The sequence below is a fragment of the Pseudomonas sp. AK106 genome, assembly GCF_053903055.1.
Genome location: NZ_CP096426.1, coordinates 5171544 through 5229214, shown reverse-complemented (window position 1 = coordinate 5229214; position 57671 = coordinate 5171544). Strand labels below are relative to the sequence as shown.

Genomic DNA, 57671 nt, shown 5'->3' with positions numbered 1-57671 from the left:
CAAAAATCGGCACCACCGCGAACGCCACCCAGTAGTGCATTTTCTCTTCAAGAAACAGCAGCGGCGAGCGGGCTTCTTCCTTGGGCGTGCCCAGCGGAATGCACAGCGCCAGGGCTACACCGGCCAACGTTGCATGCACGCCTGACTGCAGCACAAAGAACCACAACAACAGGCCGAGCAGCAGGTATGGCAGCAATCGCTGCACGCCCATGCGGTTCATGATCACCAGCACGGCCAGCGTCGCGAAGGAGGCGCCCAGCATCGGCATGTTCAGGCCGGTGCTGTAGAACAGCGCGATGATGGTGACGGCGCCCAGGTCATCGAGAATCGCCAGCGCGGCCAGAAACACCTTCAGCGACGTCGGCACCCGCTTGCCCAGCAACGACAGCACGCCAAGGGCGAAGGCGATGTCAGTGGCCGCCGGGATCGCCCAGCCGCTCATGGTTTCGGCGTTGCCCATGTTGACGCCGATGTAGATCAGCGCCGGCACCAGCATGCCGCCCGCTGCCGCGAAACCGGGCAGCGCACGCTGACCCCAACTGGCGAGACCGCCGGCCAATACTTCGCGTTTGATTTCCAGGCCGACCATCAGAAAGAAGATCGCCATCAGCCCGTCGTTGATCCACAGCTCGATCGACAACCCGCCCCAGACACTGTGCAGTGCGGCGAAATACGAGGGGGCGAGGGGGGAGTTTGCGACGATGATCGCGGCGAGGGCGGCGCCCATCAGCACAAGGCCGCCTGCCGACTCCGATGCAAGGAAACTGGCAAGAATGGCGAGGGCTCGTGGGCTTTCTTTATTGTCGTTGAGCATCGTCATGGTCGTCCTTGTGCTGGCGAAAAAAAACGCAATCTAACACAGGGACGGCTGGACTCAGACGCGCGACAGCTCGATCACGCACACGCGGCTGGGGCGCGGGGCGTAGAGCACCGCTTCCACGAGCGCGCCCGGGGCGTTCTCCAATTGTAAGCAGTCATGTTTTTCGAGCATTTGCGGGGGGTGCTCGCCGATATTGGCGGCCATCTGCTCGGCGGTGCTGAACACCACGAACACGTCAGCGGAACTGAAAAACCGCTGGGGCTGCATCACGTCGATCCACTGCAGGCGCGCGCGGTAACGGGCTGGCGAATAGATCAGGTTGAAGTCGCGGATCGGGCCGTCGAGCAGCGTGCACGACACCGCGCTGTCGCCGCTGAACGCGAACGGATCGGACGGCAGCAGTGGCTCGCTGTCCTTTCCATCGATAGTCATCGTCATGCCTGCACCTTGCAGCACGGTGATGATGCGCTGATAACCGAAGAACACCGAAAAGCCGCCCGACTCGGCAATGTCGGCAATCGACAGCCGCCAGCCGAAACCTTCCAGGCCTTCGCCGGCATCGCGGGTGATTTCCTCGGTGCTGCCGCCGCCGTTTTTCCAGGGCATTCGCGGGTAGTCCGCAGCGCGCAGAACAGTCAGTTGAGTCATTTGCTGAAGCGTCCTTCCAGGCGGTGGCGTGAGCCGGGATGAATCAGGCGGGCAGCAGTCACCGGCTGGCGCCCGGACCAGGTGCGCCGACGCACCAGCAGGCACGGTTCGCCCTTCTCGATCTGCAGCAATTTACACTCGTCAGGCTCGGCGAGAATCGCCTCGACCACGTGCTCGCCTTCGGTCAGCGGCGCGACCTGGGAGAGGTAGGCGTAGGGCGTTTGTTGGGTGAAGTCCTGCTGCAGGTAGTCCGGCGCGACGAGGGCGTTGACGAAACGGTCTTCGATTTGCACGGGAATATCGTTTTCGAAATGCACGATCAGCGAGTGAAACACGCGCTGGCCTTCACGCATGTCGAGCGCCAGCGCGCGTTCGGAACCGGCGGCTTCTTCGGTGAGAATGATGACCTGGCAGGTGTGGACATGTCCGCGAGCGGCGATCTCATCGGCAATGTTATGCACTTCGAACAGCGCGGATTGAGTCTTGGGCTCGGCGACGAACGTACCGACGCCTTGCATGCGCACCAACATCCCTTCGGCGGTCATCTCGCGCAGGGCGCGATTGATCGTCATGCGGCTGAAGCCCAGTTGCGTCACCAGTTCGCTCTCGGACGGCACGCGGTGGTGCGGCGGCCAGGTGCCGTTCTGAATCTGCTGGGTGATCATGTGCTTCACCCTGGCGTACAGCGGCGCCGGACTGTCACCCATCTGGGAAGCCAGCGGCAAATTGGCAGGCGGAGTCGGCACAGAGAAATCCTTGTTATGGCGTTATTCAGGCGAGAGAGGTTACAGCGTCCACGCTAACCATTAACACGTGTGCCGACAAGCGCGGCGCAGTTTACCGGCCATGTAAACGTCTGTATATGTATAGACAATTTCACGCAAGGGGTGCCGAGTCATGTCCGTTTTCTTTGCCGAACGCGCGTTGTTGCCCACCGGCTGGGCCAGCAACGTACGTTTCGAGGTCGGTGCCGATGGCCTGCTGAGCCAGGTGCAGACCGACGCCGAACGTGGTGACGCCGAGTGGCTCAACGGGCCGGTCGTGCCGGGCATGCCCAACCTGCACTCCCACGCTTTTCAACGCGCCATGGCCGGTCTGGCAGAAGTGGCCGGCAATCCCAATGACAGTTTCTGGACCTGGCGCGACCTGATGTATCGCCTCGTCGGGCAGATCAGTCCCCGGCAGCTCGGCGTGATCGCGCGGCAGCTGTACATCGAGATGCTCAAGGGCGGTTTTACCTCGGTCGCGGAGTTTCACTACGTCCATCAGGACACCAGCGGCAAGCCCTACGCCGACCCCGCCGAGCTGGCGCTGCAGGTCAGTCAGGCGGCGAGTTCGGTCGGCATCGGTATGACCTTGCTGCCGGTGCTCTACAGCCACTCGGGGTTTGGCGGCCTGACGCCGAACGAGGGGCAGCGCCGGTTCATCAACAGCACCGACAGCTACCTGGATTTGCAGTCCCGCCTGAAGCCCGTCATCGCCGCGCAACCCGCCCAGGCGCTGGGGCTGTGCTTTCATTCGCTGCGCGCCGTGACGCCGCAGCAGATCAGCGACGTAACCGCCGCCAGCGACCGCCATTGCCCGATCCATATCCATATCGCCGAGCAGCAAAAGGAAGTCGACGATTGCCTGAGCTGGAGCGGTCGCCGGCCATTGCAATGGCTGTACGAAAACGTCGAGGTCGATGGGCGCTGGTGCCTGGTTCATGCGACCCATGCCCAGCCGGACGAAGTGGCGTTGATGGCGAAAAGTCGTGCGATCGCGGGGCTGTGCCTGACCACCGAGGCAAATCTGGGCGACGGGATATTCCCGGCGGTGGATTACATCGCACAAGGCGGGCGTTGGGGCATTGGTTCCGACAGTCATGTGTCGCTGAGCGTGGTCGAAGAGTTGCGCTGGCTGGAATACGGTCAGCGTCTGCGCGATCAGCGTCGTAATCGTCTGTACCGGCCGGATCAGCCGATGGTCGGACGTACGCTGTACGACGCGGCGCTGGTGGGCGGTGCGCAGGCGATGGGGCAACCGGTGGGCGCGTTGGAAGTGGGCAAGCGTGCGGACTGGCTGGTGCTCGACGGCAACGATCCTTATCTGGCAACCGCCTCCGGTGATGGCATTCTCAATCGCTGGCTGTTCGCCGGAAGTGATCGTCAGATCAGGGATGTGATGGTCAATGGCCGCTGGGTGATCCGCGACGGCCATCATGCCGATGAAGGGCAGAGCAGCCGTGCGTTCGCTCAGGTGTTGCGGGAGTTGCTGGGCTGAGTCAGTCCGCAGCCTTGCCTACTTTCGAATCCGCTACCCGCCAGATCAGCTTGGTCGTGTCGTAACCCTGTTGCTGCGCTTTCATCAGCAGGTCGTTGCGCACCCCATCCGGCACGTGAGGCGTGCGCGACAGCAGCCACAGGAACTTGCGGCTCGGGCTGCCCACCAGCGCCACTGTGTAGTCGGGGCTCACGTACAGCACCCAGTAATCGCCCTTCGCCACGCCCGGGAAGAGGTTCGAGAACCAGTTATCGAACACGACCCACAGCTTGTCAGTCTTGCCCTGAATCTGCGGTGAAGCGGTCCCCGTTGCCTGCTCCCACTTGCCCTCCATGGTGCGGCAACGGTTGGTGACGGCAATGTTCCCGTCAGCCTTCAGCGTGTAGTGCGCTTCAGACTGCGCACAGTTGCGCTGGAAGAACATCGGCAGCCGCGCCACCTCGTACCAGGTGCCTTGATAACGCTTGAGATCGACATGATCAACCGTCTTCGGCGCCATGGATTCGCTTTCAGGCTTGACCGCACAGCCAGCCAGCCAAACTGCCGCTATCGCCACGGCGCCGAGCTTCAGTGCCTGACGAATATTCATTCAAGCCCCTGCGCTGAGAACAGTACGACCTTGTCGGCGGCGTACTGGACGCTGATGAACGTCTTCGCATCGCCCCACGTGCAGCTGGACATCCCCAACGCGCCGGAGCACTCGGTTGGACTGCCGAGCAATTGCTCGACCTGCGCCTTGGGCATGCCGGCCGAGATTTTCGAATAATTTTCCTGAGTCACTTTGCTGCAGGCCGCCAGCAATACGCAGAACGACAACACCGCGAGAGTGCGCAAAGACATGAGATGAACTCCTGAATCGAGGGAGAGAGCAGCGTCGCAGCGCCGACCTGATGCCGCAAGCTTAGAAGAAAAAAGGGGAGGACGGCTTCCGAAGGGAGAGGATTTCCTGCTCGTTCGGGCAACCGCGCGTTCGCGCGGCAAACACAAAGCCTGTGGGAATGACCGAGGTGGCGCTCCCACACAAGCGGCTGCAGCTCTCAGAAAAATGGCCGCCAAAGGCGGCCATTCAGAACCTTATTCCTTGTGATACGCCGTTGCGCGTTCCACTTCTTCTTTCGAACCCAGGAACACAGCAACACGCTGGTGCAGGCCTTCGGGCTGAATGTCGAGGATGCGCTGATGGCCGTCGGTCGACGCGCCGCCGGCTTGTTCAACCAGGAACGACATCGGGTTGGCTTCGTACATCAGGCGCAGCTTGCCCGGCTTGGAAGGCTCGCGGGAATCGCGCGGGTACATGAACAGACCGCCACGGGTCAGGATGCGGTGGACGTCGCCCACCATCGCCGCGACCCAACGCATGTTGTAGTTCTTTTTCAGCGGGCCGTCTTCGCCCGCCAGCAGCTCTTCGACGTAGCGCTTGACCGGGGCTTCCCAGTGACGCTGATTGGACATGTTGACCGCGAATTCCTGAGTGGACTCCGGGATCTTGATGTCTTCGTGGCTGAGGACAAAGCTGCCCATCTCACGGTCCAGGGTGAAGCCTTTGACGCCGTCACCCAGGGTCAGCACCAGCATGGTCTGCGGGCCATAGATGGCGTAACCGGCGGCGACTTGCTGAGTGCCAGGCTGCAGAAACGCCTTCTCGTTCAGCGCTTCGTTCTGGCTCAGGTACTCGTTCGGGCAACGCAGCACCGAGAAGATCGTGCCGACCGGCGCGTTGATGTCGATGTTGGACGAGCCGTCCAGTGGGTCGAACACCAGCAGGTAGGCGCCTTTCGGGTATTTGCCGGGGATCTGGTAGGCGTTGTCCATTTCTTCGGACGCCATGCCCGCCAGGTGACCACCCCATTCGTTGGCTTCGAGCAGAATCTCGTTGGACATCACGTCCAGTTTCTTCTGCACTTCACCCTGCACGTTCTCAGTGCCCATGCTGCCAAGCACGCCGCCCAGGGCGCCTTTGGATACCGCGTGGCTGATCTCTTTGCACGCGCGCGCCACGACTTCAATCAGAAAGCGCAGATCGGCAGGGGTGTTGTTGGTGCGGGTCTGCTCGATCAGATAACGACTCAAGGTAACGCGGGACATGGAGAGCTCCGAAATGGGGGATAAAAACGCGCACAGTCTAGCGTGAGCGGAAATTTAATACTGCCTGTCAGACCGGGTAGGTAGTGATTCAGTTCACGGGCTACATCCTGGTGGGACCGGCTTTAGCCGGGAAGAGGCCAGTGTGAACACCAAAAATCCTGCAGCGTGACGACCGACGCCTTCCCGGCTGAAGCCGGTCCCACAAGGGATCGCCGTACCCAGTCGCATCGGTTGTACGTTAAGCGTAACGCGATCAGGGTGACGAATTGGCGGGCATCGTCTGCAATTTTTTCGATGCCGGGGCGATTCAGCGTCATCACCCCGACACTTATAATTTGGCGCGTTGTTTTGCGCGTTACTTTCTACGCGACCCGCGCAGTGTGCCAAGCGCCATCCATGCCAGAAAAATCACCCCGAGTATCAGCACGGCCCACAGACCGATGCGCTTCATGTCGGGACCACTGGCCTCCACGGGCGCTGCCGGAGCAACCGGCGCCACAGGTGTGGCGGCCATGGACGCGCTGCCCAGTGCTGCCAGCTTCTCCGGGCTGACACCGGGAATCAGCGTCGCCAGTGGCAACGCCGCGCTTTTCACCGTGGCGTTGCCGACGGCCAGGCTGTAAGGCGGCGCGCCGCGACCGAGGAACACCAGTTGCGTGGCGCGCACGGCAAAGCTCAGCGTCGGCGCGTCATTGCCCAGGCCGCCGCCGCGGTCATCGACCTCAAGTTTAAGCTGCTGCACGACATTGCCCGGCAGCTCCATTTCGTCCTGCACAACGTCCTGACCGTTCTGGCTGAGCCGATAAAGCAGGCCGTTGTCGATCAACTCCCACGCTGCGTTGCTGTCACGACGCCCGTAGAGCGTGGCAGGCGCGAGGCTGTTGGGTTGCGCGATGTCGATCCGCATGCGTTCCAGCGGCAGGGCCACCGGCAGTTGCCACACATACACGCCAGGTTTTTCGACGCGGCCATTGATGGCCGGCGACCAGCTCAACGGCAGCACGCCGGGCTGCGTGCTGATCAGTTGCACGGCGTTCAGCGTCGGCGCGGACAGGGGCGATTTCCACAGCAGACGCAGATAGCGGGCGCTGCGCCCCGGCAGATTGACGACGCGCTGCTCAACCAACTCTTCAGCAAATGACAGCCTCGCGACCTGACCCTCGCCCCAGCGCTGCCAGTGCTGGAGGTCGTCGCTGGCCTCGATGCTGAACCGCTGAAAACCGTCGCGCTCGCTGCTCCAGTCCAGGATCAGTTGATCCAGCGGCGCGTTGATCGCGCTGGTGTCGAGCAACCAGCCGCGCAGAATCTCTTCGCCCGCCTCGATCTCACCCTGGGGCTGCACCTCCACCAGCGTGCCGTTCGGCGTTCGCTCGACGCGGATTTTCGGCTCGGCGTCTTTCGCGGCATCACTGTTGTACAGCGGGAACCACTTCACCGAGACCGGGCTTGCGTCGGCTGCACGCTGGGGCGGGCTTTGGGTGATTGCGTAGGGTTGGGCCTGGCCGTCTGCGTTGAAAACGCGCACATCGTTGAGAGTGCTCTGGCGCGCGTTCAACTGCACGCCGAGGGGCAATTCCAGCCGATACCAGGGCCCTTCGCCGCTGACGGTCAGCGGCGCGTGGGTGGTGAAATCATCCGGCAGATCCTCCGCCTGGCTGAGCGGGGCCGCGCACAGCAGCGAGCCCAGCAACGGGGCAAGCAGGGCGGCCTTGATGACGAACTGACGACTCAACTGAACACTCCTTACGCGCTTCATTTCGATGCCCGGTCCGCCGCGTCGGCGTCGGTCAGACCCTCGCTTCGAGCCGGATGCCGGGGCGGCAGGGGGGCGAAATATCCCACCACCAGCAACAGAACGCCAACGCCGATAAAGGAAATGATCCGCTCCAGACCGCCACGATTGCTCAGCTCGACGAAGAACAGTTTGGCCACGACGACCCCGATCAGTGCGGCGCCGGCAATCCACAGGTCCCGACGCGCGCGCAGATGGCCGCCGATCATCAGCGCCAGCGCGGTCAGCGTCCAGACGATGGAAAGCCCGGCCTGCACACGCATCGATTCAAACAGCGCGTCGGGGTACCAGGCCACGCCGGCCCAGTGATGGGCCGTGCGCAAAACCATGGTGGTGATCAGTGCGAACAGCGATGCGCCGGCAATGACCAGCGCCGCTTTCTGAGCACGCCCCTCGCTGACGCCCAATTGCGGAAGTTGCTGGCGGGTCCAGCTGACGATGCCGGTCAGCGTGATCAACAGGCCCAGTTCCAGCGGGTTCAGCAATGGAAGATAGGGCAGGGGGGCGGCAGCGCCTTCGCTGAACCCGTTCGCCAGCCAGAACCAGGCGAGCATCAATGCAGCCAGCGGCGCCGCAGCCCAGACGCGGTACTCACGCGGATACGCACTGACAGGCCAGAGCCACGTGCGGGAAGCCGTCATCGCCAGCAAGTACAGGCTCGGCAGCAACGCCCAGCCCAGCCAGCGCCAGGCGTTGTACGCCTCCGACAACACCAGCAGTCCGTAACGAAGTTGCAGCGAGAAAACGCTGATGATCAGCCAGCAGCCGAGCACATGGGCTCCACTGCGCAGGCGCGGGAGCAGCAGTTTGTCGAGCTTCTTCAAGGAACACAGGTGAACCGCAAACACCGCGAGCCAGCCCAGCCAGCCCCAATCGGCGGCAGGGTTGTAATAGGCGTTGAAGCTCATCAGCACGAGCAACACAGCGCTCATCGGCGTCAGCAGCGTGGACAGTTGAGCGATTCCGGTCCAGTTCAGGCGCAGGGCTGCCATGGTCCACAGCCCAACGCTAACGGCGCCCAGCACCAGCAACGTCGAGAACACGTTCGGGCCTGCTACGTAGTCAGTCATGATGAACAGCGCTACGGACCACCAAAGCGTTCCCCACATCAGCAACGCAGGTTGCAATACACGCTTGCTTAGCGACAGACGCAAAGTCCCGATGCGCTCCACGGAGAACGCGCTGACCAGACCAGCGAGTGCGATGATCAAGGGGGTCCAGAAATCCCCCTGATTGAACGTCGGCACATACCAGCGCCCGACCACGCCCAGAAACGCCATCCCCGCGCCCAGTTGCAGCAGCAGGCCGAAACCCCGTGCCAGCACGCGGTTCTGACGCATGCCGAGCCAGAACACCGCCGCGCCCTCGACCGCCCAGGCGACCGTCGTCCATTGCGCGCTGAGGCCGAGGGGAATCGCCAGCGTGCCGAAGACAACGCCCAGCGACAGGCACGTTTCGACCAGCAGCAACGCCCGACCCGGTGCGCGCCCGGCCAGGAACCGAGCGATGCCCATGTACAGCAAGCCCAGCGCCAGTGCGCTCAACGCAGCGCCGAATTCGATGTGTTGAACGAGCGCGTACTGCAGGCCGAAGCCGACGATGGGTGTGCCGAACAACAGGCTGCCGTCGACGTAGTGGGTCTGACGCGAGGACCCGCGCAGGGTGGCTTCCCGGCTGTCGTCGTCGGGCCCGGCGGCGTGTTCTTGCAGCGTGCGCCGGGCGAACAGCAGGCCGATGGCCAAGTACATCAGGAAGAACAGGATCAGGAAGGGTTCCGTGCTCCAGAACAGCTCGGGCGTGTACGCGCCCATGCCCCAGGCGAAGCCGATGCCGAACGTGCCGATGAAGCCGATCAGGTTCAGCGGGCGCCAGGCCTTGAACCACGCGATGGCGAAAATCCCGGCGTTGAGCAGGGCGAAATAACTGAACAGCGCGACGTGACTGCCGTCGCCGGAGGATGTCAGCAGCGGCGCGGCAAATCCGCCCAGAGCGGCGACGCAGGCGAGGGCCAGAGAGTTTTGCGTGACGGCGAGAATGGCCGAAAACACGGTGACCGCCACCAGCAGGCTGAATGCCATCCCCGGCGCCAGCAAGGTGTGGACTTTCATGGCGGCGAACACGGTCAGGTACAGCACCGCGACGCCCGTCCCCTGCAGCATCAGCGCGAAGGATTCATTGCGATGACGCAGCCCCCAACCCAACCCCAGCAGCGCCAAGGCTGCCCCCGCGACACCGGCATAACGGGCTTCGATCGGGACGACCATGCCTTCGGTGGCGTAGCGCAGCAGGAACGCCAGGCCGAGAAACAGCAATACGACGCCGACCCGCAGCACGGTGTTGCCACCGAGCAGCCAGTTTTTTGCGCGCATGAAGGCGCTGTCGAACAGGTTTTGCTCGGCAGGGGCGGGCTGGGTTGAAGCGGGCAGGGAGGCGGATGCAGCAGCGGGCGCGTAGCTCGGGGCTGTGGGTGATGGCGCCGGTGCAGGGCGACTCCATTCCGAATCGCCAACGTCCGAGGCGGCCGGCTCGAGGTCCGGTAGATCCCACAGCAGCTCCGGGCCATCGTTTGCGATGGGCTGAACATTCAACGGCGCGGACACGGGTGCATCCGGCAACTGGGCGGCGGCGGAATCCAGCTGGCTGAGGCGTTGTTGTACGGCGTCGAGGTCCTGCCGGGTCTTGGCAAGTTCGGCTTTCTGCACGGCGGTTTCCCGCGTCAATGCACTCAGCCGGAAGCTCAAGCCCGCCGCCAGGCCAATGACCGCCCCGACCGCGCCGCCCAACAGCGACCCATCAAGAAGCGCTCCGATCACCAGACCGGCCAGCAGAAGAATCCATTGCACGCGACGACATCCCTTTTCAGCCGATCAACGGCGATGGCGAAAAGTATATCGGGCGTCAGGAAAGGGGAAACATTTTGTGTTGGGGAGGGGAGCCTAGTGGAAAAGGACTGCGGTGGAAGTGCGGAGGAAGGGGGATTGGTGGAAGGGGACTGATTTATTTACTGGTGGAAGGGGACTGATTTATTTACAACGCTTCACCGTAAATTAATCTGTCCCCGCCCAAGCGTTTCTGGTGAATGAAAGTAAGTCTTCGCGAGCAAGCTCGCTCCCACAGGATTTGCATCTGCCTCGAAACCGAGCGGTGTGGCCGGGGTGGAAGCGGGGTGGAAGGGGACTGATTTATTTACAACGCTTCACCGTAAATTAATCTGTCCCCGGCCAGGCATTTCTGGTGGATGAAAGTAAGTCTTCGCGAGCAAGCTCCCACAGGATTTGTACTTGCTGCGAGAGCGAGCGGTCACATCAAGGTGATCGTCTCGGCTGAGACAATCACCTCAAACGCCCTTAATCCAGCGCGTTCCAGATTTCGGTCGCGTACTCGCGGATGGTCCGGTCCGAAGAGAACCAGCCCATGCGCGCAGTGTTGAGCACCGCGGAACGCCACCATTCTTTCGAATCGTGCCAGCGCGCTTCGACCTTGGCCTGGGCGTGCCAGTACGACTCGAAGTCAGCGCAGACGAAGAAGCGGTCGTAGTTGATCAACTGATCGATCAGCCCGGCGTATCGATACGGATCATCCGGCGAGAACACCCCGCCCCGGATCGCTTGCAGCACGTCATTCAAACGCCCGGACGCCGCGATGTCCTGATGCGCGTTGAACTCACCGGCATGCTTGCGCGCTTCGACTTCCTGCGAGGTCATGCCGAAGATGAACATGTGCTCCAGACCGACCTGCTCGCTCATCTCCACGTTGGCGCCGTCGAGGGTACCGATGGTCAGCGCGCCGTTGAGGCCGAACTTCATGTTGCTGGTGCCGGACGCTTCCAGGCCTGCCGTGGAAATCTGCTCCGACAGATCCGCCGCCGGAATGATGCTTTCCGCCAGGCTGACGTTGTAGTTGGGCATGAACACCACTTTCAAACGGCCGCGCAACGTCGGGTCATTGTTGACCGTGCGCGCGATGTCGTTGGTCAGCTTGATGATCAGCTTGGCCGAGTGATAACTGGCCGCCGCCTTGCCGCCGAAGATCTTCACGCGCGGCACCCAATCGGTGCTCGGGTCGGCACGCATGGCCTGATACAGCGCCACGGTGTGGAACAGGTTCAGCAACTGACGCTTGTACTCGTGGATGCGCTTGACCTGTACGTCAAACATCGCCTCGGGGTTAATCACGATGCCCAGGCGGTCCTGAATGATCGTGGCCAGAGCCTGTTTACTTTGCAGGCGTTGAGCGGCAAATTCCTGCTGGAATCGTGGGTCTTCAGCCAGCGGCTCCAGTTTCAGCAGCGCGGTCTCGTGGTTGTCGAGTACCTGCTCGCCGAGCTCGTTGACCAGCATGGAAGTGAGTTGCGGGTTGGACTGGAACAGCCAGCGGCGGAAGGTGATGCCGTTGGTTTTGTTGTTGATGCGGTCCGGGTGAAGCTTGTGCAGGTGGGCGAAAACGGTCTTGCGCATCAGCTGCGTGTGCAGCGCCGACACACCGTTCACACTGTGCGAGCCAAGGAACGCCAGGTTACCCATGCGCACGCGACGGCCGTTGTCTTCTTCGATCAGCGAGACGGCGCGCAACAGGTCGAACAGGCCAGGATCGTCTTTGAAGTCCAGGCGGACCTTGTCGATGTGCTGGGCGTTGATCATGTAAATGATCTGCATGTGGCGCGGCAACATGCGCTCCATCAGGCCGACCGACCAGGTTTCCAGCGCTTCAGGCAGCAGCGTGTGGTTGGTGTACGCCAGGGTGCCGACGGTGATGCGCCAGGCTTCATCCCACTCCACGTCGTGCAGGTCGATCAGGACGCGCATCAGCTCCGCCACGGCGATCGACGGGTGGGTGTCGTTCATCTGGATGGCAACGTGTTCCGGCAGGCTGCCGATGCTGTAGCCCATGTTCTTGTGGCGGCGCAGCAAATCCTGCAACGACGCCGAGACGAAGAAGAATTCCTGACGCAGGCGCAGTTCCTGGCCCGCTTCTGTGCTGTCGTTTGGATACAGCACACGGGAAATACTTTCGGCCCGTACTACTTCCGCCACCGCACCGACGTGGTCGCCGGCGTTGAAGCGTTCCAGATGCAGGTCTTCCACGGCGCGCGCGCGCCATAGGCGCAGCGTGTTCACCGCTTTGCCGCGCCAGCCCACGACGGGCGTGTCGTAAGCAATCGCGCGAACGGTTTCGCCTGCGGTCCAGACCTGACGTGTTTCGCCCGAGGCGTCCAGCACAGGTGCGCCGGCTGCATCAAGCAGAGGCTGCACGCTGCCGCCAAAGCCGATCTGGTAAATCACTTCAGGGCGTTCGAATTCCCACGGGTTACCAAAGTCCAGCCAGTTCTCGGTCTGCTCCTGCTGCCAGCCATCGACGATGGCCTGACGGAAGAGGCCGTGCTCGTAACGAATGCCGTAGCCATGGCCCGCAATGCCGAGGGTCGACATGCTTTCCATGAAGCAAGCGGCCAGACGACCGAGGCCGCCGTTGCCCAGTGCAGCGTCAGGCTCCAGCGAGCGAATCTGCTCCAAGTCGACGTTCAGGCCTTTCAACGCTTCGCGCGCGGTTTCGAGGATGCCCAGGTTACTCAGGCTGTCGAACATCAGACGGCCGATCAGGAACTCGAGGGAGAGGTAATAGACACGCTTTTTTTCCTGCCGATAGACGTAGCGCGTGTGGTTCATCCAGCGCTCGGCCATTTTGTCGCGAGTCGCCAGCGCGATGGCCATGAACCAGTCATGGTCGAAGGCATGGTCGGGGTCTTTACCGACGGCATACTCGAGTTTGTTCAGCACAGCTTCTCGGAAGGCTGCCACTTCAGCGTCACGAACGTTGGGTTCCGGAGACATCGGGTACGACCTCAAGTTGGTTTGACGATTAAATGGGTGGGTTGACTGTAGGGCGTGTCATTGGTTATTTCCTCCCGGTCGGACGGAAAATACGCGGTTGCACAACCCTCGGTTCGACTCGAACAAGCTACCCCGGTTCGCCGTCATTGCACATCGAAGGCAATTCTCTGGCGCATTCCCCCGTATCTGGAGACGCCTTGCATTGATCGTTCCACTCTGGCGTTGATCTTGCTCATGTTTTGCTGTCAGCGGGCATGTGCCTGTGAAACAGGGGATAACAGTTGGCCGGAATGAGGCGGGCATGTTCATTCGCCGATTCAGGTTTATGATGCCCAACGGCAGATAGACCGCAGCCCCTGAACTGGACTTTTGGAGCACCTATGCAGACTTTGTACCCGCAGATCAAACCTTACGCCCGGCACGATCTGGCGGTGGAAGAGCCGCATGTACTGTATGTCGATGAAAGCGGCTCGCCGGACGGCCTGCCCGTCATATTCATTCACGGCGGGCCGGGTTCGGGATGCGATGCACAGAGCCGCCGTTATTTCGATCCTAATCTCTATCGCATCATCACCTTCGATCAGCGCGGCTGCGGTCGTTCAACGCCTCATGCCAGCCTGGAAAACAACACCACTTGGCACCTGGTCGATGACCTCGAACGCATCCGCACCCACCTGGGCATCGACAAATGGGTGGTGTTCGGTGGCTCGTGGGGTTCGACGCTCTCCCTGGCCTACGCGCAGAAACACCCGGATCGGGTCCATGCTTTGATTTTGCGCGGCATCTTTTTGAGCCGGCCCCAGGACATCAAGTGGTTCTACCAGGAAGGCGCGAGCCGGCTGTTCCCGGATTACTGGCAGGACTACATGGCGCCGATCCCGCCGGACGAGCGCCACGACGTGCTCGGCGCATTCCACAAACGCCTCACCGGCAATGATCAGATCGCCCAGATGCACGCCGCCAAGGCGTGGTCGACATGGGAAGGGCGCACCGCCACATTGCGTCCGAACCCGCAGGTGGTCGATCGCTTCACCGAACCCCATCGCGCCTTGTCCATTGCGCGCATCGAATGCCATTACTTCACCAATGGTGCGTTCCTCGAAGAAAACCAGCTGATTCGCGACATGCCGAAAATCGCCCATCTGCCGGGCATCATCGTCCATGGCCGCTACGACATGATCTGCACGCTGGACAACGCCTGGGAGCTGCATCAGGCGTGGCCGAACAGTGAACTGCAGGTCATCCGCGAAGCCGGTCACTCGGCGTCCGAGCCGGGCATCACCGATGCGCTGGTGCGGGCGGCGTCAGAAGTGGCGCGCCGTTTGCTGGATCTGCCGCCGGAAGAGGCATAAATGAAGGCCTTGCTTCAGCGCGTTTCCCAGGCGCGCGTCGACGTTGCCGGCCAGACCATTGGTGCGATTGATCAAGGTTTAATGGTCCTGATTGGCATCGAGCCTCAAGACACGCCGGCCAGCGCCGACAAGATGTTGCACAAGCTGCTTAACTATCGGGTATTCAGTGACGCCGACGGGAAGATGAATCTTTCGTTAATCGACGTTAATGGCGGATTACTGCTGGTCTCTCAGTTCACACTGGCGGCAGATACCAAGAGCGGGATGCGGCCGAGCTTTTCAAAAGCTGCACCCCCGGCCCTCGGCGCCGAACTGTTTGGCTATTTGGTGACGAAGGCCAAAAGCTCCCACGAGACGGTGGAAACGGGCCAGTTTGGTGCAGATATGCAGGTGCACCTGATCAATGATGGCCCTGTGACATTTTTGCTTGAAACCTGAGCACCCCGGTCTTTTTGATGGCCCCGGATTTACTGGCTTCAAACGCAATAAATAGTTTGCGTCCCCTGATGCGTTGTAACGCGAGCTACTGGATAATCGCGCGCTACAAGGACGGGCCAAAGCCCGTTAAATCGGTAAAACGCAGACTGGTCCGGCACCGCTTGGGGAATCATTGGCCCCTTTTGGAGTCGGAACAGTGCTCGCCAACCCGGCATTTGATAGCTGGCCGTTGGTTTCTTCATCTGTTTTCGGCGAGGGTTGCTCGTGATTGTTAGTCCATGTAATGCACCAAAGAACCCGGGCGGGCGCTTGCGCAGCGCGCTGCTGGCAGGGTCGGCTTTGTTTTGTCTGTTCGGCGCCAGTCAGCTCTGGGCGTTCGATCTAGACGACGTGGCGACAAAGGCCAAAGATCTGGCCGGACAGAAATTCACCGCGCCGAAGAGCAATCTTCCGGCCGAATTCCGCGACATGAAGTTCGCGGACTATCAAAAGATCCGCTTCCTGCAAGACAAAGCCGAATGGGCGAATGACAAGACCCCGTTCAAGGTGTCGTTCTACCACCAGGGCATGCACTTCGACACCCCGGTCAAAATCAACGAAGTCACCGCCAACTCCGTCAACGAGATCAAGTACGACCCGACTCGTTTCGATTTCGGTGACGTGAAGTTCGATCCCAAGTCGACCGAGAACCTGGGCTACGCCGGTTTCCGCGTCACCTACCCGATCAACAAAGACGACAAGCAAGACGAAATCATGACCATGCTGGGCGCGAGCTACTTCCGCGTCATCGGTAAAGGTCAGGTTTACGGCTTGTCTGCGCGCGGGATGGCGATCGACACGGCCATGCCATCAGGTGAGGAATTCCCTCGCTTCACCGAATTCTGGATCGAGAAGCCAAGCCCGGATGACAACCATCTGGTCATCTTCGCCTTGCTCGACTCCCCTCGCGCCACCGGCGCTTACAAGCTGACCCTGCGTCCGGGCACCAACACACTGGTTGATGTCCAGTCGCGCATGTACTTGCGTGACAAGGTCGGCAAATTGGGCGTTGCGCCGCTGACCAGCATGTACCTGTTCGGCGCCAATCAGCCGTCGAAAGTCCTGAATTACCGTCGCGAGCTGCACGACTCCAGCGGTCTGTCGATCCAGGCAGCCAATGGCGAGTGGATCTGGCGCCCGCTGAACAACCCTAAACACCTCTCGGTCAGCAGCTTCTCCGTAGAGAACCCGCGCGGCTTCGGTCTGCTGCAACGTGGCCGCAACTTCAGCCATTACGAAGATCTGGATGACCGCTACGACAAACGTCCAAGCGCCTGGATCGAGCCGAAGGGCGATTGGGGCAAGGGCACCGTTGACCTGGTCGAGATCCCTACTGCTGACGAAACCAACGACAACATCGTTGCGTTCTGGAAGCCGGAAACCCAGCCAGAGCCGGGTCAGTCGATTGACTTCAACTACCGTCTGCACTGGACCATGGATGAGGATGCCATTCACTCGCCAGATCTGGGCTGGGTCAAGCAGACCCTGCGCTCGACGGGTGACGTGAAGCAGTCGAACCTGATTCGTCAACCGGACGGCAGCGTTGCTTATCTGGTGGATTTCGTTGGCCCGACCCTCGCCAAGCTGGGCGAAGATCCGTCGATCCGCAGTCAGGTCATCACCGATGACAACACCGATCTGGTCGAGAACAACCTGCGCTATAACCCGGTCACCAAAGGCTGGCGTCTGACGCTTCGCCTGAAGGTCAAGGATCCGGGCAAGGCGGTTGAAATGCGTGCTTACCTGCTGCGCGAAACCCCTGCCGAGCCAGGCAAGGAGCCAGCGGTCATCACTGCCGACAAGTCGGACAAGAAGCCGGCCGCCAAGGCTGATGCCAAGGCTGCTGTTGCTGCGGCGCCAGTGGTTGCTGCACCGAAGGACGAGAAAGCTGAGCTCGTTAAGACCGATGCCTTGAAGGCCGGCGATGCGAAAGACGCGAAAGACATGAAGGACGCTAAGGGCCCTAAAGCCGACAGCAAAGATGCCGCCAAGTCGGCCGAAGCTACCAAGGTAGCCGAAGCCAAGTCGGATGAGGCGTCCAAGCCTGAAGCCGCACTGGGCGACGCTGCCAAGGCCAACAAAGGCATGAAAGAGACCCCGCAGCCAGCGGTAGAGGCTGCATCCACCCAACAGGGGCCGGCCATGATTCAACAAATCCTGACCGAAACCTGGAGCTACCAGTTGCCAGCCGATGAGTAATTCACACGCGGTGCCAGAGCCTTTGAATGAGTCTCTCAGCGAGTACCTGGCGCATCTGCCGATGACCGACGCGCAGCGGGCAGAGCTTGCCAGCTGCACCTCGTTCGCTGAGCTGCACGAACGCCTTTCGGCGCAAACCGTCGCTGACCCTGCCGAGGCCTCCCAGGCCTCGGTGGGTCGTCGCCTGACCCTGACGACCGCTGATGAGCTGCACGAAGCCGAGATGCTGAGTGTCGACGCCAGTGGCCGCGTTGTCCTGAAAGCCACGCCGCCGATTCGTCGGACCAAAGTCGTGCCGGAGCCATGGCGGACCAACATCCTGCACCGCGGCTGGCGTCGACTGACCGGCAAGAGCAATCCGCCGCCGCCCAAGGACGATCTGCCACGCGATCTGCCGAAGGCGCGCTGGCGCACCGTCGGTTCGATCCGTCGCTACATTCTGTTGATCCTCATGCTGGGCCAGACCATCGTCGCCGGCTTCTACATGAAAGGCATCCTGCCGTATCAGGGCTGGTCACTGGTTTCATTCGACGAAATCAGTCATCAAACCCTGTGGCAGACCGCTGTTCAGGTCATGCCGTATGCGCTGCAGACCAGCATCCTGCTGTTGTTCGGGATTCTGTTCTGCTGGGTGTCGGCCGGTTTTTGGACCGCGCTGATGGGCTTCCTAGAACTGCTCACTGGCCACGACAAGTACCGTATTTCCGGTGCAAGCGCGGGCAATGAGCCGATCGAAGTGGGCGCGCGCACTGCGCTTGTGATGCCGATCTGCAACGAAGACGTGCCTCGCGTATTCGCCGGTTTGCGGGCGACGTTCGAATCGGTCAAAGCCACAGGCGATCTGGACCGCTTCGACTTCTTCATTCTCAGCGACTCCAACGAAACCGACATTTGTGTGGCCGAGCAACAAGCCTGGCTGGACGTATGCCGTGAAACCGGTGGTTTCGGCAAGATCTTCTATCGTCGTCGCCGCCGTCGCGTTAAGCGCAAGAGCGGTAACCTCGATGACTTCTGCCGTCGCTGGGGCGGTGAATACCGCTACATGGTCGTGCTTGACGCTGACTCGGTGATGAGCGGTGACTGCCTGACCAGCCTCGTGCGCTTGATGGAAGCGACGCCGGACGCCGGCATCATCCAGACCGCGCCGCGTGCCTCGGGCATGGACACGCTGTATGCCCGCATGCAGCAGTTCGCCACTCGTGTGTACGGCCCGTTGTTCACCGCCGGCCTGCACTTCTGGCAGCTGGGTGAATCCCACTATTGGGGTCACAACGCGATCATCCGCATGAAGCCGTTCATCGAGCACTGCGCCCTGGCCCCTCTGCCCGGGAAGGGTGCCTTCGCCGGTGCGATTCTGTCCCACGACTTCGTCGAAGCTGCGCTCATGCGCCGTGCCGGCTGGGGCGTGTGGATTGCCTACGACCTGCCGGGCAGTTACGAAGAGCTGCCGCCGAACCTGCTGGATGAGCTCAAGCGTGACCGTCGCTGGTGCCACGGTAACCTGATGAACTTCCGCCTGTTCCTGGTGAAGGGCATGCACCCGGTGCACCGTGCGGTGTTCCTGACCGGCGTGATGTCCTATCTGTCGGCTCCGTTATGGTTCTTCTTCCTGGTGCTGTCGACCGCGCTGCTGGCGGTGAACACGCTGATGGAACCGACGTACTTCATGGAACCGCGCCAGCTGTATCCGTTGTGGCCACAGTGGCACCCGGAAAAAGCCGTTGCGTTGTTCTCCACGACCGTCGTGCTGTTATTCCTGCCGAAACTGCTCAGCGTGATCCTGATCTGGGCCAAGGGCGCAACCGGTTTTGGTGGCCGCATCAAGGTCACCCTGTCGATGCTGCTGGAAATGCTGTTTTCCATGCTGCTGGCGCCGGTGCGCATGATCTTCCACACCCGCTTCGTACTGGCCGCGTTCCTGGGCTGGGCTGCGACGTGGAACTCGCCGCAGCGTGATGATGACTCGACGCCGTGGAGCGAAGCGGTCAAACGTCACGGGCCGCAGACGCTGCTGGGCTTCTGCTGGGCGCTGCTGGTGGCCTGGCTGAACCCGAGCTTCCTGTGGTGGCTGGTGCCGATCGTGGGTTCGTTGATGCTGTCGATCCCGGTGTCGGTGATTTCCAGCCGCACGAATCTGGGCCTGAAAGCGCGCGACACCAAGCTGTTCCTGATCCCGGAAGAGCACACGCCGCCGCAAGAGCTGGTGTCCACTGACAAGTACACCCACGAAAACCGCTGGCACGCGTTGAACGACGGTTTCATCCGTGCGGTGGTCGATCCGCAGCAGAACGCTTTGGCTTGCGCGCTGGCGACTTCTCGCCATCGCGAGGCCGAGCCGATCGAGTGGATGCGTGTCGAGCGTGTGCGTCACGCGATCAAAGGTGGCCCTGAGCTGCTGAACAACCACGAACGCCTGCAATTGCTCAGCGATCCGGTTGCGCTGGCTCGGTTGCACGAACTGGTCTGGAGCGAAGGCAATTCCGCTTGGCTCAATGCCTGGCGCGCGTCGGTGGAAGCCGATCCCCATGCGCCGCTGCTGCCTTTGCAGCCAGCGACCCATGTGAATGACGCGACCCTCGTCAACGCCTGATTCATACGCTGAACAAAACGCCGCCGAAGAGTGATCTTCGGCGGCGTTTTTGTTTGGGCCGGGCCCTTGTGTAGTAGGACCGGCTTTAGCCGGGAAGAGGCCAGCGCGCGTGCTATTAATTCTGCGGTGTGAATGCACACGCCTTCCCGGCTAAAGCCGGTCCTACAACTCGACGTCGCAGCCGGTTTCGCCTTAGCTCACCCGAAACTTCCCGACCATGTCCTGCAACTGCACGCCCAGCCGCGCCAGTTCGATGCTCGACGCGGCCGTCTCCTCGCTGGACGCTGCGGTTTGCTCGGACACATCCCGAACGTTCAGCACACTGCGGTTGATCTGCTCCGCCACGCTGCACTGTTCCTCGCCCGCCGCGGCAATCTGCTGGTTCATCGTCTGAATCGTCGACACCGTCCGTGTGATGTGTCCCAGCGCGCTGCCGGCCTGGCGACTCAACTCCACGCTGCTGTCGGTCAGGGTTCGGCTGGCATCGAGGGTCATCACCACTTGCTGGGTGCCGCTTTGCAGCGCCGCGATAAGCACTTCGATTTCCTCGGTGGATTCCTGGGTGCGCTGGGCCAGTCCGCGAACCTCATCGGCAACGACCGCAAAACCGCGTCCCGCTTCGCCTGCCCGGGCGGCTTCGATCGCGGCGTTCAAAGCCAGCAGATTGGTCTGCTGCGACACTGACTTGATGACGTCGAGCACACCGCCGATCTTGTCGCTCTCCAGCTTCAGCTTGCCCATGGCTTCGGTGGAATTATTCACCTCCAGCGCCAGGCGCTCGATCTGCGCGATGGCGTCGTTGACCACCTTGTCGCCGTCCCGCGCCTGCTGATCAGCGTGCCGCGCCGCCTCGCTGGCTTCTTCGGCATTGCGGGCCACTTCCATCACGGTCGAGGTCATCTGGTTCATCGCCGTCGCAACGCAGTCCGTTTCGTCTTTCTGGCTGTTGACGCCCACGCTGGTCTGCGCCGTGACAGCGGACAGTTGCTCGGCCGCGCTGGCGATCTGGGTCACGCCGTCGCTGATGCCACTGATGAGCTTGCGCAGGCTCAGGGTCATCTCCTGCATGCTGCGCTGAAGCATGCCCATCTCGTCGCGGCGGCCGAGCTCCAGGTCCTGACTGAGATCACCGTTGGCGATGCGCGCCGCCGCACTCAAGGTCAGCCGTAGCGGCGCGATGATCTGCTGGGTGATCAGCCACGCCGCGAGCAGGCCAAGGAGCATCGCCAGCCCGGCCACGCCACTGAGCGTCTGCCGCGACTGAGTGGCTTCGGCATCACGCCGCTGGCCTTGCAGCGCAGTGATCTCGCCGGTCGAGGTGAGCAGGCTCTCGCTCAGCGCCTCCATGGACTCCTGGGCCGCTTCAACCTTGACCTGCAGGTCTTTGAACTGGCTCATGTGCTCGCGGTACTTGAGCAGCGTCTTACGCGCCGTGAGCAATTCACTGACGTTGCCATCGGCTTGATCGCTGGCGATCTGCTCGACCTCCTTCAGCGCTTCGTCGATGGCGGTAATGGCGGCAATTTCATAGGACTCTTTACCGCTGAACACGTACGCCTGAACTTCGTAACGGGCGTTCTGCACTTGCTCGCGCAATTGCTGAATGTTGGTGAACTCACCGAGGCGCTCGCTGCTGTCCTGCTCTTGGCTGACGGCTTTCAAGACCTCGCTTTCCACTTGGCCGATGGACTTGATCGCCTCGTCCGAGAGAACCGCCAGCTGCGCACGCGAGTCGGCTCGCGCACTCAACAGCGTGGTCAGATTGGCAAAGGTGGCTTCGAGCGCCCTGACCGTGTCGCTTTGGCTGTTGAGCAGCTTGAGGATGTCGGCGGGAGGCGCATCGTCGCGCAGCACCACCAGATGCGCTTCGATTTCATTGATGCGGGCAACGACGCGCGAGGCGCTGTCAGCAGTGTTTTCGACCCGAAAGACGATGCGCTCGGCGCGCAGGTCCTTGGTCATCGCGTTGAGCTGAGCGATGGAGGTCAGTGACTCCGAGCGCTCGATCATCGTGTCGAGCCCATGCCACCCGGTCAGGGTAATGGCCAGGGTCAGAAGCAGAACCAGGCCAAAGCCCAGCGAGAGTTTGAGTTTGACGCTGGTGTTGGCCAGCGCCCGGTTGATGCGTTGCAACATGATGCGTCTCCTGCGAATGGGCGATAAACGCGCATCGGCAGGGGAGGCGGAGGCGTGACCTGATCAGGTCGTAGGAGATTTCCGAGGGGCGGGAAGGGGTGACGCGTGTCACAGATTCCGCCCCTATTGGAGGCTTTGCCGGCAGGCCGGTGGCTGATGCGGGTGCGAACCGGGCAAGCGGATCAGATCCGGAAGCGACTCACCAGCCCTTGCAGATGGCTGCCCAGTCGCGCCAGCTCGACGCTCGACGCGGCGGTTTCCTCGCTGGCGGCGGAGGTCTGTTCCGACACGTCGCGCACGTTGAGCACGCTGCGGTTGATCTCTTCGGCCGTAGCGCTTTGCTCCTCGGCCGCGGCGGCGATCTGCTGGTTCATGGATTGAATCGCAGACACGGTCCGGGTGATGTTTTCCAGTGAGGTGCCGGCGCGGCGGGTCAGTTCGACGCTGCTGACCGTCAGTTCGCGGCTGTTGTCCATGATTGTCGCGACTTGTCGGGTGCCGTTCTGCAAGCCGGAAATCAGCTCTTCGATCTCTTCCGTGGACTTTTGCGTGCGTTGCGCGAGGCTGCGCACTTCGTCTGCGACCACAGCGAATCCGCGACCGGCCTCACCCGCCCGCGCGGCCTCAATGGCCGCGTTCAGGGCAAGGAGGTTGGTTTGTTGCGCAACGGACTTGATCACGTCGAGGACGCTGCCGATCTTGTCGCTCTCGCGCTTGAGTTCAGCCATGGCCTCGGTGGAGTGACCGACTTCGGTGGCGAGAAGCTCGATCTGCGCGATGGCCTCGTTGACGACCTTGTCGCCCTCACGCGCCTGGAGGTCAGCGGCTACGGCGGCCTCGGACGCTTCTTCGGCGTTACGCGCCACTTCCTGCACCGTGGCGGTCATCTCGTGCATCGCCGTCGCTACCTGATCGGTCTCGACCTTCTGGCTGTTGACCCCGGCACTGGTCTGCTCAGTGACCGCCGACAGCTCTTCGGCAGCGCTGGCGATCTGGGTCACGCCTTCGCCGATGCCGCCGATCAATTGGCGCAGCTCCACCGTCATGCGCTGGATGCTGCCCTGCAACTGGCCAAGCTCGTCGCGCCGGTCGACGCTCAAGTTGTGGGTCAGATCACCGGACGCCACGCGCTCGACTGCAACAAGCGTCTGCCCCAGCGGCACCGTGATTTGGCGGGTGATGACCCAGGCGGCGAAAACACCGAGGATCAGGGCCACTATCGTGGCAATGCCAAGGGTCGATTGGGCCTGGCGGGTGTCTGCCTCGCGTTTGGCGTTTTGCGAAATGTTCAGTTGTTCGCTGGCGTCCAGCAGCTGTTGCCCCAGCTCGGTCATCTTGGCGAGGGCCTGAACGCTGACCAGTTGCGCTTCACGGTATTGGCCGACAGCGTCGCGATAGCCTTTGAGCGCCAGGTTGGCCTTTTGCAGCTGCGGGATGTACTGGGAGGAAACGTCGCCGGCCAGCGTGTTGACCCCGACGATGGCTTCGTCGATGGCGGCGGTGGCGTTCTTTTCGAAATCCGGTTTGCCACTGAAGGTGTAACCGCGCACCTGGAAGCGGGCCTGCTGGATCTGTTTGCTGACATCCACCGCGCTGTTGAATTGCAGGATGTTGTCGTGCTGCAGCAACGCCTGTTCGATCTTGTTGACGGTATCGACAGCGGCGTCGGCGGACGCGCCCAAGTTGGTTCGGCTGGCTTCGCGGGTCTGGATCGCTTTGGTCATGTCGCCAAAGGCACGGCGGTATTCGCTGGCGGCCTGAGCCTGAGCGTCCATCAGTTTGAGATCGCCGATGCCTTTGACCATGCTCTGGCCGGTTTTCAGGTCAGCGTCGAGCTTGTCCAGCGCGGTCATGACCGCCGTCGCGGCTTCAGCGGTGTATTGAGCTTCATACACCATGCCTGCCGTGCGCAGATCCATCGTCCGCTCACTGATCTGCGAGATCATCCCCAGCTTGTCGCCACGCTCGATCACCGCCTTCACGCTGGACCAGCCCGTCGCCGTGATAAGTAGCGTCAGCAACAGCACAAGGCCGAAACCGACACCCAGTTTGAGACGGACGCTCATATTTCCAAGGCGTTGGGTAAACCAGCGAGACATGATAATTCCTGCGAATTTTTTTATGGACGCTTGTGCATCGGCTGTCGCGCGGCAAACTGAAGTGCTTGATGAGGACGGGAGGTAGCTCGGGGGGGGGGCAAGGACATCGCCCGCCGTTCTGACACCGCGCGGCGGAGCAGCAGACATGGGCCGTGTGTGGGACTGAGCGTGCTCAGGACGAGGCCGGGACAGTCAGCAACGTTCTCGGGTGACTGAAAGTGAGCCTTCGCGAGCGAGCTCGCTCCCACAGGTTCTATGTCTGTGGGGGAATCGGTGTCGCCATGTTCTAGAACAATCGGGCGAGTAGCGCGGTCACGGCGGTTTCAACGCGCAGGATCCGCGCACCCAACTGGACTGGATTCAGCCCCGAGGCCTGCAGCAAATCAACTTCGTATGGAATCCAGCCGCCTTCGGGGCCGATGGCCAGGGTGACGGGCTGCTCGACCGCGCGTGGGCAGGCGGGGAAATCACCCGGATGGCCGACCAATCCCAGCGTCCCTTCAACCACAGCGGGAAGGCGGTCCTCAACGAACGGCTTGAAGCGCTTCTCGATGACGATCTCAGGCAGCACGCTGTCCCGGGCCTGCTCCAGCCCGAGAATCAACTGCTCGCGAATGGCAGCCGGCTCCAGAAAGGGCGTCTGCCAGAAGCTTTTTTCGACGCGGTAACTGTTGACCAGGATGACTCGGGGGACACCCATCGTCGCCACGGTCTGAAACACCCGACGCAGCATTTTTGGGCGCGGCAGGGCGAGGATCAGCGTCAAGGGGAGTTTGGCGGGCGGCGCGTGCTCGAAGCTCACCGAAAGCTCGGCTTCCCGAGCTTCCAGACGCAGCAATTGTGCACTGCCCAGCAAGCCGTTCACTCGACCGACCCGCAGGCTGTCGCCGACTTCGCTGCGATGCACTTCCTGCATGTGCTTGAGGCGCCGATCACGCAGCACGACCCGATCCGCCGCGATGAAGTCGGCGTCCTCAAGCAACAGCAGGTTCACGGCTGGGTCGCTGGCGGTTGGCTCTGTTCGTCTTCGGCTTTTTCGTCGTCTTCATGATCGCCGCGCTTGGTGATCATTGAACTGCACAGCACGCCGATTTCAAACAGCAGCCACATCGGCACAGCCAGAAGGGTCTGGGAAAAGATGTCCGGCGGGGTGAGGATCATGCCGACCACGAAGCAGCCAATCACCACGTACGGGCGAATCTTCTTCAGGTATTTGACGTCGACGATGCCGATCCACACCAGCAGTACAACCGCCACCGGAATCTCGAACGCGACCCCGAATGCCAGGAACAGCGTCATCACGAAGTCCAGGTAACTGGCGATGTCCGTCATCATCGACACGCCTTCCGGCGTGACGCTGGCGAAGAAGTGGAAGATCAGCGGGAAGACCAGGAAGTAGGCAAACGCCATCCCGGCGTAGAACAGGATGATGCTGGAGATCAGCAGCGGCACTGCCACGCGCTTTTCGTGCTTGTACAAACCTGGCGCAATGAAGCCCCAGATCTGATACAGAATCACCGGCATCGCCAGAAACAGCGCCACCATCATCGTCAGCTTGAACGGCGTGATGAACGGCGAGGCCACATCGGTCGCGATCATCGTGGCGCCGTCAGGCAGAAACTTGCGCAGCGGGGCTGAAACGAAGGTGTAGATCTTCTGGGTGAAGTAGAACAGCGCGCCGAAGATCACGAAGATCGCCAGCACGCAGCGCAGCAGGCGAGAGCGCAGTTCTGTCAGGTGCGAGACCAGCGGCATTTGCTGGTCGTTTTCCGGGATTTCGCTCATGGGGCTCGTGGTGGCAGTGACGAATCGTTGGCAGAAGGCGCACTTTGCACCGCGGTCGCATGGGTGATGACCGGCGCAGGTGCGGGTGCAGAATCCGGCCCGACAGGCGAAGGTGCAGGCGCAGCAGGCTCGACATGAACGGGCGGCGGCGTAACCGACGCGCTTTCCGCCGGAGCGGCCGGGCCAATGTCGGCGCTCTGGGCCGGTGAGGCCGCACCCATGACCGGCGCTGTAGAGGCCGGAGCCGGTGGAATCGGCGTCTCGGCAGCGGGTTCAGCCGGTGCCGGTGTCGCGGGGGCTACAGGCGCTGCAGGCGGTTGCTGTGGCTGCATGATCTTGCGAGCTTCCTCTTCCAGCGAAAGGATATGCTCGTTGTGCAGCTGACGCCGAATCTCGTCAGCGCCGATTTCGCGCTCAACTTCCTGTTTGATCGCATTGAAGCTGCGTTTCAGGCGGCCGATCCAGAGCCCGGCCGTCCGTGCTGCGCCCGGCAGACGCTCGGGCCCCAGGACCAGCAGGGCAACGAGGCCGACCAGCAGCAGTTCAGAAAAGCTGATACCAAACATGCGTCACGACCTAGTCTTTGCGGAGGGGGTCTTCGACTCGTTGCGCCTGAGCGTCGATGGTGTGCGGCTGGTGCAGCGGCTGAGTCGGAGGGACAGGCTGCGCGGTGGGCTGTGGCTGAACCGGCGGCTGCACGGTTGGCTCTTCCGGATGTTTGTCGTCGTCATTCATGGCCTTGCGAAAGCCCTTGATCGACTCACCCACGTCAGTCCCCAGGTTCTTGAGTTTCTTGGTGCCGAAGACCAGCACGACAACCACAAGAATGACGATCCAGTGTTTCCAGTCAAAAATGCCCATAACGCGTTCCTCACAAGAAATTTCGGGCCGCAGCCCCTGTGTTTATTCCGCCGAGCGAGATGCTTTCTCGGCGTGGCCGGACAGGCCGAAACGGCGGTCCAGCTCATCGAGCACGGCTTGCGGGTGTTGGCCCAACTGGGCAAGCATCACCATGCTGTGGAACCACAAGTCGGCGGTTTCGTAGACGACATCACTGCAGTCACCGCTGATGGCAGCGTCCTTGGCAGCGATTATGGTTTCGACCGACTCTTCGCCGACCTTCTCCAGAATCTTGTTCAGTCCCTTGTGATACAGGCTGGCGACGTATGACGAGTCGGCAGCCGCGCCCTTGCGTGATTCGAGCACCTCGGCAAGGCGTGACAAGGTATCAGTCATGTTCAGTGTCCTGCTTGGTAAATGGCTTCCGGGTCTTTGAGTACCGGGTCCACGGTCTTCCAGCCGGCATCATCGTAGACGCGGTAGAAGCAGCTCTCGCGGCCGGTATGGCAAGCGATGCCGCCGATTTGCTCGACCATCAGGATAATGACGTCGGCATCGCAGTCCAGACGCAGCTCATGAAGCTTCTGCACGTGGCCCGATTCTTCGCCCTTTCGCCACAACTTGCCACGCGAACGTGACCAATAGATAGCGCGCTGTTCGCTGGCAGTCAGGCTCAAGGCTTCACGGCTCATCCACGCCATCATCAGCACGCGACCGGTCTTGTGGTCCTGTGCGATGGCGGGCACCAGGCCGTCCTTGTCCCACTTAATCTCGTCCAGCCAGTCTTTCATCATCGGCTCCGGCCGTTCCAGGGGAGGGTTAGTGTGCCAGCGGCTTGCGCCGATGGCTATCGGCGAACGACCAGATAGACGCCTGCCGCCAGCATCAGCAAGGCAGGCCAGGCACTCAGGGTGTTCAGCGCTGCGCCGGTCTGGGTATGGGTGATTGCCAGCAGCACGCCGCCGGCCAGCAGGCCCGCGCCGAGCAGCCGAAGGGCCCAATGATCGCCATCGCGCCGGTAGGGCGGGGGCGGATCGTGGCGATGGGGCTGCGACAGGCGCTCGAGCAAATCCCGGGTCATGTTGGCCAGATGCGGAATCTGTTCAACCTGGGACTGCAGGTTGCCCAGCAGGGTTTTCGGGCTGACGCGCTCGCGCATCCAGCGTTCGAGGAACGGCTGCGCAGTCGCCCAGAGATCCAGCTCCGGGTACAGCTGACGGCCGAGGCCTTCGATATTGAGGAGCGTCTTTTGCAGCAGCACCAGTTGCGGCTGCACTTCCATGTTGAAGCGGCGAGCGGTCTGGAACAGGCGCATCAGTACCTGGCCAAAGGAAATGTCTTTCAGGGGCTTCTCGAATATCGGTTCGCACACCGTACGGATGGCCGCTTCGAATTCATTCAGCTTGGTCTCGGCCGGCACCCAGCCCGAGTCAATGTGCAGCTGAGCCACACGGCGGTAGTCGCGCTTGAAGAAGGCAAACAGGTTGCGCGCCAGGTAGTCCTGATCCTCAGGGGTCAGACTGCCCACAATTCCGCAGTCGATGGCGATGTACTGGGGATCCCACGGCGTGACCGTGCTGACGAAAATATTGCCGGGGTGCATGTCGGCGTGGAAAAAGCTGTCACGAAAAACCTGGGTGAAGAACAGCTCGACGCCGCGCTCCGCCAGCTTCTTCATGTCGGTGCGCTGATCGGCGAGGGTCGCCAGATCGGTCACTTGCACGCCGTAAATGCGCTCCATGACCAACACCTTCGGCCGGCACCAGTCCCAGTAGACCTGCGGCACGTAGAGCATGGGCGAGCCCTCGAAGTTGCGGCGCAGCTGGCTGGAGTTGGCCGCCTCGCGCAGCAGGTCGAGCTCGTCGTAGATGGTTTTTTCGTAATCGGCGACCACGTCCACCGGGTGCAGCAGGCGGGCGTCTGCGGAGACCCGCTCGGCAATCTTTGCCAGTATGAACAGCCACGCAAGATCGGAACCGATGATCGGCTTCAAGCCTGGCCGTACGACCTTTACCACCACTTCCTCGCCAGTCTTCAGGCGCGCGGCGTGGACTTGAGCGACAGAAGCAGAGGCGAGCGGGGCCACATCGAAACGGCTGAACACTTCGCTGATCTTCGCGCCCAGCTGCGACTCGATCAGCGCCACGGCTTTGGCGGAGTCGAACGGCGGCACGCGGTCCTGCAGCATCATCAGCTCGTCGGCGACGTCTTCGGGCAGCAGATCCCGGCGGGTGGACAGCAACTGCCCGAACTTGATGAAAATCGGCCCCAGGTCCTGCAACGCCAGTCGCAGACGGGCACCACGGCTCAGTTCGTTCTTGCGCCGCGGCAACCAGCGCCATGGCAGCACGAAGCGCACAGCCAGCAGCCACCACGGCAAGGGCAGGGCGAACAACAGGTCATCGAGGCGGTAACGGATTACGACACGCTGGATGCGAAACAGGCGGCGGACGGCAAGCAGGCTCATGCGTTATCGCTGGATGTGAGGGAGTGGGCCAGACGCTCGAAGCGGGCTTCGAGGCGTTCCAGGTCTTGTTTGGTCTGATCCAGTTCGGCGAAGCGGGCTTCGGCCTCGCGTTTGCCGACCAGCGTGCGGGATTCTTCGGCCAGGTATTCGGCCAGGTTGTGGCTGAGGCTGGCCGCGCTGTCGCGGGTCCAGCGCGCGCTGTTGCGCAGGTGCCCGCCGATCAGGGGCGCCGCGACAGGGCCGAGCCAGCGTTGCAGCTCGTACTCCCAATCGAGGTCCAGGTCCTGCAGCACGCCCACCAGCTCAAGCAGCACGGCGCTTTCGCCCTCCAGCTCGACTTCCGGGCTGTGCAGCACGGCATTTTTGTCTTTGCTCATCGCCAGGCGCATCAGGTTCGCAGCGGGCGCGCGTAGGGTCACATCAGCACCGCCTTCCCAGTTCGCCGCCAGCATCAAGCCGTCGTCGCCGGGCAGCACGTGCAGATGAAACGTCGGGCTGGTGCACTCGATCGCGATGACCTTGCCGCTTAGGCGGTCAAGGCGCGGCAAGGCGGTGCTGTCCATGCGCAGCACGCGGTTGATGCCGTGTTCGGCACTGGCGAGCAAGCCGTTGATCAGCATCAGGGTTTGATGCCCCGGTGGAGCGCGACGATGCCGGAGGTCATGTTGTGGTAGGTCACTCGGTCGAAACCGGCCTGGACCATCATTGACTTCAGGGTTTCCTGATCAGGGTGCATGCGGATCGACTCTGCCAGATAGCGGTAGCTTTCAGAATCGTTGGTGATCAGCTTGCCGGCCAGCGGCATGAAAGCGAACGAGTAGGCGTCGTAGATCTTGGACATGACTTTGCTGGTGGGCTTGGAGAATTCCAGTACCAGCAAACGACCACCCGGCTTGAGCACGCGCAGCATGGAGCGGATGGCGTCTTCCTTGTGCGTCACGTTGCGCAGGCCGAAAGCGATGGTCACGCAGTCGAAGTGGTTGTCAGGGAACGGCAGCTTTTCAGCGTCGGCCTGGACGAACTTGATGTTGCCGGCCACCCCGCGATCCAGCAGGCGGTCACGACCGACCTTGAGCATCGATGCGTTGATGTCAGCCAGTACGACCTCACCGGTCGGGCCGACAAGATGGGAGAACTTCTTCGCCAGATCACCGGTGCCGCCTGCGATGTCGAGCACGCGGTTGCCGCTGCGAACGCCGGACAGTTCGATGGTGAAGCGCTTCCAGAGGCGATGCATGCCGCCGGACAGTACGTCGTTCATCAGGTCATATTTGGCCGCGACGGAGTGAAATACCTCGGCGACTTTCTCGGCCTTCTGGCTTTCCGGTACGTTTTTGTAACCGAAGTGGGTGATGGGTTCGGCATCGCTGCCTTTGCGCGGATCATTCATATCGCTGTCACCGGAATAAAGTGGCGCCATTCTAATCGTCGGGGCTGGCTTTGTCTTGACAAGGCGCACGGCCAACAGTTTCTTCGCTTCGGGCCGCTGGTATAGTGCGTCGACGATTTAAGCCGAAGCAGGAGCCCGTCAGTGGCCAGAATTACCGTGGAACGCCAGCACACGCTGGGAAAGGAAAAGGCCCGCGAGAAGGCTGAGATCATGCTGCAGAAACTGTCCGACAAGTACGGCATCGAGCACGAGTGGACAGGCGACACCGTGGCCCTGGAAGGCAAGGGCGCCAAGGGCACTGTCGCGGTCGAAGATGAATGGGTGCGGGTGAACATCGATCTCAACTTCTTCCTCTCCGCCATGAGCGGTTCGATTCAGTCGGAAGTTGAACGGCAGCTGGACAAGGTGCTGACCGCCTGACGTCTGGAGCGACGGCTAGAGCATCAGCTTGATGACTTGCTCGGAAGGGTCGCGGGATTTGCCGGCGGCCTTGAGCTCGGCCAGGTACTCCTCCCACAGTTGCGCCTGGCGTTGCGCCAGTTGCTCCAGGTATTCCCAAGTAAACAAACCGCTGTCATGACCGTCGTCAAAGGTCAGCTTCAGCGCGTACTGGCCAGCGGGTTCCACTTTGGTAAGCCCGACGCCCAGCTTGCCGAACTGCAAAATCGGGTTGCCATGGCCCTGCACCTCCGCCGAAGGCGAGTGCACACGCAGAAATTCCGCCGGCAGGCGGTATTCCTCGTCCGGCCCATATTTCAGGCTGAGGACTTTCGATGCTTTGTGCAGCTGGACAGCGGTGGGCATGCGGGTCATAGAGGTAATCTCAGCTACAAGCTACAAGCTACAAGCTACAAGCTACAAGCTACAAGCTACAAGCTCCAAGCTCCAAGCGAAGCAGATTCGTGCAGCCAGTGAAATCTGCTTGCCGCTTGAAGCTAACCGCTTGCAGCTGCTTTAAAGGATATAACGCGACAGATCTTCGTCTTCCGCCAGCTCACCCAAGTGGCTGTTCACGTACTCAGCGTCGATCTGAATCGTCCCGCCATCCTGCGCACCCGCCAGATCACCGGCACTGAAGGAAACCTCTTCCAGCAACCGCTCAAGCAGCGTATGCAAGCGACGCGCACCGATGTTCTCGGTCTTCTCGTTGACCTGCCAGGCGATCTCGGCCAGACGCTTGATGCCATCCGGCAGGAACGCAATGTTCAGGCCTTCGGTCTTCAACAGCTCGCGGTATTGCTCGGTCAGCGAGGCGTGGGGTTCGGTCAGGATGCGTTCGAAATCCTGCGGGCTCAGCGCTTTGAGCTCGACGCGAATCGGCAGACGACCCTGCAGTTCAGGCACCAGATCGCTCGGCTTGCTCAGGTGGAACGCGCCGGACGCGATGAACAGGATGTGATCGGTCTTGACCATGCCCAGCTTGGTGTTGACGGTGCAGCCTTCGATCAGCGGCAGCAGGTCGCGCTGAACGCCTTCGCGTGAAACATCGGCGCCGCCGACATTGCCGCGTTTGGCCACTTTGTCGATCTCGTCGATGAACACAATGCCGTGCTGCTCGACCGCTTCCAGCGCTTGCACTTTCAGCTCTTCGTCGTTGACCAGACGGCCCGCTTCTTCATCGCGAACCATCTTCATCGCGTCTTTGACTTTCAGCTTGCGGCTTTTCTTCTTGCCCTTGCCCATGTTGGCAAACAGGCTCTGCAGCTGGTTGGTCATCTCTTCCATGCCCGGCGGCGCGGAAATATCGACGCCGCCCATTTCCGCGACCTCGATCTCGATTTCCTTGTCGTCCAGCTGACCTTCGCGCAGGCGCTTGCGAAACAACTGACGGGTGTTGGAATCACTGCCCGATGTCGCGTCTTCGTTGAAGCCCGCGCGCGCCGGTGGCAGCAGGGCGTCGAGAATGCGCTCTTCGGCGGCGTCTTCAGCGCGGTGGCGGACCTTGGTGATCTCCTGTTCACGCAGCAGCTTCATCGCCGCGTCAGCCAGATCACGGATGATCGACTCGACATCGCGACCCACGTAGCCGACTTCGGTGAACTTGGTCGCTTCGACTTTGATGAAAGGCGCGTTGGCGAGCTTGGCCAGACGACGGGCGATCTCGGTTTTACCGACGCCGGTCGGGCCGATCATCAGAATGTTCTTGGGGGTGACTTCGACGCGCAGCTCTTCAGGCAGCTGCATCCGGCGCCAGCGGTTACGCAGGGCGATGGCGACGGCGCGCTTGGCATCGTCCTGGCCGATGATATGGCGATTGAGTTCGTGGACGATTTCACGGGGAGTCATGGACATGGTTTTCAACGGTCCTCGGCAGAGTGCAAGTCGGGCAGGCCGCGATGAACGGCGGCCATTACCTCAGGCTTACTCGGCGAGGTCCTGCTCCTCAATGGTGATGTTGTGGTTAGTGAAGACGCAGATGTCGCCGGCAATGTGCAAGGCGGTTTCGGCGATTTCACGGGCAGAGAGTTCGGTCTTCAGCAGCAGCGCGCGGGCCGCGGCCTGGGCAAAGGCACCGCCGGAACCCATGGCGATCAGGCCATCTTCGGGCTCAACCACGTCGCCGTTACCGGTAATGATCAGCGAGGCGTCTTTGTTGGCAACGGCCAGCATGGCTTCAAGGCGACTCAGGGAACGGTCGGTACGCCATTCTTTCGCCAGCTCCACGGCGGCGCGAATGAGGTGACCCTGGTGCTTTTCCAGTTGGGCTTCGAAGCGCTCGAACAGGGTGAAGGCGTCGGCGGTGGCGCCTGCGAAACCGGCGATGACCTGGCCGTGGTAAAGGCGCCGGACTTTCTTGGCGTTGCCTTTCATGACGGTATTGCCCAGGGAAACCTGGCCGTCACCGGCCATGACGACTTTGCCTTGGCGGCGCACTGAAACGATGGTGGTCAAGGGGAGAGTCTCCACGCTGCGGGGCGAAAATGCCCTGATGGAAACTCATATGGGGGTGGGGGCGGGTATTTCAACCGTTGAGTGGGTTGAGGGATGAATGGCGGTGCGTCAGGTTGCTTCAAGTTTGTGTAGGAGTGAGCTTGCTCGCGATTGCGGTGAATCAGGCACCCATTATGTTGGATGTGCCAATGTCATCGCGAGCAAGCTCACTCCTACAACTGATCGTGCCCGCGTGGAGCGGGACCGATCGTTGGTCCTGCGGTGGGCGACAGTGCCCTAGCGAGCCTGGCGCTGTTGCAGGAGCAGGTTGCTGAAGCCGCCGCCCGCCAGTTGCTTCTGCGCGATGGTCAGCTGTTCGCGGTTGCTGAACGGGCCGACCAGCACGCGGTACCAGGTTTCATCCTTCACCGTGCCCGACTCCACGGTCGAGGTTTGCCCCAGCAGAATAATCTGCGCGCGCACTTTTTCGGCGTCGGCCTGTTTGCGGAACGAGCCCGCTTGCAGGAAGAACGTCGTCACGGCCGCCGGCTTGGCCACCGGAGGCGCTGGCGGTGGCGTCAGACCGCTGAGTGCCGCCTGGGCACGAGCCGTATCGATCTTCGCGGCCACTTCAGGCGTGACCGGCGTGCTTGGCGCAACGACCGGTGGCGTCTTCTCTGGCACCGCTTCATTCGGCACGATGACTTCCGACTCAGGCAACAGCGTGTAGAAGTCGTACTTCGGCTTCACGGGCGCGGTCGGGCTGGGCGGCGTCTTGTTCGCTTCGGCGATCTTCGCGGCCTTGGCTTCAGCCTTGACGCGCTTGATATCGTCGCCACTGCCGGGTTCGAGCTTCATCAGAAAAACAACGAAAGCGCCGACGGTCAGGCCGATCGCCATCCACACCCAACCCGGAATCGGCGTCTTTGCGGGTGCCTGATACCGGCTGGCGCCGCGCTTGGGAGCAGGTTTCTTTTTAACGGCCAACTTACATACGCTCCAGAGTGTCCAGACCCAGCAACTGCAGGCCTTGCTTGAGGGTGCGACCGGTCAGGGCGGCGAGGCGCAGACGGCTTTGCTGTTGTTCAGGGCTTTCTGCCGCCAGGATCGGGCAGTTCTCGTAGAAACTGGAGAACAGGCCGGCGAGGTCGTACACATAGGCGCAGAGCACATGGGGCGTGCCCTTGTCGGCGACGGTGTTGACGGTCTCGCCGAACTGCGCCAGACGCGCGGCCAGGTCTTGCTCCTGAGGTGCGTCCAGGATGATTTGGCCCTGGCTCGCGTCGAAGGTTTCGCCCTTTTCTTCCAGCTTGCGGAATACGCCGGCCACACGGGTGTAGGCGTACAGCAGGTAAGGCGCGGTGTTGCCTTCGAAGCTGAGCATCTGGTCGAAGTTGAAGCTGTAGTCGCTGGCGCGATGCTTGGACAGGTCGGCGTATTTCACCGCGCTGATGCCCACAGCCTTGGCGATCGAGCGCAACTCGTCTTCGGCCACGTCCGGGTTTTTCTCTTTCACCAGCGTGTAGGCGCGCTCTTCGGCTTCGTCGAGCAGGTCGACCAGCTTGACCGTGCCGCCGTCGCGGGTCTTGAACGGACGGCCATCGGCGCCATTCATGGTGCCGAAGCCCATGTGCTCCATCTGCATGCCGTTGGTGACGAAGCCTGCGCGGCGCGCCACTTCGAAGACCTGCTGGAAGTGCAGGGCCTGACGCTGATCGACGAAATACAGCGCGCGATCGGCTTTCAGCACGTTGCTGCGGTAGCGAATGGCGGCGAGGTCGGTGGTGGCATACAGATAACCGCCACCGGCCTTTTGCACGATCACCGGCAGCGGCGTGCCTTCAGCGGTTTTGAATTCTTCAAGAAACACACATTGCGCGCCGTTGCTTTCGACCAGCAGGCCGGCTTTCTTCAGGTCAGCGACGACATTGGCGAGGTCGTCGTTGTAGGCGCTTTCGCCCATGACGTCCTTCGGCGTGAGTTTGACGTTCAGACGTTCGTACACTTCCTGGCAGTGAGACAGGGAGATGTCTTTGAAGCGCGTCCACAGGCTCAGGCACTCGGCGTCGCCTGCTTGCAGCTTGACCACCAGCCCACGAGCGCGCTCGGCGAATTCTTCCGACTCGTCAAAACGGCCCTTGGCGGCGCGGTAGAAGTTTTCGAGGTCAGCCAGCTCGTCGCTGGTCGCCGGGGTTTCCTGCAAATAGGCCAGCAGCATGCCGAACTGGGTGCCCCAGTCGCCCACGTGGTTCTGACGGATCACGGTGTCGCCAAGGAACTCAAGAACGCTGGCCACGCCGTCGCCAATGATGGTCGAGCGCAAGTGGCCGACGTGCATCTCTTTGGCCAGGTTCGGCGCGGACAGGTCGACCACAACGCGTTGAGCAGGGCCGTTCTTGCGCACGGACAGGGTCGCGTCGGCCAGCGCTTCGTCGAGGCGCGAAGCCAGGGCCTGGGTGTTCTGGAAAAAATTGAGGAAGCCGGGGCCGGCGATGTCGACCTGGGTGATCTGCTCGTCGGCGGGCAGCGCGGCGACGATTTTCTCGGCCAGATCGCGAGGTTTCAAGCCGGCAGGCTTGGCCAGCATCATGGCGATATTGCTGGCGAAGTCGCCGTTTTTCTTGTCCTTGGCGTTCTCCACCTGAATCGCCGGCGTCAGCCCTTCCGGCAAGACGCCATCGGTGACGAGTTGGCTCAGAGCCTGTTGAATCAGCTGGCGGATGGTGTCTTTCATGGTGCTCTCTTTCGACCGCAAGCGCGGCCGCGCCTGGATGCGCGGGTGGAAAAACTGGGCATTATCCGTGGCCGGAGCCGCCTTGCCAACCGCGCTGGATGCGCGGTCAATCGATGCGAATCAATAAAGGTCCACCGGGTCCACGTCCAGCGACCATCTGACCTGGCGCCCGCTCGGCATGTTTTCCAGCGTCAGCAGCCAGGTCGCGAGCAGCTTGTGCAGTGGCGCGCGGGCGTTGGCCTGGACCAGCAACTGAGCGCGATAGCGTCCGGCGCGTCGTTCCATCGGTGCCGGAACCGGACCCAGCAGCTCGATGCCGCCCAGCGCCATGTCCTTCAATAACCGCTCGGCTTCGGTGCAGGCTTCGTCAAGAAACCCTTCGGCCTGACCCGGCTTGTGCGCTTCTGCGCGCAACAGCGCCAGGTGTGAAAACGGCGGCAGCCCGGCGGCGCGACGTTCGCTCAGCGCCTGCTCGGCAAAGGCGAAATAACCCTGCTCGGTGAGTTGAATCAATAAAGGATGGTCGGCCAGGTGGGTCTGGATGATCACCTTGCCCGGCTCTTCGGCGCGCCCCGCCCTGCCTGCGACCTGCACAATCAATTGCGCCATGCGCTCGCTGGCGCGGAAGTCACCGGAGAACAGCCCGCCATCGGCGTCGAGAATCGACACCAGCGTCACACGCGGGAAGTGATGCCCTTTGGCGAGCATCTGGGTGCCCACCAGAATGCACGGCTGGCCTTTCTGGATGGTCGCAAACAGCTGATTCATTGCGTCCTTGCGCGAAGTGCTGTCGCGATCGACGCGCAACACCGGGTAGTCGGGGAACAGAATCGCCAGCCGCTCCTCGGCACGTTCGGTCCCTGCACCCACCGGGCGCAGATCAACCTTGCCGCATGCCGGGCAATTGCGTGGGACGCGCTCGACATGGCCGCAGTGGTGACACCGCAGCTCGCCCGAGCGCTGGTGAACGGTCATGCGCGCGTCGCAGCGGGGGCATTCCGACAACCAGCCACAGTCGTGACACAGCAGAGTAGGGGCAAACCCGCGGCGATTGAGGAACACCAGCACTTGCTGGCCCGCCGCCAGGGTTTGGGCGATGGCTTGCTGCATGGGGCCCGAGATGCCGCTGTCGAGGGGACGACTTTTCACATCCAGCCGCAGGAAGCGAGGTTGCTGCGCACCGCCTGCGCGCTGATTCAGGCGCAGGAGCGCGTACCGACCGGTGTGGGCGTTGTGCAGGCTTTCGAGCGAAGGCGTCGCCGAGCCGAGCACGATCGGGATGTCCTCCTGATGCGCCCTCACCAGCGCCAGGTCCCGGGCGTGATAGCGCAGGCCTTCCTGCTGTTTATAGGAGCCGTCGTGCTCCTCGTCGATGATGATCAGCCCTGGGTTTTTCATGGGGGTGAACAGCGCCGAACGGGTGCCGATGATGATGTCGGCTTCGCCATCGCGTGCTGCCAGCCAGGCGTCCAGCCGATCGCGATCGTTGACCGCCGAATGCAGCAGCGCGATGCGCGCGTTGAAACGCTGCTCGAAGCGCGCGAGGGTCTGCGGGCCGAGGTTGATCTCCGGAATCAGCACCAGCGCCTGCTTGCCCGCTTCCAGCGTCTCGCGGATGAGCTGCAGATAAACCTCGGTCTTGCCACTGCCGGTGACCCCCGCCAGCAGTGAAGCGTGGAAACTGCCGAAACCCGAACGGATGGCCTCATAGGCCGCCCGTTGCTCGGTGTTGAGCGGCAGTTCCGGCTGCGCCAGCCAGTGCTCGTGCCGCTCGACCGGGCCATGACCGCGCACCTCGACGGTTACCAGTCCTTTGGCGAGCAGCAAGTTCAGGCTGTCCCGGTTGAGCATCAGCTTGCTCAGCAACTGATGAGCCACGCCGTGGGGATGCTGGGCCAGGGTGCGCAGCGCTTCCTTTTGTTTCGGCGCCCGGGCGATGCGCGGGTCATCGACACTGGCGTCCGGGGCTGCGTGCCAGAACCGCTCCTGCCGCGCTTCCGCAGGTTCCCCCTGGCGCAGCAACACCGGCAACGCCCAGCTGAACGTGTCGCCCAGGCTGTGCTGGTAATACTGGGCCGTCCACAGGCACAGCTTGAATAATGCAGGCGGCAGCGGCGCTTCGGCATCCAGCACGGCAATGGCCGGCTTGAGCTTGTCGGCCGGCACGTCGCTGTGATCGACGACTTCCACCAGCACGCCGATCATTTCCCGACGGCCGAACGGCACGCGCAGGCGCATCCCTGGCTGCAAGGTACTGCGCGCCACACCTGCGGGGGCAAGGTAGTCGAACAGGCGACGCAGCGGCGAGGGCAGGGCGAGGCGCAAGATGGCGTCGGGCACGCGGGGGATATCCTGTTACGGAGTATGACGAAGGGCGCGATCTTAGCAGACGACCGGCGTGAACGTTCCCTTGCGTGATTGGCGTTGTCTGTTAATATGCGCGGCCTAATTCCGTGCGGTATTCAACAATAGTGTTGGGTGGCGGCACGATAGCCTGAGGAAATACCCATGAAAGCTGATATCCATCCAGTTTACGAAGCCATTGACGCAACCTGCAGCTGCGGCAATGTCATCAAAACCCGTTCCACACTGGCCAAGCCTCTGAGCCTGGACGTGTGCAACGAGTGCCACCCGTTCTACACCGGCAAGCAAAAAACTCTGGACGTCGGCGGTCGTGTCGACAAGTTCAAGTCGCGTTTCGGTGCGTTCGGTCCTACCAAAGCTCCTGCTGCTGCAGAGTAAGGTTGGCCGTTCTGGAGTCGCCGATGCGTTTCTCCAGGCTGCTTAAAAAGGCGTCCCTCGCGGGCGCCTTTTTTATGTCTGCGATTTGGCTTTCGTCGGCCCAGGCCTTGTGCCCTGCGCCGCCGTCTCTGCCTGTGCTTCAGGTGCAGCGAGTGGTCGATGGCGACACGGTTCGCCTGAGCGATGGTCGCAGCGTTCGCATGATTGGCCTGAATACACCAGAAACCGGCAAAAAGGGCCAGTCCGCCCAGCCGTTTGCCGAAGCGGCCAAGCGTCGTTTGCAGGCATTGGTGGATGCCAGTGACGGGCAGGTCAGGCTACGTGTCGGTGAAGAGCCGACCGATCACTACGGACGCACCCTCGCCAACGTCTATGGCCGCGATGGCGCCAATCTCGAGGCGCAACTGCTGGCGGAAGGCCTAGGCTATCTCGTCGCAGTCTCCCCTAACGTTGCACTGGTGAGGTGCCAGCAGGCCGCAGAGACGTCAGCACGCCAGGCCGGACGGGGTCTGTGGCGCAACTCGCCGGTTCAGCCGGTCGAGCAGATCAGCACGGGCGGGTTTGCGCTGGTCAGTGGGCGCGTGACCAGCGTGCAGCGCAATGGCGGCGGTCTGTGGATCGAATTCGGCGATGCGCTGGTGCTGCGCATTGCGCCCAGGCTGCTCGGCCAGTTCGACACTGCCGCGCTGCAGCGGTTGAAAGGTCAGCGAATCGAAGCCCGTGGCTGGGTGGTCGATCGTTCGCGTCGGGGCAGCCTTAAATCAGGTCAGCCTCGCTGGATGATGCCAATCACTCATCCTGCAATGTTGGATACAGTCAGTAAATAAATTGTGGACAGTTTTGGTCAGAATTGTCGTCGCTGGAGGCCTTGTGTTCTGCGTCTCTACGCTGAAAGTCGTAGATGCGGCCTCTTGACACAGGTGACCCGCCAGTCTTGTTAGGACTTTGTGACTTGCGTATGCTCGGCGGTCCGTCTGTCCAACAGCAAAAAAGCGGAATGCCCCCATGTCAGATTTGAAAACTGCCGCTCTCGAATACCACGCTCATCCCCGTCCCGGGAAACTCAGCGTAGAGCTCACCAAAGCCACTGCAACCGCTCGCGATCTGTCGCTGGCCTACAGCCCGGGTGTGGCTGAGCCGGTCCGCGAAATCGGTCGCGATCCGGAACTTGCCTACAAGTACACCGGCAAAGGCAACCTGGTAGCGGTGATCTCTGATGGCACCGCGATTCTGGGTCTGGGTAACCTCGGGCCTCTCGCCTCCAAGCCGGTCATGGAAGGCAAGGGTGTGCTGTTCAAGCGCTTTGCCGGTATCGACGTGTTCGATATCGAAGTCGATTCGGAAAGCCCGCAGGCCTTCATCGACACCGTGCGACGCATCTCCATCACCTTCGGCGGCATCAACCTGGAAGACATCAAGGCACCTGAGTGCTTCGAAATCGAAAAGGCGCTGATCGAGCAATGCGACATTCCGGTTTTCCACGATGACCAGCACGGCACCGCGATCGTTACCGCCGCCGGCATGATCAACGCGCTGGAAATCGCTGGCAAAACCCTGGAAACGGCGAAGATCGTCTGCCTGGGCGCTGGCGCTGCGGCCATCTCCTGCATGAAGTTGCTGGTGAGCATGGGCGCGAAGATCGAAAACATTTTCATGATCGACCGTAGCGGCGTGGTTCACGACGGACGTACCGATCTGAACCAGTACAAGGCCCAGTTCGCTCACACCACCGACAAGCGCACGCTGGCCGATGCACTGGAAGGCGCTGACGTGTTCGTCGGTCTGTCCGGTCCGAACCTGCTGAGCGCTGAAGGCCTGAAATCGATGGCGGCCAACCCGATCGTGTTCGCCTGCTCGAACCCGGATCCGGAAATCTCGCCGGAACTGGCTCACGCCACCCGCAACGACGTGATCATGGCGACCGGCCGTTCGGACTACCCGAACCAGGTCAACAACGTGCTGGGCTTCCCGTTCATCTTCCGTGGCGCACTGGACGTTCGCGCCAAGCGCATCAACGAAGAGATGAAGATCGCAGCGGCCAACGCCCTGCGCGAACTGGCCAAGCTGCCGGTGCCTCAGGAAGTCTGCGACGCCTACGGCGGCATCGCCCTGGAATTCGGTCGTGAGTACATCATCCCGAAACCAATGGACGCACGCCTGTTGGGCTTGATCTCTGATGCAGTTGCCAAGGCAGCCATCGAGAGCGGTGTCGCGACCCTGCCGTATCCAAAGCACTACCCGCTGAAGAGCGTGGATGAAGTGTTCAACGGCTGATAGCAGCGCCCATAAAAAACCCAGCCAAGTGCTGGGTTTTTTTATGGGCGTTCGTTTTGCCGTCCGGCGGGGCACAACACCCTTGTTCAGGATACGAAATCCTTGTGGGAGTGAGCTTGCTCACGAATACGGTTGCTTCAGCCGCTGAAGAGGTAGCGGATGTTCCAGCCTTTTCGCGAGCAAGCTCGCTCCCACATGGATGGTGTTGATGCCTGAGGATCAATCTCCTACTGATCTACGCCCCACTAGAAAAGATCGATCGGCGCCGATTCGTCCGCTGGCAGCGGGCTGCCTGGGGGTGGGCTGCCGCCGAGTTCGTTCACACTAGGCGGCGTGTCTTCGCTCTTGAACAGCTCGAAGAACGCACCCGGCGTGCTCGGCGTCGCAGAGCGGCCACTGACCGGATCGATGCGCAGGCTAAGGATGCCGTCCGGTTCTGCCTGAACGTGTGGCGGCTTGTCCTTCAGCGCGGCGCTCATGTACTTCATCCAGATCGGCAGCGCGACCGTGCCGCCGAACTCATGACGACCGAGGCTTTCAGGCTGATCGAAACCGGTCCAGACCGTGGTCACGTAGTCAGCGTTGTATCCCGTGAACCACGCATCTTTCGATTCGTTGGTGGTACCGGTTTTGCCTGCGATGTCCGGACGGTTCATGGCCAGGGCGCGGCGACCGGTGCCGCGCTTGATCACGTCCTGCAGCATGCTGTTGAGGATGTAAACCGTACGACCGTCAACAATCCGCTCTGCGACCACCGGGGCCGGCGCTGCGCCCGAAGTATCCAGTGCGTTCGGCACAACGTTGGCAGTCAGCGGTGGCGTGTCTGGCGCTGCATAGGTCGATGCGCTGCTGATGGCCGCTTCGCTGACCGCTTTCGGATTCGGGTCATTGGCGGGCACCGTCGGCGGGTTGGCGACGAACAGGGTTTTGCCTTCACGGTCCTCAATCTTCTGGATGAGGTACGGGCTGATCTTGTAGCCGCCGTTGGCAAACGCACTCCAGCCGCCGACGATTTCCATCGGCGTCAGGGTGGCTGTGCCCAGGGCCAGGGAAAGGTTGGGCGGCAAGTCCTGTTTGTTGAAGCCAAAGCGCGTGATGTAGTTGATGGCCGTGTTCACGCCCAGGCTTTGCAGCAGGCGGATCGACACGAGGTTACGCGACTTGTACAACGCCTCGCGCAGCCGAATCGGACCGAGGAAGGTGCCCGTGTCGTTCTTCGGGCGCCAGACCTTGTCGATGGTTTCGTCGACGAACACGATCGGCGCGTCGTTGACTAGGCTGGCGGCGGTGTAGCCGTTATCCAGCGCTGCCGAGTACAGGAACGGTTTGAAGCTGGAGCCCGGCTGACGCTTGGCCTGCATTGCCCGGTTGTAGTTGCTCTGCTCGAACGCGAAACCGCCGACCAGCGCGCGAATCGCGCCGTTCTGCGGATCCAGCGAAACCAGCGCGCTCTGCGCCACCGGAAGCTGGCTGAACTTGAGCGAGTTGTCCGGCTGACGCTGCAAACGCACCAGATCGCCGACATGGGCCACATCGCCAGGCTGCTTGGGATTGGCACCAACGCTGTTGGTGTTCAGGAACGCCTTGGCCCACTTCATGCTGTCCCAGGCGACGGTTTCTTCGTTCTCGCCGCTGCGGGTCAGTACGCGAATGCCGGTCTTGTCGACCTGGGTGACGATGGCCGGCTCCAGACCGCTGATCGGACGCTGTTTGCTCAGTTCCTGCACCCAGCCCTCGCGGGTCAGGCTGGGGAATCGGCTCTCAGGCCCGCGATAGCCATGGCGCTGGTCGTATTCGATCAGGCCGTCCTGCACCGCCTTGTTGGCGTCTTCCTGCAAGCCGCTCGGCACGGTAGTGGTGACCCGGAATCCTTCTGTGTAGGCTGCGCTGCCATAACGACCCACCATTTCGGCGCGCGCCATTTCAGCGATATACGGCGCGTTCACTTCAGGGCTCTGAACGTGGTAGCTGGCGTTGATCGGCTCGACAAGGGCGGTCTGGTAGGTGTTCTGGTCGATTTTCCCCAGCTTGAACATGCGGCCCAGAATCCAGTCGCGGCGTTCTTTGGCGCGCACCGGGTTGGCCAGTGGGTTGAATCGTGACGGAGCCTTGGGCAGGCCGGCAATCATTGCCATCTGCGCAACGCTCAGGTCGCGGATGGATTTGCCGTAGTACACCTGTGCTGCGGCCTCGATGCCGTAAGCCCGGTTACCCAGATAGATCTTGTTGACGTACAGCTCGAGAATCTCGTCCTTGGTAAGTTGGCGCTCGATTTGCAAGGCCAAGAGAATCTCGGTGGTTTTGCGCGAAAAACTGCGCTCGCTGGTCAGGAAATAGTTTTTCGCGACCTGCATGGTGATGGTCGAGCCGCCGGACTGAATGTGACCGCTCTTGACCAGCTGGCTGGCCGCGCGCATCAGGCTGCTCGGGTCCACGCCGTAGTGGTTCTCGAAGTTATCGTCCTCGGCAGACAGCAGGGCGTGAATGAAATTGGGGGGAATGTCGGCGAAACGGATGGGAGAGCGGCGCATTTCGCCGAACTCTGCAATCAGCTTACCGTCGCTGCTGAACACTCGCAGCGGGATCTGCAGCTGGATATTGCGCAGCGCATCGACCGAGGGCAGGTTCGGGGCCAGGTAGAGGAAGGCGCCGCTCAGGCCGAGCACCAGCCCGCAGACGACCGCGACGATGGACCACCAGACAAACTTCAGCAGGCGTATCAAGGCTTTTGGATTTCCAGAAAAAAGAATGAGTTAGACGCAGGCATTTACAAATGAACACGCCTTGAAGCTTCGCTACACGAAAAAAACGCTGGGCATTATAAGCATTTTTCGTCGTCGAGCGTTATTTGCGCTACTGTCAAGTCAGCCGACAGTGGCACTGGACTAGAAATCATCCGTAAGTGACGGAAACGCATAGGGAATCGGTTGTGTTCGAACTCTTCAGTAAGAAGGCCAACACCCTTCTAGGGATCGATATTAGCTCCACCTCGGTCAAGCTCCTGGAGCTAAGTCGGTCCGGCAACCGTTACAAGGTCGAGTCTTATGCGGTCGAACCGCTGCCGGCCAACGCAGTGGTCGAAAAGAACATCGCGGAGCTCGAAGGTGTCGGCAGTGCTTTGACGCGCCTGCTGGTAAAAGCCAAGAGTAACGTCAAAATCGCGGCGGTTGCCGTTGCAGGTTCGGCTGTTATTACCAAGACCATCGAGATGGACGCAGGCCTTTCCGACGACGAGATGGAAAACCAGCTCAAGATCGAGGCCGACCAGTACATTCCCTATCCGCTGGAAGAAGTCGCCATCGATTTCGAAGTCCAAGGCTACTCGACGCGTAATCCCGAACGCGTCGAAGTATTGCTGGCCGCTTGCCGCAAGGAAAACGTAGAAGTGCGCGAAGCCGCGCTGGCACTGGCCGGGCTGACCGCTCGCGTCGTTGATGTCGAAGCCTATGCCTTGGAGCGCTCGTTCGGTCTGTTGTCTGCGCAACTGGGCCAGGACCACGAGCAGTTGACGGTCGCCGTCATCGACATCGGCGCGACCATGACCACCCTCAGCGTGCTGCACAACGGCCGCATCATTTATACCCGCGAACAATTATTTGGCGGTCGCCAGCTCACCGAAGAAATCCAGCGCCGTTATGGTTTGTCCGTCAGCGAGGCCGGGCTTGCGAAAAAGCAGGGCGGGCTCCCCGACGACTACGTCATGGAAGTCCTGCAGCCGTTCAAAGACGCCGTGGTGCAGCAGGTGTCCCGTTCGCTGCAGTTTTTCTTCGCAGCCGGCCAGTACAACCGCGTTGATTACATCATGCTGGCCGGCGGCACCGCCTCTATTTCCGGTCTTGATCGGCTGATCCAGGAACGCCTGGGCACGCCAACGCTGGTGGCAAACCCCTTTGCTGACATGGCGCTGAGCGTCAAGGTCAACGCCGGCGCGCTCGCCAGCGATGCGCCTGCACTGATGATCGCGTGCGGTCTGGCCCTGAGGAGCTTCGACTGATGGCACGGATCAACTTACTTCCCTGGCGTGAGCAGCAGCGCGAGGAGCGCAAGAAGCGCTTCATTCTGGCGCTGGCCGGTGTGCTGGTGCTGGGCATCGGCGCCATTCTTTTGGCTGATCAATATTTGAGCAGTGCCATCGCCCATCAGAACGCCCGCAATCAATTCGTCAGGACCGAAATCGTCCAGCTCGACGCGCGCATCAAAGAGATCAGTGAGCTCAAGGCGCGTCGCAAACAATTGCTGGAGCGGATGAAGATTATTCAGGACCTGCAGGGCAACCGGCCGATCATCGGGCGCATCTTCGATCAGATGGCTCGTACCCTCCCCGATGGCGTCTATTTCAACGACGTGAAGATGACCGGCCAGATGATCAGCATTTCCGGCGCTGCCGAATCCAATAACCGGGTGTCGGACCTGCTGCGGAATCTGGATGCCTCTGACTGGCTGGAGTCGCCGAGTCTGACCGAGGTCAAGGCGAACACTGCGGCGGGTGGCGTGGATCAGACCAACACCTTTCAGTTGACGGTGCGCCAGACGCAGCCAGCCGTTGAGGGGGTCAAGCCATGAGCATGAATGATTGGCTCGATAGCCTCAAAAAGATCGACCTTAACGACCTGGACATCAATAACCTGGGTTCATGGCCTGCTGCGGTCAAGACCATTGCCGGCGCGCTGTTGCTGGCGCTGGTGCTGGCCGGTGGGTACTTCTTCTATATCCAGGACATGCAGACTCAGCTCGATCAGGCCCGTGGCGAAGAGACGGCGCTGAAAGAGCAGTTCGCGACCAAGGCCTACCAGGCTGCCAACCTCGCGGCCTACAAGAGCCAGATGGTGGAGATGGAAAACACCTTCGGCGCCTTGCTGCGGCAGTTGCCGAGCGATACTGAAGTCCCCGGCCTGCTTGAAGACATCACCCGCACCGGTCTGGGCAGCGGCCTGGAATTCGAGGAGATCAAGCTGCTCCCTGAAGAGGCTCAGCAGTTTTATATTGAATTGCCGATCCAGATTACCGTGACAGGCAGTTATCACGACCTCGCGACCTTCGCCAGTGGCGTCGCCAGCCTGCCACGAATCGTGACGCTGCATGACTTCGAGATCAAACCGCTGGACGCCAAGACCCCCGGAAAGCTGCGCATGAGCATCCTTGCCAAGACCTACCGGTATAACGACAAAGGTCTTCAGAACGTTGACACGAAAGGGCCAGCGAAATGAGCGCGATGCGTTGGTTGTGCGTCGGCGTCACGCTGATGGGGCTGGCGGGTTGCGACAGCTCGAACGAATTTGACGATCTCAAGCAGTTCATGGCCGAGGTGCGCGCACGGCCGGTGGGCACCATCGAGCCGATGCCCAAGTTCCGGCCGTATGAGGCCTTTACCTATGCGGCGGCGAGTTTGCGCAGTCCGTTTCAGCCGCCGATCAAGATCGATCTGGTTAACCGTCCGAAGGGCTCGCACCTGGTGCAGCCTGATCCGACGCGGGTGAAGCAGTTCCTCGAAGGCTTCAACATCGACTCCTTCGAAATGGTCGGCACGTTGAGCAATGAAACCGGCACGTTCGCGCTGCTTCGCGGAGCGGGGGGCGTGCATCGGGTGAAAGTGGGCGATTACCTGGGGCGTAACGATGGCCGGATCACGGCGATCACCGACTCGGCGGTGCAAGTGATGGAAATCGTTCCGGATGGAGAGGGCGCGTGGCTTGAGCGACCGCTCAGTATTTCCCTCAAGGAACGCTCATGAAGACGGCAAGCAAGCGAAGCACCTTCGGATCTGCACAGTGGTGGAATGTGAACATGAACAGGATTCTTTCGATTATCGGCCTGTCGCTAGGGATGGCGATGCTTTCACCGGTTGTCCAGGCGGCTAACCTCAAGACGCTGGATGTCGCCGCATTGCCGGGGGATCGAGTCGAACTGAAACTGTCCTTCGACGGTCCGGTGGCGGCGCCGCGCGGCTACACCACCGAGCAGCCGGCACGAATCGCGCTGGACCTGCCTGGGGTGACCAGCCAACTGGCGATCAAAAGCCGTGACCTGGGTTCAGGCAACGCCCACAGCGTTGTGGTCGTCGAAGCCAAGGACCGCACGCGGGTGATCATCAACCTCACCACGCTCGCGCCCTATAGCTCGCGTGTCGACGGTAACAACCTGTTCGTCGTCGTGGGCCAGGGCGCTGCTGCGGCCCAGGGCTCGCAGCCAAGTACTGCCATGGGCGCGGCGCGAGTGAGTGTGCCGGCCGCGCAATCGGCAAAACCTGTTGCCCGCTCGTACGCGCCAGGCCCACGGTCGGTGAAAAACGTCGACTTCCAGCGCGGCGAGTTGGGTGAAGGCAACGTCATCATTGAGCTGAGCGACACCGGCATTGCCCCGGACATTCAGGAGCAGGGCGGCAAGATCCGCGTCGACTTCGCCAAAACCCAGTTGCCTGAACCCCTGCGCGTACGTCTGGACGTCAAGGATTTCGCGACCCCGGTGCAGTTCGTCAATTCCAGCGCCACGGGTGACAAGGCCAGTATTTCCATCGAGCCGTCCGGCGCGTTCGACTACTCCGCTTACCAGACCGACAACAAGCTGACCATCAGCGTGCGTCCCCTGACCAACGAAGATCAGGAGCGCCGCAACTCGGAGAAACTGGTCTACACCGGCGAGAAACTGTCGCTTAATTTCCAGGACATCGACGTGCGTTCGGTGCTGCAACTGATCGCCGACTTCACCAACCTCAATCTGGTGGCCAGCGACACCGTTCAGGGCGGCATCACCCTTCGCCTGCAAAACGTACCGTGGGATCAGGCGCTGGATCTTGTGCTCAAGACCAAGGGCCTGGACAAGCGCAAGATCGGCAACGTGTTGCTGGTCGGGCCGGCCGACGAAATCGCCGCGCGGGAGCGTCAAGAGCTGGAGTCCCTGAAGCAGATTTCCGAGTTGGCCCCACTGCGTCGCGAGTTGCTGCAGGTTAACTACGCCAAGGCCGCCGACATCGCCAAGCTGTTCCAGTCGGTCACCAGCGCTGAATCGAAGACCGATGAGCGCGGTTCGATTACCGTCGATGAGCGCACCAACAACATCATTGCCTACCAGACTCAGGATCGTCTCGACGAGTTGCGCCGCATCGTGTCGCAACTGGACATTCCGGTGCGCCAGGTGATGATCGAGGCGCGCATCGTCGAAGCCAACGTCGATTACGACAAGTCTCTGGGCGTGCGCTGGGGTGGTTCGAGCAGCAAGGGCAATTTCACCACCGGCGGCAGTGGCACGGTGACAGGCGCCTCGGCGACCAATGGTCCTTACGTCGACATGGGCGTAACCGACGCCACTTCGTCGATCGGCCTGGGCTTCCTGACTAACAACACGATTCTCGATCTCGAACTGACGGCGATGGAGAAGAGCGGCAACGGCGAAGTGGTGTCGCAGCCCAAGGTCGTTACCTCGGACAAGGAAACCGCGAAAATCCTGAAAGGTACGGAAGTGCCGTATCAGGAGGCCAGTTCCAGCGGCGCGACGTCGGTGTCGTTCAAAGAGGCGTCGCTGTCCCTGGAAGTGACCCCGCAGATCACGCCTGACAACCGCATCATCATGGAGGTCAAGGTCACGAAAGATGAGCCTGACTACGTGAACACGGTGCTGGGTGTGCCGCCGATCAAGAAAAACGAAGTGAACGCCAAGGTGCTGGTGGCCGACGGCGAGACCATCGTAATTGGTGGCGTGTTCTCGAATACGCAGAGTAAAGTCGTCGACAAGGTGCCATTTTTAGGCGATGTGCCGTATGTTGGCCGCCTTTTCCGGCGCGATGTGGTTTCGGAGTCAAAATCCGAGCTGTTGGTGTTTCTCACTCCGCGTATCATGAACAACCAGGCGATTGCTGTGAGTCGTTGATTCTGTGCGAAATTTAATTCTTGTGGGGCCGATGGGGGCTGGTAAAAGCACCATCGGCCGCTTGCTGGCCAAAGAGCTTCGACTGCCGTTCAAGGATTCCGACAAGGAAATCGAGCTGCGAACGGGCGCCAATATTCCCTGGATCTTCGACAAGGAAGGCGAGGCGGGTTTTCGTGATCGTGAACAGGCGATGATCGCCGAGCTCTCCGCACTGGACGGCGTAGTCGTGGCAACCGGCGGAGGCGCAGTCATGCGCGAAGAAAATCGCCGCGCCCTGCATGCCGGTGGTCGGGTGGTGTATTTGCACGCTTCCGTTGAGCAGCAGGTGGGCCGGACCTCGCGGGATCGCAATCGCCCATTGTTGCGCACGGCTGACCCGGCCCGGGTGCTGCGCGAACTGCTGGCCATCCGCGATCCGCTGTACCGCGAGATCGCCGATGTCATCATCGAAACCGATGAGCGGCCCCCGCGAATGGTGGTTATCGACATCCTCGCTCTGCTGGCCGAGCTTCCTCCCCGTTAAAGCGCAGACGGAAATGCGCTATCCTCGGCGACCATCAAAAGTGGGGTCGCTACATGGCCTTGCGCCATAGCCGGTGTTGGCGTTTTTCAAGACGTGCACAGGCAACCAATTGTTAACAGCGTGGGGACACATGCAGACACTCAAGGTCGAGCTTGGCGAACGCAGCTACCCGATCCATATCGGCGAAGGCTTGCTGGATCAGCCCGAGTTGCTCAAGCCGTACATTGCCGGTAAACAGGTGGCGATCGTCTCCAACGCCACCGTTGCGCCGCTCTACATGGAACGCCTCACCCGATCCCTCGCCGGTTACAGCGTCTTGCCGATCGTGCTTCCCGACGGTGAAGCCTTCAAGAACTGGGAAACCCTGCAAACCATCTTCGACGCGTTGCTCACCGCACGCCACGACCGCCGCACCACGGTGATTGCGCTGGGCGGAGGCGTTATCGGTGATATGGCCGGCTTTGCGGCTGCCTGTTACCAGCGCGGCGTCGAATTCATTCAAGTGCCGACCACACTGCTCTCCCAGGTTGATTCTTCGGTCGGTGGCAAAACCGGCATCAATCACCCGCTGGGCAAAAACATGGTGGGTGCTTTCTATCAGCCCAATGCGGTGCTGATCGACACGTTGTCGCTGAACACCCTGCCTGAACGCGAACTGTCCGCCGGTCTTGCCGAGGTCATCAAATACGGTTTGATCTGTGACGAACCGTTCCTGACGTGGCTCGAAGAGAACATGGACAAGCTGCGCGGGCTGGATCAGATCACACTGACGAGGGCAATCGAGCGCTCGTGCGCTGCCAAGGCGGCTGTCGTTGGCGCCGATGAGCGCGAGTCTGGTGTGCGTGCCACGCTGAACCTCGGCCACACCTTCGGCCATGCCATCGAAACCCACATGGGTTACGGCGTGTGGCTGCACGGCGAGGCGGTGGCGGCAGGCACGGTGATGGCGCTGGAAATGTCGGCGCGTCTGGGCTGGATCACCGAGCAGGAACGTGACCGCGGCATCCGTATTTTTCAACGCGCCGGCTTGCCGGTGGTTCCGCCGCAAGACATGACGCCCGAGCACTTCCTCGAGCACATGGCGGTGGACAAAAAGGTCATTGACGGTCGTCTGCGCCTGGTGCTGTTGCGTCGCATCGGTGAAGCAGTGGTAACTGACGAATATCCACAAGAAGTACTACAGGCCACACTGGTCGCGAACTACCGCGCCTTGGTGGATCAGCTTAGAGGTTAATGAGAAATCCATGACTAGTTTGCACGCCGATGAGGCCTTCCTCGGTCATTACCAGTTGAGTCATGACCCCTTTGCAACGCGGGTTCCCGGCTTCAAGTTCTTCCCCGCACAGCGCAAGCCCGTGCTGGGCCAGCTGCATCACCTCGCGCGCTACAGCCAGCTGCTGCTGGTCGTGACCGGGCCTCAGGGCAGCGGCAAAACGCTGTTGCGTCAGGCGCTGGTGGCGAGCACCAACAAGCAGTCGGTGCAGAGCGTTGTGGTGTCGGCGCGCGGCGCCGGTGATGCGACGGGCGTGTTGCGCCAGGTTGCTCAGGCGCTGAACGTTGCTCAAGCGGAAATGCGTCCGATCCTGGCGCAAGTCGTGCAGTTGGCGCTGACCGGCCAGGAAGTCTACATCCTGGTGGACGATGCCGAACAACTGGGCGAATCCGCACTCGAAGCGTTGTTGGGATTGGCAGCAGGCACCCCGGAAGGGCGTCCGCATGTCTTCCTGTTCGGCGAGGCTTCGATCATTGATCGCCTGGATCAGCTGTGCGCCGAGAGCGGTACCGAGGAAGAACGCTTCCACGTTATCGAGCTGGCGCCGTATACCGAAGAAGAAACCCGTGAGTATCTGGCTCAGCGTCTCGAAGGCGCAGGGCAGGGTGTTGAGTTGTTCAGCGCCGCGCAGATCACTGATATCCACGAGCAGTCCGGTGGATGGCCAGGCGCGATCAACCAGGTCGCGCGCGATTCGATGATCGAAGCCATGATTGCCAGCCGCTCTGCGGTCAAGCGTCCAAGTATGGGGTTCAAAATGCCTAAGAAACACGTGTTGGCTTTGGGTGGGGTTGTTGTCGCGGCCGTTCTCGCGGCGTGGCTGATTCCAGGCCGCAGCAACGCTCCTGCCACGGCGCCAGCCAACTCTCAGGCTCAACTGCCTCTGGGTCAGGGCCAGGCGCCTGCGCAACAATCGAACAACGGTGGCCCGGCCATCGAGTTCGCCGGTAATTCGCAACCGATGCCGCTGCCCATGAATGGCTCGCAGCCTGCGACCCGCGCGCCGCTGGCTGAAGCTGCGGGCTCGGGCGAGGGTGATGGCGAAGATGGCGGTCCTGCGGCTAATCAATCGCTGCAGCCGCCGACCGTGACCACCACTGCGCCACCGGTGGGCGCGACGGCAAGTCCTGCGCCGACCGTGGCGCAGCAGCCGGTCCCGGCAACGCGTCCGGCCCCGGCCGCCAAGCCGACGCCCGCTCCGGCCCCTGCCGCGAAACCTGCGCCGGCGCCGACCCAGGTGGCCACCGCCAAACCTGCCCCGGCACCGACGGCCAAGCCGGCAGCTGCAGCGTCTGGCGCGGCGGGCAGCGGCTGGTATGCGGGTCAGGCACCGACGCATTACGTGGTGCAGATCCTCGGCACCAGCTCCGAAGCCACCGCTCAGAGCTACGTGAAAGAGCAGGGCGCCGAGTACCGTTACTTCAAGAAAACCCTGCAGGGCAAGCCTCTGTTCGTGGTGACGTACGGCAGCTTCGCAGACCGCAATGCGGCACTGACCGCTATCAAGGCCTTGCCAGAGAAGGTTCAGGCTGGTAAACCTTGGCCTCGTACTGTCGGCAGTATCCAACAGGAACTCGCCGCCGCCCGCTGATGACGCAGGGACCTTATCCAGGTCCCTCGCTTGGCCCTCCCGATATCACGCATGAGCGTGCTGCCAACGAGCAGCGCGCCTTGCGGTGTCTGCGTCTCAGACGCGCATTGATCTTCGGGCTCTCATTGGTCAGACTCGCAAAAAAAGCTCTGGCTAGCACGAGAATCGATATAAAACCTTTCATGAATGCGACATAAATTTGCGACACTTCGTCGTCAAATTTGTGAGGACTTGTGTCGCTGTGTACAATGACCTCCCTTTTGCTCCCGCAAAGCCGGCATACGTTCGGCGTGGATGGTAAATGGTTGAATTGAAAAGAAATTTGCCTCGTTAAGGGGCAGCCTGGTGAGAATGTGTCTATGAAAGCAGGTCTGTACCATCCAGAAGAATTCAAGGATAACTGTGGTTTCGGCCTGATCGCCCATATGCAAGGCGAGCCCAGTCATCACCTGTTGCAGACGGCTATCGAAGCCCTGACCTGCATGACCCACCGTGGTGGTATCAACGCCGACGGCAAGACCGGTGACGGTTGCGGGCTGTTGATGCAAAAACCGGACACCTTCCTGCGTGCAGTGGCCACCGAGCATTTCGGCGTTGACCTGCCGCGTCAGTATTGCGCTGGCATGGTCTTCCTCAATCAGGACGACGCCACGGCCGAAGCGGCCCGCGAAAACATGAACCGTGAAATCCTGGCGGCCGGCCTGACCCTGATCGGCTGGCGCCAGGTGCCGATCGACACCAGCGTGCTGGGTCGTCTGGCCCTTGAGCGTCTGCCGAAGATCGAGCAGGTGTTCATCGGCGGCGAAGGCCTGAGCGACCAGGAATTCGCGATCAAGCTGTTCTGCGCACGTCGTCGCTCCTCGGTGGCCAACGCCGCCGACACTGACCACTACATCTGCAGCTTTTCCCACAAGACCATCATCTACAAAGGCCTGATGATGCCGCGTGACCTCACGGCATTCTTCCCGGACCTCAACGACGAACGCCTGCAAACCGCGATCTGCGTGTTCCACCAGCGCTTTTCGACCAACACCCTGCCGAAATGGCCGCTGGCACAGCCGTTCCGTTTCCTCGCGCACAACGGCGAGATCAACACCATCACCGGTAACCGCAACTGGGCCCAGGCCCGTCGCACCAAGTTCACCAACGACCTGATGGACCTCGACGAGCTGGGCCCGCTGGTCAACCGGGTGGGCTCCGACTCGTCGAGCATGGACAACATGCTCGAGCTGATGGTGACCGGCGGCATCGACCTGTTCCGTGGCGTGCGCATGCTCGTGCCGCCGGCCTGGCAGAACGTCGAGACCATGGACCCGGATCTGCGCGCGTTCTACGAATTCAACTCCATGCACATGGAACCGTGGGACGGCCCGGCCGGCATCGTCATGACCGAAGGGCGTCACGCCGTCTGTCTGCTCGACCGCAACGGCCTGCGCCCTGCGCGCTGGGTCACCACCAAGAACGGCTACATCACCCTCGCGTCGGAAATCGGCGTGTGGAACTACAAGCCGGAAGACGTTATCGCCAAGGGCCGTGTCGGTCCGGGCCAGATCTTCGCCGTGGACACCGAAACCGGGCAGATCCTCGATACCGATGCCATCGACAGCCGTCTGAAGTCGCGCCACCCGTACAAGCAGTGGCTGCGCAAAAACGCCCTGCGTATTCAGGCGACGCTGGAAGACCACGACCACGGTTCGGCGTTCTACAACCCGGATCAGCTCAAGCAGTACATGAAGATGTTCCAGGTCACGTTCGAAGAGCGTGATCAGATCCTTCGCCCACTGGGTGAGCAGGGTCAGGAAGCGGTCGGCTCCATGGGCGATGACACGCCGATGGCGGTCTTGTCGCGTCGTGTCCGCACGCCGTACGACTATTTCCGTCAGCAGTTCGCGCAGGTCACCAACCCGCCGATCGACCCGCTGCGCGAAGCCATCGTCATGTCGCTGGAAGTCTGCCTCGGTGCCGAGCGCAACATTTTCCAGGAATCGCCGGAGCACGCGTCTCGCGTGATCCTCAGCTCGCCGGTCATTTCCCCGGCCAAGTGGCGCTCGCTGATGACCCTGGATCGTCCGGGCTTTGATCGTCAGATCATCGACCTGAACTACGACGAAGCCATGGGCCTGGAAGCGGCCGTGCGCAACATCGCCGATCAGGCTGAAGAGGCCGTGCGTTCGGGCAAGACCCAGATCGTCCTGAGCGACCGCCATATCGCGCCGGGCAAACTGCCGATTCACGCGTCGCTGGCCACCGGTGCGGTGCATCACCGTTTGACCGAAAAAGGCCTGCGCTGCGACAGCAACATCCTGGTCGAGACCGCGACAGCACGCGATCCGCACCATTTCGCTGTGCTGATCGGCTTCGGCGCTTCGGCGGTCTATCCGTTCCTGGCGTACGAAGTGCTGGGCGACCTGATCCGTACCGGCGAAGTGCTGGGCGATCTGTACGAAGTCTTCAAGAACTACCGCAAAGGCATCACCAAAGGCCTGCTGAAGATCCTGTCGAAGATGGGCATCTCGACCGTCGCTTCGTACCGTGGCGCGCAGCTTTTCGAAGCCATTGGCCTGTCGGAAGAAGTCTGCGACCTGAGCTTCCGTGGCGTGCCGAGCCGCATCAAGGGCGCGCGTTTCGTCGATATCGAAGCCGAGCAGAAAGCTCTGGCCTTCGAAGCCTGGAGCGCGCGCAAGCCGATCCAGCAGGGCGGGCTGCTGAAGTTTGTCTACGGTGGCGAATACCACGCCTATAACCCTGATGTGGTGGCGACGCTGCAAGCCGCCGTTCAGCAGGGTGATTACGCTAAATTCAAGGAATACACAGCGCTGGTGGACAACCGTCCGGTGTCGATGATCCGTGACCTGCTCAAGGTCAGAGAGCTCGACACGCCGCTGGGCATCGATGAAATCGAACCGCTTGAAGCCATTTTGAAGCGCTTCGACTCGGCGGGTATCTCGCTGGGCGCGCTGTCGCCGGAAGCCCACGAAGCGCTGGCCGAGGCGATGAACCGTCTGGGCGCGCGCTCCAACTCCGGTGAGGGCGGCGAAGATCCGGCGCGCTACGGCACCATCCGCAGCTCCAAGATCAAACAGATCGCGACCGGCCGTTTTGGCGTAACGCCTGAGTACCTGGTCAACGCCGACGTGCTGCAGATCAAAGTCGCCCAAGGCGCCAAGCCGGGCGAGGGTGGTCAATTGCCGGGCGGCAAGGTCAACGGCCTGATCGCCAAGCTGCGTTACGCAGTGCCGGGCGTGACGCTGATTTCGCCGCCGCCGCACCACGACATCTACTCCATCGAAGACTTGTCGCAGCTGATCTTTGACCTCAAGCAGGTCAATCCGGCCGCGCTGGTCTCGGTCAAACTGGTGGCTGAAGCAGGCGTGGGCACGATTGCGGCCGGTGTGGCCAAGGCCTACGCCGACCTGATCACCATCTCCGGCTATGACGGCGGCACCGGTGCGTCGCCGCTGTCGTCGATCAAATACGCGGGCTCGCCATGGGAAATCGGCCTGGCCGAGACCCACCAGACCCTGCGCGGCAACGACCTGCGCGGCAAGGTCCGGGTACAGACCGACGGCGGCCTGAAAACCGGCCTGGATGTGATCAAGGCAGCCATCCTTGGCGCCGAAAGCTTCGGCTTTGGTACGGCGCCAATGATCGCGCTGGGCTGCAAATACCTGCGCATCTGCCACCTGAACAACTGCGCCACCGGCGTCGCGACCCAGAACGACAAGCTGCGCAAGGACCACTACATCGGCACCGTCGACATGGTGATCAACTTCTTCACCTACGTGGCTGAAGAAACCCGCGAGTGGCTGGCGAAGCTGGGCGTTCGTTCGCTGGAAGAGCTGATCGGGCGTACCGACCTGCTGGACATCCTGCCCGGTGAAACCGCCAAGCAGCAGCATCTCGACCTGACGCCGCTGCTGGGCAGCGACCACATTCCGGCCGACAAACCGCAGTTCAGCCAGGTGGACCGTAACCCGCCGTTCGACAAGGGCCTGCTGGCCGAGAAGATGGTGGAACTGGCGATCTCCGCCATTCAGACCAAGAGCGGCGGCGACTACGAACTGGACATCTGCAACTGCGACCGTTCCATCGGCGCGCGGATTTCCGGCGAAATCGCCAAGCTCCACGGCAACCAGGGCATGAACGATGCGCCGGTGACCTTCCGCTTCAAGGGCACGGCCGGGCAGAGCTTTGGTGTGTGGAACGCCGGCGGCCTGAACATGTACCTGGAAGGCGACGCCAACGACTACGTCGGCAAAGGCATGACCGCTGGCAAGCTGGTGATCGTGCCGCCGAAAGGCAGCCCGTTCAAGACCCAGGACAGCGCCATCATCGGCAACACCTGCCTGTACGGCGCGACCGGCGGCAAGCTGTTCGCGGCGGGCACGGCAGGTGAGCGTTTCGCGGTGCGTAACTCCGGGGCCCACACCGTTGTGGAAGGCACGGGCGATCACTGCTGCGAATACATGACCGGCGGTTTCGTCTGCGTGCTGGGCAAGACCGGCTACAACTTCGGCTCAGGCATGACCGGCGGCTTCGCCTACGTGCTCGACCAGGACAACACCTTCGTTGACCGGGTCAACCACGAACTGGTCGAGATCCAGCGCATCAGCGGCGAAGCGATGGAAGCCTATCGCAGCCATCTGGAGCGCGTGCTGGCCGAATACGTGACCGAAACCGACAGTGAGTGGGGCCGCAATCTCTGGGAAAACCTGGACGACTACCTGCGCCGCTTCTGGCTGGTGAAGCCGAAGGCCGCCAACTTGAAGTCGCTGTTGTCCAGCACCCGCGCGAATCCGCAATAACAGCAGCTGCGAGCGGCAAGCTTCAAGCCGCAAGTTAACGGCAGCGCGCGAGTGCCTGCGAACATGATTTTCTTGCAGCTCCAAGCGTGGCGCTTGGGGCTGTAGTCAGGAGTTCTAACACCATGGCTGAACGTCTCAGTAACGACTTCCAGTTCATCGAAGTCGGGCGTAAAGATCCGAAGAAGAAGCTGCTGCGTCAGCGCAAGAAAGAGTTCGTGGAGA

47 protein-coding genes and 1 pseudogene (2 of these 48 cut by a window edge) are annotated in these 57671 nt (G+C 61.5%); 20 read left to right on the top strand and 28 right to left on the bottom strand.

Going from position 1 to position 57671, the window contains the following annotated elements; translation table 11 throughout:
* The 3 genes in view from nhaA to hutC are tightly spaced (at most 60 nt apart) and all read right to left on the bottom strand, a layout consistent with a single transcriptional unit that may run on beyond the window.
* Nucleotides 1–814, bottom strand: partial view of a Na+/H+ antiporter NhaA gene (gene nhaA / locus M1E04_RS22875; RefSeq protein WP_456293230.1) — the 5' portion only. It extends 359 nt beyond the left edge of the window; 814 of the gene's 1173 nt are visible here — the first part of the coding sequence; its start codon is at nt 812–814; its stop codon lies off the left edge, out of view.
* Between the two features lie 60 nt (nt 815–874).
* A complete protein-coding gene (locus M1E04_RS22870) occupies nt 875–1468 on the bottom strand; it encodes a HutD/Ves family protein (RefSeq protein WP_456292090.1) in 594 nt (197 codons plus the stop codon).
* Entirely contained in the window at nt 1465–2175 is a 711-nt protein-coding gene (hutC, locus tag M1E04_RS22865; protein ID WP_167355769.1) for a histidine utilization repressor, read from the bottom strand. The genes M1E04_RS22870 and hutC overlap by 4 nt, the downstream gene beginning before the upstream one ends.
* A gap of 190 nt (nt 2176–2365) precedes the next feature.
* Here hutC and M1E04_RS22860 point away from each other — a divergent pair, with 190 nt between their 5' ends.
* On the top strand, nt 2366–3730 hold the full coding sequence (locus M1E04_RS22860; RefSeq protein WP_369318317.1) for a formimidoylglutamate deiminase: 1365 nt from the start codon (nt 2366–2368) through the stop codon (nt 3728–3730).
* 1 nt (nt 3731) lies between these two features.
* On the opposite strand, the gene M1E04_RS22855 is transcribed toward M1E04_RS22860, so the two are convergent.
* The 6 genes from M1E04_RS22855 to M1E04_RS22830 all read right to left on the bottom strand — a co-directional run bounded on the left by M1E04_RS22855 (nt 3732) and on the right by M1E04_RS22830 (nt 13438).
* Nucleotides 3732–4319 (bottom strand): lipocalin family protein, encoded by a 588-nt coding sequence (locus M1E04_RS22855; RefSeq protein ID WP_410928146.1) that lies wholly within the window; start codon nt 4317–4319, stop codon nt 3732–3734.
* Nucleotides 4316–4570 carry an outer membrane protein assembly factor BamE domain-containing protein gene (gene bamE / locus M1E04_RS22850; protein ID WP_192171240.1) on the bottom strand — a complete coding sequence of 85 codons (255 nt, stop codon included), beginning with the start codon at nt 4568–4570 and terminating at the stop codon, nt 4316–4318. Before bamE ends, M1E04_RS22855 begins: the two co-directional genes overlap by 4 nt.
* A gap of 234 nt (nt 4571–4804) precedes the next feature.
* Entirely contained in the window at nt 4805–5815 is a 1011-nt protein-coding gene (locus M1E04_RS22845) for a class 1 fructose-bisphosphatase (RefSeq protein ID WP_065986681.1), read from the bottom strand.
* 355 nt (nt 5816–6170) lie between these two features.
* Nucleotides 6171–7517 carry a DUF3999 domain-containing protein gene (locus tag M1E04_RS22840; protein WP_244656918.1) on the bottom strand — a complete coding sequence of 449 codons (1347 nt, stop codon included), beginning with the start codon at nt 7515–7517 and terminating at the stop codon, nt 6171–6173.
* Between the two features lie 50 nt (nt 7518–7567).
* Nucleotides 7568–10450, bottom strand: a complete 2883-nt coding sequence (locus M1E04_RS22835; protein ID WP_456292089.1) for a DUF2339 domain-containing protein — start codon at nt 10448–10450, stop codon at nt 7568–7570.
* A 504-nt stretch (nt 10451–10954) separates the two neighbouring features.
* Nucleotides 10955–13438 carry a glycogen/starch/alpha-glucan phosphorylase gene (locus M1E04_RS22830; RefSeq protein ID WP_296310921.1) on the bottom strand — a complete coding sequence of 828 codons (2484 nt, stop codon included), beginning with the start codon at nt 13436–13438 and terminating at the stop codon, nt 10955–10957.
* A 380-nt stretch (nt 13439–13818) separates the two neighbouring features.
* Here M1E04_RS22830 and pip point away from each other — a divergent pair, with 380 nt between their 5' ends.
* The 4 genes from pip to mdoH all read left to right on the top strand — a co-directional run bounded on the left by pip (nt 13819) and on the right by mdoH (nt 20056).
* The gene (gene pip, locus M1E04_RS22825) at nt 13819–14790 is read left to right on the top strand and encodes a prolyl aminopeptidase (RefSeq protein ID WP_296310919.1); all 972 of its coding nucleotides are present in this window, start codon (nt 13819–13821) and stop codon (nt 14788–14790) included.
* Entirely contained in the window at nt 14791–15228 is a 438-nt protein-coding gene (gene dtd / locus M1E04_RS22820; RefSeq protein ID WP_065986671.1) for a D-aminoacyl-tRNA deacylase, read from the top strand. It abuts the gene before it with no gap.
* A gap of 258 nt (nt 15229–15486) precedes the next feature.
* Nucleotides 15487–17466 carry a glucan biosynthesis protein gene (locus M1E04_RS22815; RefSeq protein WP_083233003.1) on the top strand — a complete coding sequence of 660 codons (1980 nt, stop codon included), beginning with the start codon at nt 15487–15489 and terminating at the stop codon, nt 17464–17466.
* Nucleotides 17459–20056, top strand: coding sequence for a glucans biosynthesis glucosyltransferase MdoH (mdoH, locus tag M1E04_RS22810; protein ID WP_456292088.1), 2598 nt, complete (start codon nt 17459–17461; stop codon nt 20054–20056). Before M1E04_RS22815 ends, mdoH begins: the two co-directional genes overlap by 8 nt.
* Nucleotides 20057–20248: 192 nt before the next feature.
* On the opposite strand, the gene M1E04_RS22805 is transcribed toward mdoH, so the two are convergent.
* The 12 genes and pseudogenes from M1E04_RS22805 to ubiE form a co-directional block, all read right to left on the bottom strand.
* Nucleotides 20249–22192, bottom strand: coding sequence for a methyl-accepting chemotaxis protein (locus tag M1E04_RS22805; RefSeq protein ID WP_456292087.1), 1944 nt, complete (start codon nt 22190–22192; stop codon nt 20249–20251).
* Between the two features lie 182 nt (nt 22193–22374).
* Nucleotides 22375–23079, bottom strand: coding sequence for a methyl-accepting chemotaxis protein (locus M1E04_RS22800; RefSeq protein WP_455914053.1), 705 nt, complete (start codon nt 23077–23079; stop codon nt 22375–22377).
* A gap of 198 nt (nt 23080–23277) precedes the next feature.
* A pseudogene (locus tag M1E04_RS22795) lies at nt 23278–24138 on the bottom strand (methyl-accepting chemotaxis protein); the annotation flags it as partial.
* 439 nt (nt 24139–24577) lie between these two features.
* Nucleotides 24578–25285 (bottom strand): 16S rRNA (uracil(1498)-N(3))-methyltransferase, encoded by a 708-nt coding sequence (locus tag M1E04_RS22790; RefSeq protein WP_456292086.1) that lies wholly within the window; start codon nt 25283–25285, stop codon nt 24578–24580.
* Nucleotides 25282–26076: a twin-arginine translocase subunit TatC gene (gene tatC / locus M1E04_RS22785; protein WP_065986665.1), complete on the bottom strand. Its 795-nt coding sequence runs from the start codon at nt 26074–26076 to the stop codon at nt 25282–25284. The genes M1E04_RS22790 and tatC overlap by 4 nt, the downstream gene beginning before the upstream one ends.
* Entirely contained in the window at nt 26073–26642 is a 570-nt protein-coding gene (tatB, locus tag M1E04_RS22780; RefSeq protein WP_410928139.1) for a Sec-independent protein translocase protein TatB, read from the bottom strand. The genes tatC and tatB overlap by 4 nt, the downstream gene beginning before the upstream one ends.
* 10 nt (nt 26643–26652) lie before the next feature.
* Nucleotides 26653–26937: a twin-arginine translocase TatA/TatE family subunit gene (locus M1E04_RS22775; protein WP_065986662.1), complete on the bottom strand. Its 285-nt coding sequence runs from the start codon at nt 26935–26937 to the stop codon at nt 26653–26655.
* A 42-nt stretch (nt 26938–26979) separates the two neighbouring features.
* Nucleotides 26980–27312, bottom strand: coding sequence for a phosphoribosyl-ATP diphosphatase (locus M1E04_RS22770; RefSeq protein ID WP_065986654.1), 333 nt, complete (start codon nt 27310–27312; stop codon nt 26980–26982).
* A 2-nt stretch (nt 27313–27314) separates the two neighbouring features.
* A complete protein-coding gene (gene hisI / locus M1E04_RS22765; RefSeq protein WP_456292085.1) occupies nt 27315–27707 on the bottom strand; it encodes a phosphoribosyl-AMP cyclohydrolase in 393 nt (130 codons plus the stop codon).
* Nucleotides 27708–27763: 56 nt separating this feature from the next.
* The gene (ubiB, locus tag M1E04_RS22760) at nt 27764–29383 is read right to left on the bottom strand and encodes a ubiquinone biosynthesis regulatory protein kinase UbiB (protein WP_192130899.1); all 1620 of its coding nucleotides are present in this window, start codon (nt 29381–29383) and stop codon (nt 27764–27766) included.
* Nucleotides 29380–30003, bottom strand: a complete 624-nt coding sequence (locus M1E04_RS22755) for a ubiquinone biosynthesis accessory factor UbiJ (protein WP_456292084.1) — start codon at nt 30001–30003, stop codon at nt 29380–29382. Before M1E04_RS22755 ends, ubiB begins: the two co-directional genes overlap by 4 nt.
* Nucleotides 30003–30773 carry a bifunctional demethylmenaquinone methyltransferase/2-methoxy-6-polyprenyl-1,4-benzoquinol methylase UbiE gene (gene ubiE / locus M1E04_RS22750; RefSeq protein ID WP_065986646.1) on the bottom strand — a complete coding sequence of 257 codons (771 nt, stop codon included), beginning with the start codon at nt 30771–30773 and terminating at the stop codon, nt 30003–30005. The genes M1E04_RS22755 and ubiE overlap by 1 nt, the downstream gene beginning before the upstream one ends.
* Before the next feature lie 141 nt (nt 30774–30914).
* Between ubiE and M1E04_RS22745 the strand changes: the two genes are divergently transcribed.
* The gene (locus tag M1E04_RS22745; RefSeq protein WP_065986644.1) at nt 30915–31193 is read left to right on the top strand and encodes a polyhydroxyalkanoic acid system family protein; all 279 of its coding nucleotides are present in this window, start codon (nt 30915–30917) and stop codon (nt 31191–31193) included.
* Nucleotides 31194–31208: 15 nt separating this feature from the next.
* Here the strand turns inward: M1E04_RS22745 and M1E04_RS22740 are convergent, their stop codons facing one another.
* From M1E04_RS22740 to argS, 5 genes are all read right to left on the bottom strand, one after another.
* Nucleotides 31209–31586 (bottom strand): gamma-butyrobetaine hydroxylase-like domain-containing protein, encoded by a 378-nt coding sequence (locus M1E04_RS22740; protein ID WP_192130901.1) that lies wholly within the window; start codon nt 31584–31586, stop codon nt 31209–31211.
* A 141-nt stretch (nt 31587–31727) separates the two neighbouring features.
* Nucleotides 31728–33065: an HslU--HslV peptidase ATPase subunit gene (gene hslU, locus M1E04_RS22735; protein WP_065986640.1), complete on the bottom strand. Its 1338-nt coding sequence runs from the start codon at nt 33063–33065 to the stop codon at nt 31728–31730.
* A gap of 69 nt (nt 33066–33134) precedes the next feature.
* Entirely contained in the window at nt 33135–33665 is a 531-nt protein-coding gene (hslV, locus tag M1E04_RS22730) for an ATP-dependent protease subunit HslV (protein WP_065986638.1), read from the bottom strand.
* A 276-nt stretch (nt 33666–33941) separates the two neighbouring features.
* Complete coding sequence (locus M1E04_RS22725; RefSeq protein WP_065986637.1) at nt 33942–34631, bottom strand: SPOR domain-containing protein; 690 nt, start codon at nt 34629–34631, stop codon at nt 33942–33944.
* A 1-nt stretch (nt 34632) separates the two neighbouring features.
* A complete protein-coding gene (gene argS, locus M1E04_RS22720) occupies nt 34633–36378 on the bottom strand; it encodes an arginine--tRNA ligase (protein WP_296310018.1) in 1746 nt (581 codons plus the stop codon).
* Between argS and M1E04_RS22715 the strand changes: the two genes are divergently transcribed.
* Nucleotides 36377–36505, top strand: coding sequence for a hypothetical protein (locus M1E04_RS22715; protein ID WP_274605108.1), 129 nt, complete (start codon nt 36377–36379; stop codon nt 36503–36505). The two genes, argS and M1E04_RS22715, sit on opposite strands and share 2 nt — an antisense overlap.
* Here M1E04_RS22715 and M1E04_RS22710 read toward each other — a convergent pair.
* A complete protein-coding gene (locus tag M1E04_RS22710; protein WP_296310013.1) occupies nt 36499–38718 on the bottom strand; it encodes a primosomal protein N' in 2220 nt (739 codons plus the stop codon). The two genes, M1E04_RS22715 and M1E04_RS22710, sit on opposite strands and share 7 nt — an antisense overlap.
* Before the next feature lie 168 nt (nt 38719–38886).
* Here M1E04_RS22710 and rpmE point away from each other — a divergent pair, with 168 nt between their 5' ends.
* The 3 genes from rpmE (at nt 38887) to M1E04_RS22695 (ending at nt 41394) form a co-directional block, all read left to right on the top strand.
* Nucleotides 38887–39120: a 50S ribosomal protein L31 gene (rpmE, locus tag M1E04_RS22705; protein ID WP_065986634.1), complete on the top strand. Its 234-nt coding sequence runs from the start codon at nt 38887–38889 to the stop codon at nt 39118–39120.
* A 23-nt stretch (nt 39121–39143) separates the two neighbouring features.
* Complete coding sequence (locus M1E04_RS22700; RefSeq protein WP_456292083.1) at nt 39144–39947, top strand: thermonuclease family protein; 804 nt, start codon at nt 39144–39146, stop codon at nt 39945–39947.
* Nucleotides 39948–40125: 178 nt separating this feature from the next.
* The gene (locus M1E04_RS22695) at nt 40126–41394 is read left to right on the top strand and encodes a malic enzyme-like NAD(P)-binding protein (protein ID WP_065986631.1); all 1269 of its coding nucleotides are present in this window, start codon (nt 40126–40128) and stop codon (nt 41392–41394) included.
* A 245-nt stretch (nt 41395–41639) separates the two neighbouring features.
* On the opposite strand, the gene M1E04_RS22690 is transcribed toward M1E04_RS22695, so the two are convergent.
* On the bottom strand, nt 41640–44114 hold the full coding sequence (locus tag M1E04_RS22690; RefSeq protein ID WP_456293229.1) for a penicillin-binding protein 1A: 2475 nt from the start codon (nt 44112–44114) through the stop codon (nt 41640–41642).
* Nucleotides 44115–44323: 209 nt separating this feature from the next.
* Here M1E04_RS22690 and M1E04_RS22685 point away from each other — a divergent pair, with 209 nt between their 5' ends.
* The 10 genes from M1E04_RS22685 to M1E04_RS22640 all read left to right on the top strand — a co-directional run.
* A complete protein-coding gene (locus M1E04_RS22685) occupies nt 44324–45388 on the top strand; it encodes a pilus assembly protein PilM (RefSeq protein ID WP_065986628.1) in 1065 nt (354 codons plus the stop codon).
* Nucleotides 45388–45957 (top strand): PilN domain-containing protein, encoded by a 570-nt coding sequence (locus M1E04_RS22680; RefSeq protein WP_192130910.1) that lies wholly within the window; start codon nt 45388–45390, stop codon nt 45955–45957. The genes M1E04_RS22685 and M1E04_RS22680 overlap by 1 nt, the downstream gene beginning before the upstream one ends.
* Nucleotides 45954–46601, top strand: coding sequence for a type 4a pilus biogenesis protein PilO (gene pilO / locus M1E04_RS22675; protein WP_296314724.1), 648 nt, complete (start codon nt 45954–45956; stop codon nt 46599–46601). The genes M1E04_RS22680 and pilO overlap by 4 nt, the downstream gene beginning before the upstream one ends.
* Nucleotides 46598–47125, top strand: a complete 528-nt coding sequence (locus tag M1E04_RS22670; protein WP_296314721.1) for a pilus assembly protein PilP — start codon at nt 46598–46600, stop codon at nt 47123–47125. The genes pilO and M1E04_RS22670 overlap by 4 nt, the downstream gene beginning before the upstream one ends.
* A 53-nt stretch (nt 47126–47178) precedes the next feature.
* Nucleotides 47179–49257 (top strand): type IV pilus secretin PilQ, encoded by a 2079-nt coding sequence (pilQ, locus tag M1E04_RS22665; RefSeq protein WP_065986738.1) that lies wholly within the window; start codon nt 47179–47181, stop codon nt 49255–49257.
* 4 nt (nt 49258–49261) lie between these two features.
* The gene (gene aroK, locus M1E04_RS22660; protein WP_065986620.1) at nt 49262–49780 is read left to right on the top strand and encodes a shikimate kinase AroK; all 519 of its coding nucleotides are present in this window, start codon (nt 49262–49264) and stop codon (nt 49778–49780) included.
* A gap of 130 nt (nt 49781–49910) precedes the next feature.
* A complete protein-coding gene (aroB, locus tag M1E04_RS22655; RefSeq protein ID WP_456292082.1) occupies nt 49911–51014 on the top strand; it encodes a 3-dehydroquinate synthase in 1104 nt (367 codons plus the stop codon).
* A gap of 10 nt (nt 51015–51024) precedes the next feature.
* A complete protein-coding gene (locus M1E04_RS22650; protein ID WP_369318334.1) occupies nt 51025–52644 on the top strand; it encodes an SPOR domain-containing protein in 1620 nt (539 codons plus the stop codon).
* Between the two features lie 359 nt (nt 52645–53003).
* Nucleotides 53004–57449 carry a glutamate synthase large subunit gene (gene gltB / locus M1E04_RS22645; RefSeq protein ID WP_456292081.1) on the top strand — a complete coding sequence of 1482 codons (4446 nt, stop codon included), beginning with the start codon at nt 53004–53006 and terminating at the stop codon, nt 57447–57449.
* Nucleotides 57450–57571: 122 nt separating this feature from the next.
* On the top strand, nt 57572–57671 hold the start of the coding sequence (locus M1E04_RS22640; protein WP_065986613.1) for an FAD-dependent oxidoreductase. Its footprint extends 1319 nt past the window's final position; 100 of the gene's 1419 nt are visible here — the first part of the coding sequence; it begins with the start codon at nt 57572–57574; its stop codon lies off the right edge, out of view.

Excerpts from the sequence above, each read along its gene's own strand:
- M1E04_RS22870 (WP_456292090.1), bottom strand. The coding sequence starts at position 1,468 with ATGACTCAACTGACTGTTCTGCGCGCTGCGGACTACCCGCGAATGCCC.
- hutC (WP_167355769.1), bottom strand. The coding sequence starts at position 2,175 with ATGGGTGACAGTCCGGCGCCGCTGTACGCCAGGGTGAAGCACATGATC.
- M1E04_RS22860 (WP_369318317.1), top strand. The coding sequence starts at position 2,366 with ATGTCCGTTTTCTTTGCCGAACGCGCGTTGTTGCCCACCGGCTGGGCC.
- M1E04_RS22855 (WP_410928146.1), bottom strand. The coding sequence starts at position 4,319 with ATGAATATTCGTCAGGCACTGAAGCTCGGCGCCGTGGCGATAGCGGCA.
- bamE (WP_192171240.1), bottom strand. The coding sequence starts at position 4,570 with ATGTCTTTGCGCACTCTCGCGGTGTTGTCGTTCTGCGTATTGCTGGCG.
- M1E04_RS22845 (WP_065986681.1), bottom strand. The coding sequence starts at position 5,815 with ATGTCCCGCGTTACCTTGAGTCGTTATCTGATCGAGCAGACCCGCACC.
- M1E04_RS22830 (WP_296310921.1), bottom strand. The coding sequence starts at position 13,438 with ATGTCTCCGGAACCCAACGTTCGTGACGCTGAAGTGGCAGCCTTCCGA.
- pip (WP_296310919.1), top strand. The coding sequence starts at position 13,819 with ATGCAGACTTTGTACCCGCAGATCAAACCTTACGCCCGGCACGATCTG.
- dtd (WP_065986671.1), top strand. The coding sequence starts at position 14,791 with ATGAAGGCCTTGCTTCAGCGCGTTTCCCAGGCGCGCGTCGACGTTGCC.
- mdoH (WP_456292088.1), top strand. The coding sequence starts at position 17,459 with ATGAGTAATTCACACGCGGTGCCAGAGCCTTTGAATGAGTCTCTCAGC.
- M1E04_RS22805 (WP_456292087.1), bottom strand. The coding sequence starts at position 22,192 with ATGTTGCAACGCATCAACCGGGCGCTGGCCAACACCAGCGTCAAACTC.
- M1E04_RS22800 (WP_455914053.1), bottom strand. The coding sequence starts at position 23,079 with ATGACCGCCACGGTGCAGGAAGTGGCGCGTAACGCCGAAGAAGCGTCC.
- tatC (WP_065986665.1), bottom strand. The coding sequence starts at position 26,076 with ATGAGCGAAATCCCGGAAAACGACCAGCAAATGCCGCTGGTCTCGCAC.
- tatB (WP_410928139.1), bottom strand. The coding sequence starts at position 26,642 with ATGTTTGGTATCAGCTTTTCTGAACTGCTGCTGGTCGGCCTCGTTGCC.
- M1E04_RS22775 (WP_065986662.1), bottom strand. The coding sequence starts at position 26,937 with ATGGGCATTTTTGACTGGAAACACTGGATCGTCATTCTTGTGGTTGTC.
- M1E04_RS22770 (WP_065986654.1), bottom strand. The coding sequence starts at position 27,312 with ATGACTGATACCTTGTCACGCCTTGCCGAGGTGCTCGAATCACGCAAG.
- hisI (WP_456292085.1), bottom strand. The coding sequence starts at position 27,707 with ATGAAAGACTGGCTGGACGAGATTAAGTGGGACAAGGACGGCCTGGTG.
- ubiB (WP_192130899.1), bottom strand. The coding sequence starts at position 29,383 with ATGAGCCTGCTTGCCGTCCGCCGCCTGTTTCGCATCCAGCGTGTCGTA.
- M1E04_RS22755 (WP_456292084.1), bottom strand. The coding sequence starts at position 30,003 with ATGCTGATCAACGGCTTGCTCGCCAGTGCCGAACACGGCATCAACCGC.
- ubiE (WP_065986646.1), bottom strand. The coding sequence starts at position 30,773 with ATGAATGATCCGCGCAAAGGCAGCGATGCCGAACCCATCACCCACTTC.
- M1E04_RS22740 (WP_192130901.1), bottom strand. The coding sequence starts at position 31,586 with ATGACCCGCATGCCCACCGCTGTCCAGCTGCACAAAGCATCGAAAGTC.
- hslU (WP_065986640.1), bottom strand. The coding sequence starts at position 33,065 with ATGTCCATGACTCCCCGTGAAATCGTCCACGAACTCAATCGCCATATC.
- M1E04_RS22715 (WP_274605108.1), top strand. The coding sequence starts at position 36,377 with ATGGTGCTCTCTTTCGACCGCAAGCGCGGCCGCGCCTGGATGCGCGGG.
- argS (WP_296310018.1), bottom strand. The coding sequence starts at position 36,378 with ATGAAAGACACCATCCGCCAGCTGATTCAACAGGCTCTGAGCCAACTC.
- rpmE (WP_065986634.1), top strand. The coding sequence starts at position 38,887 with ATGAAAGCTGATATCCATCCAGTTTACGAAGCCATTGACGCAACCTGC.
- M1E04_RS22700 (WP_456292083.1), top strand. The coding sequence starts at position 39,144 with ATGCGTTTCTCCAGGCTGCTTAAAAAGGCGTCCCTCGCGGGCGCCTTT.
- M1E04_RS22695 (WP_065986631.1), top strand. The coding sequence starts at position 40,126 with ATGTCAGATTTGAAAACTGCCGCTCTCGAATACCACGCTCATCCCCGT.
- M1E04_RS22680 (WP_192130910.1), top strand. The coding sequence starts at position 45,388 with ATGGCACGGATCAACTTACTTCCCTGGCGTGAGCAGCAGCGCGAGGAG.
- pilO (WP_296314724.1), top strand. The coding sequence starts at position 45,954 with ATGAGCATGAATGATTGGCTCGATAGCCTCAAAAAGATCGACCTTAAC.
- M1E04_RS22670 (WP_296314721.1), top strand. The coding sequence starts at position 46,598 with ATGAGCGCGATGCGTTGGTTGTGCGTCGGCGTCACGCTGATGGGGCTG.
- pilQ (WP_065986738.1), top strand. The coding sequence starts at position 47,179 with ATGAACAGGATTCTTTCGATTATCGGCCTGTCGCTAGGGATGGCGATG.
- aroB (WP_456292082.1), top strand. The coding sequence starts at position 49,911 with ATGCAGACACTCAAGGTCGAGCTTGGCGAACGCAGCTACCCGATCCAT.
- M1E04_RS22650 (WP_369318334.1), top strand. The coding sequence starts at position 51,025 with ATGACTAGTTTGCACGCCGATGAGGCCTTCCTCGGTCATTACCAGTTG.
- gltB (WP_456292081.1), top strand. The coding sequence starts at position 53,004 with ATGAAAGCAGGTCTGTACCATCCAGAAGAATTCAAGGATAACTGTGGT.